The organism is Pseudomonas floridensis, from assembly GCF_002087235.1.
GTDB lineage: Bacteria > Pseudomonadota > Gammaproteobacteria > Pseudomonadales > Pseudomonadaceae > Aquipseudomonas > Aquipseudomonas floridensis.
The window spans coordinates 1-43133 of sequence record NZ_MUIO01000001.1; the positions used below are offsets into that span (position 1 = coordinate 1).

The window sequence follows — 43133 nt, forward strand, 5'->3', positions numbered from 1 at the left end:
GCTTGATCGAACCGCTGACTTCGCAGCCGCTGATCCTCACCGGCCTGTCGTTCGGCGGGCTGGTCGCCTATGAAATGGCCCGGCGGCTGACGGCGGCGGGGCATCGGCGGGTGACGTTGGTGCTGCTCGACACCCAGGGCTCTGACGACCCCGGTTTTCGGCAGCAGATCGGCACCGTGGACATGGCCGAATTCCGCGACAAGCTGGTGCGTTTCAACGGCATGTATCCGGGCATCGAAGACGCGCAGGTCGAGCGTTATTTCCACCTCTACAACCACAATCGCCTGGCCATGGCGGCTTACGAATGCCTGCCGCAGGCGGGCCGGATCGTGCTGGTCCAGGCCCGAGAAGGCTTCAGCCGTCAACAGTTGCACGAGCTGCGCGGATTCTGGCGGCGTCGCGCAGGCAATGGCTATCAGGCCCGCCTGGTGCATGGCGGGCACTGGGACATGCTGGAAAGCGCCGAGGTGCATCGAGTTTCGCAGACGCTCAGGCGCGAACTGCAACGTTTCGATGCGCAGGAGGCGAAATGATGGATACCCACGAGCACAACACGAACAGCCCGAGAACTTTACTGGGACGCTTCGCCGAGCAAGTGCGCGACACGGCGCAGGCGCTGGCGGTGATCGACCTGCAGCGACAGTTGAGTTACGCCGAACTGGACAGCGCCAGCGAGCGCATAGCAAACGGACTCAAGGCGCGAGGTGTGAAACCCGGCGAATCGCTCGCGCTGTGTATGCCGCGTTGCTGGCAATGGGTCGCGACGATGCTCGGCGCTTTGAAAACCGGCGCGGTGGTGGTGCCGCTGGACGCTGCCAGCCCGTTCAAGCGCCGGGAACTGATGCTGGCCGACGCCGGTTGTGTCGGGCAGGTGACCTTGACGGAAGAGGCGGGCGGGTCGCCGTCACTCTGGCACGTTGCCGTCGACGTGCTGCTGGATTACCCGGACCCGCCTCGGCAATCGATTGCCGATACGTTCGCCGAGGTGATGTTCCTGTTCTACACCTCGGGCACCACGGGCACGCCGAAGGCGGTGGAGGTTGGCGAGCGAGCTCTGTTGCGGCTTGTCGAGCCCGACGGCTACCTGACGATTCGACCGGCAGACCGGTTTGCCTGCCTGTCCAACCCGGCGTTCGATGCGTGCAGTTTCGAGTTGTGGGCTCCACTGCTCAACGGCGCTTGCTGCGTGATGATCGCCGACGCAGACCTGCAGGATGCCCGGCGCCTCGCTGAGGTGCTCCAGAGGCAACGCGTCACCACGCTGTTCATGACCGTATCGCTGTTCAACACCCTGAGCGCCGAATATCCGGCCTGCTTCGCCAGCCTGCGTCAGGTGCTGATCGGCGGCGAGCAGGTCAGTGCTGCCGCCGTTCGCGCCTGGTACCGCGCCAACCCTGACAGTGACTGCCGGATTTTCAATGTCTATGGGCCGACCGAATGCACGACATTCGCCTTGAGCTACCCGATTGCCCGCGATTTCGAAGGGGATGCGGTGCCCATCGGCTGGCCGTTGCCGGACACCGGCGTGCGTGTGCTGGATGACCGGCAATACCCGGTCGCGCCCGGTGAAGCTGGCGAGTTGTACCTGAGCGGCAGCGGGGTCGCGCGCGGCTACCGTCATCGCCCTGAAGAAACTTCGCGCAGTTTCGTTCGTCTGCACGGCTTTGATGGCGCTGAGCAGCGGTATTACCGCACCGGCGATCTGGTGCGCGTCAATGGCGACGGGTTGATCGAGTACCTGGGCCGCATGGACCGGCAGGTCAAAGTCCGTGGCTTTCGTATCGAACCGGGCGAAATCGAGCAGCGCCTGCTGGAGCATCCGGGCGTGGCGCAGGTATACGTGGGCACGCGCCGCCATGCGGCCGAAGATCATCAGTTGCTGGCCTTCATCGTGCCGCGCCACCCGCTGGATTACCGCGAATTCGACGCCCACCTGCGCACGCAGCTGGCACCCTGGATGCGTCCGCACCGGTTGCATCTGGTCGAACGTCTGCCGTTGACCGCCAACGGCAAGATCGACCCTGTCACTTTGTTGGCCGAGGCGCCGCCAGCCTGGCGGCCTGACGTTGACACCGCCTGTGACGACACGCAATCACCCGCTCTGAACTGGTTGCTCGGTCAGGCTCGCGCGCTGTTGTCGCACCCTGCGCTGGGTGCGCAGGATGATTGGCTGGGCAGTGGCGGCGATTCGCTGAAAGCCCTGCGCCTGCGCTCGATCATCCGCACGCATTGGCAGAGGGAAATCCCCATGGCTGCGCTGCTGAGCGAGTCATTCGAGACGCTCGCCGAGCGCCTGAACAGCGAGCAGAACCCGGCGTCCACGTACCCGGCCGCACCCGCCGTCGGCACCTCCCGGCGTCAGCCTGCGACAGCCGAACAAAGTCGGCTGTGGTTGTTGCAACAGCGCACGCCGGACAGCACCGCCTACAACGTGCCGATCATCCTGCACTTGGCGGCAGGGATTGATGTGCAGGCGTTGAGTGATGCCATCGGGCGTCTTGTGGCCCGGCATCCGGCCTTGCGCATGGCGTTCGAGTCTGCGGCGGACGGGTTGCATCAGGTGGTGGCCGACCAGGCCGCGTCCTGCCGCAGCTTTGCCCCCGGACATTTCACTGAGCAAAACTGGCGCAGTTTCGCGACGCTGGTTTTCGACACACCGTTCGATCTGGCAACGCCGAGCCTGTTTCGGGCCTGGCTGTTGCCGTTCGCCGATGGCAGCTGTCGGCTGCTGATCAATCTGCACCACATCATTACCGACGGCTGGTCGATGAACCTGTTGTTCGAGGATTTGGCACAACTTTACGACGCCACCGTGCAGGGGCGGGTAGCGGCCGATCCGTTGCCCGGCCCGACCACGCTCGAGTTTGCCCAGTGGCAGCGCCAATGGCGTATCGCGCCTGCGTACCGTGATCAGCGTCGGGCGCTGGCTGGCGTGCATCGGCGGCTGGACGCGCCGTCGCCTGCGCTGCAACCGGTGCGTGCGCCGGGCCCGCAGGCCAGCCTCTACCGGCAGCCACTGGGCGTGGTACGCAGCGCAGCGCTGGACCGGTTTTGCAGTCAGCATCGCTTCACGCGCTTCGAAGTGCTGTTCAGTGTTTACGCCTGGAGCGTTTATGCCCTGACCGGGTGCACGCGACCCAGCATCGCCAGCCCGGTTTCCAATCGCCCATTGGCAGTGTTCGAAAACGCGCTGGGCATGTTCGCCAATACCGTGCTGATCCCCACTGCGTTCGATCACGACGTGGTGCTGACCGTGCAGTTGCGTCGTCAAACGGAGCGGGTGCGTGACGTACTGGCGTTGCAGGATGTGGTTCTCGCCGATCTGGTGGAAGACCTGCGGTTGTCATCGACCTCGGCCCTGTTCGATTTCATGTTCGTGCTGGAAAACACCGATTACGCCCGATTGGCTGACACTGGCCTGCGCGCCACTCTGGAATTTGCCGACGCGTTGCAGGCCAAGTGCCCGCTGACCCTGCTGATGGTCGATGGCGGCGCGCAACTGGAGTGCTGGTGGGAATATCAGTGCAGCCATTTCGACGTGACGCAGATCAGCGCGATCAACGCCGTGTTCCAGCGGGGTCTGGATCTGCTGCTGGAGCGTCCGGCTGCAACCCTTGATGACGTGCTCCAGCCCTACCGTTGCGGTCTGCCACCGGCCAGTCTTGGCGAGAACGCCGAGCCACCGTTCACGACCTTGGCCGACTGGTTCGAGCATCAGGCGCAGAGCACGCCGGACACCATCGCGCTGGTTGCCGGTCAGTGCCGCCTGAACTATGCCGAGCTGAACGCGCAGGCGGATAATCTGGCCACGCTTCTGCTGGACCGACACCCATTGCTGCGCAGGCAAGACGACGCGCCGCTGCAGGTCGTGGTGTATCTGGACGCGTCGGTCGAGCATATCGTCGCCTTGCTGGCGCTGGCCAAACTCAACCTGACCGCTGTGCCGCTGGACCCCGGTTATCCGTTGGCCGTGCAACGCCAGGTGCTGCAGCAGGCGCAGCCCCAGTGTCTGCTGTTCAGCACGGCGACCGAAGCGGCACTGGACGGACTGGCCGTCGAGTCATGTGTTCGCCACCGGATCGACCTTGATGATGCACCGCTGCAACCGTTCCAGCGTCCGCCTCACAAGGGGGAACGGCCGCTGTATACCTTGTTCACCTCGGGTTCCACCGGCACGCCCAAAGGTGTGCAAGTGCCGGATATCACGTTATGCAACCTGCTGCACTGGCAACGCACTGAAGGCCGGTTGCCCGCCAGATCCGTGACGTTGCAATTCTCCATGCTGTCGTTTGACGTGTCGTTTCAGGAAATTTTCAGCACGCTGTGTGGCGGCGGCACCTACCACCTGATCGAACCGCGCTGGCGGCAGGATGCCCAGGCGTTGCTGGATTATCTGCTGGCCGCGCGCGTCGAGCGCGTATTTCTGCCTGGCGTTGCCCTTCAGCATCTGGCGCAAACCGCCGTCAGCCAGCGCCTGTATCCGCAGGCTTTGCGTGAGGTGATCACCGCTGGCGAGCAATTGCTGTGCAGCGATGCATTGCGCGACTGGTTCGGCGGCATGCCCCAGGCACGGCTGTTCAACCATTACGGCCCGACCGAAACCCACGTGGTCAGTGCCTGGAACCTGCCAGCAGCGGTTGAGGACTGGCCGTTGCGTGCGCCCATCGGGCGGGCGGTGAGCAATGCACGGTTGCTGCTGGTGGATGAGTTCGACCGGCCGGTGCCTGCGGGCAGTCGCGGCTACTTACTGGTGGCCGGACCGATGATTTCTCGCTGCTACCTCGCCGACCCGGGGTTGAACGCCACGCGTTTTGTCGAACTGCCACAAGCGGACGGCACGCTTGCGTTGTTCTACCGCACCGGCGACCTGGCCTGCACCGACGCTGCCGGTTTGCTGCATTACCTGGGCCGCGACGATCAGCAGGTCAAAATCAGCGGCCAGCGTCTGGAACTGGGGCAGATCGAAGCGGCGCTGATGCAGGCGCCATCGGTGGTCAACGCGGTGGTAACGATTCACGGCGAATCGCAACGCTTGACCGCCTGCCTGCAACTGGAAGGTTCGCCGCCCGATCCACAGGCTCTCGACCGTCAGGTTGCGCTGCACCTGCCGGCCCATGTGCGAATCGATGAATACCGGCGGATAGACGTCTGGCCACGTACACCGAGCGGCAAGATCGATCGACGGGCATTGAACGGGCTGGGCACACCGCTGCCACGTCAGAGCACCGTTCCTGCGACCGGGCAATTGAACCCGCTGGAACAGCAACTGAGCGAGCTGTTCCTGGCGGTGATCGGTCACCCCATCGAGGTGGATCAGACCTTCTTCGAAGCGGGTGCCACCAGCCTTGGCCTCATGCGATTGCACGCTCGCTATCATCAGGAATTGTCACAACCGGTGTCGATGTCTGACCTGTTCGAGCACGTCAGCGTGCGCCGTCTGGCGCGGCATTTGAGCGCGTCGTCTTCGACTTCGGCCCGGCATGCGCAGAGTGTCGATGCCCGTGAGCAACCGATGGCCATCATCGGCATGACCGTCAATGTGGCCGGTGCGCAGAATCTGGCCGAATTCTGGACGATGGTTCAAGGCAATCGACTGGGCATCGAGCAGTTCGCCGCCGCTGAAGGGCAGGTGGGTGCGCGCAGTCAGTTGAACGGCCTGCTGGATTTTGACCCCGAGTATTTCGGCATCAGCCGTCAGGAAGCACGCTTGATGGACCCGCAGCAGCGGCATCTGCTGATGGCCTGCGTGCAGGCGTTGCAGCATGCCGCGATCACGCCTGGCGCCGAGGGGCCGCGTATCGGGTTGATTGCCAGCTGCGGCGAAACCACTTACTTCCAGCAGATGCTGCGCGACAGCAGCGATGGCGATCTGCCGGACGGGTTTCAGATGGCGCTGCATCATGACAAGGACTTTCTCGCCACCAAGGTCGCTTACCATCTGGACCTCACCGGTCCGGCCATGAGCGTGCAGGCGGCGTGCGGCAGTTCGCTGATCGCGGTGCATCTGGCCAGCGCCATGCTGCGCCAGGGCGACAGTGACGTGATGCTGGCGGCAGGCGTGCTGGTCGATCCGACGCTCACAGAAGGTTATCGTCACCGCTCCCAGCACATCTTTTCCCGTGACGGCCTGTGTCGACCATTCAGCGAGGACGCCAGCGGCACCATCGGCGCCAGTGGCTATGGCGTTGTAGTGCTTAAACCGCTGGCCCGTGCCGAGGCTGACGGTGACCGGATCTACGCGGTGGTCGAAGCCACGGCGCTGAACAATGACGGGCGCAGCAAGATGAGCTACACCGCGCCGTCGGTCGCGGGGCAGAATGCGGTCATTCGCGAAGCCATGCGCAAGGCCGGCGTCGCCGGGGCCGACATGGGTTATATCGAAGCGCACGGCACCGGCACGCTGCTGGGCGACCCGGTCGAGGTCGCGGCGCTGAGCAAGGCGTTTGGTCCTGCGCCTGAGTCGGAGTGCGCGCTGGCTTCGGTCAAGAGCCAGATCGGTCATCTGGGCGCCGCGGCGGGTGTGGTCGGACTGATCCGGGCAACGCTTGCGGTGTTTCACGGGGTGATTCCGCCCAACCTGGGATTCTCACGGATCAACCCGCAGATCGAGCTCAAGGACTCGCCGTTCTACATTCCCACGACGTCCCGACCCTGGCCTGAAGGCCGTCGGCGGTTGGCCGGGGTCAGCAGTTTCGGCATTGGTGGCACCAACGCCCATGTGATTGTCGGCGCGGCTCGATCACCCGTGCAGATGACGCCAGACAAGACGACCTGCCTGCTGCTGTCGGCGCACAGCCGCTCGGCGCTGGAGCGGGACATGGCCGTCATTCAAGGCCGGTTGAACGACTTTCCCGAGCAGCGCACGGCATTGCTGCGTCACCTGCAATCCGGTCGGCGCGCCTTGCGCTGGCGCATGGCGATGGTCTGTCCGATGGATGGGCCTGTGTGTTTGCAGAGCGCATCGATCAAGGAGGTCACGCCCTCGACGGTGCGTTTGAACAGTGGTGAGCATTCGCCGCAAGCGCTGCTCGAGGCCTGGTATGACGGAGCAACGATTGACGGACCGTCGCGCTCGGCACCGCCGCCCTGGGACCTGCCGCCCTCGGCTTTCGATCTGCAGACTTATCGTTTTCAGAGCAGCGTCGCGTCCGAACCTGGCATTGAACGCCAGCCAATCGCGGACTGGTTTTATCAGCGACAGTGGCAGCGAGTGCGGCGCATGAGTTCACGCAGTGCCGCTCAGCGTCGTGATCTGTTGCTGGTCTGCAGCCATGACGGTCTCGACGAGACACTGCGTGATTGCCTGCAGGGCGTTTACCGGCGCGTGGTCGAGGTCCGCGCGGGCAACGGCTTCCAGCGGCTTGGTCCTGATTGCTACGGGCTGGACCCGCTGGACACTCAGGCGCTGGGCCGCTTGCTTGAGACCGTGAGTGCAGCGACCGACAGCGAGCCGGCCCCGCAGACGCTGGACTGGTTGCATGCGCTGCCGCTGTCGGTCTCCGGCCAGGTCAACGAGCAAAGCCTGGCGGCCGCGCAGTGGGCATGTCTGGACACGATCAGCGCTTTATTGCAGGGCTGGGGCCAGGTGCCGCGCAGTCTCTCGTTGCGGCTGTGGTTGCTGTCGTGGCAGGCCTGTCCAGTCAACGGCGACGTGAAACGTCCCGAGTTGGCGGCGCTGGCGGGTGTCACTGAGGTCGTTCCTCAGGAGTATCCGGTGCGTTGTCATTGGCTGGACCTCGACGGTCCGCAACTCGCCGCTCGCCCTCAGGCGCTGGCGGCGCTGCTGTCTGACCCCGAAGCGGCACCCCGGCGCATGGCGATTCGCGACGATTACCTGTGGCAGCCAAGCGTGCAGGCCAGTCCGATGGCCACGCCGAAGGTCGAGGCGGATCTGCTGGCACAGGACGGGGTAGTTCTGGTGCTGGGAGGCAGCGGTGGCATCGGCAGCACGTTGTGCGAGCACCTGTTGCGCGACAGCCAGCGGCGAGTGGTGTTGCTGTCGCGTCGTGGCGAATGCCCAGATGCTCTGACGGCTTACCGCTCGCGCATCGATATGCTTCAGGCCGATATGGCCGACCGCGCAGGCTGGCCGAGGGTGCTTGAACAGCTGCGTGGTCGCTATGGCCGCTTCGACGGCATCATCCACGCTGCCGGGGTCGGCGCGGGCAGTCTGATCCGTCATCGCGATGCGAACGCTCTGGCCGACGCAATGGCCGCCAAGACCCTTGGCATGCTGGCGGTCGAGGAGCTGATCCAGCAGATGACGCCCAGATTCGTGCTGTACTGCTCGTCAATGGCGTCGATGTTTGGCGGTGCGGGCCACCTGGACTATGCGGCGGCCAGCGGTGTGCTGGACGGCTTTACCCACTACCACCCGACTACGACGAGCGACTGCGTGCGATTGGGCATCAATTGGGACATCTGGCGCGACTCCGGCATGGCCACGCACGCGTCGGCAGGCGATGCCACGCACCTGCAACACCTGGCCGTGGGTATGTCGGCGCAAGAGGGCTGTCATGTCTTCGACATCGCGCTCAATGCTCAACTGCCACAACTACTGATCTCGACGACCCCCATCGACACGGCACGGCGTTTCTATCCGGTGCGTCATGGCGCGGGACCGACTGTGGCGCAATCTGCCCTTGAGGCCTCGACGGTGAACGGGCAGGGCGCGGACCTGAAGACCCGTCTGCATGATTGTCTGTGCAAGTGGCTGGGCGTAACGGCGCTGGACGAAGATGATTCGCTCTACGAGCTGGGTGCCGATTCGCTGACCTTGCTGGACCTGATCGATGAACTTCAAACGGCCACCGGTGTGGTGATCGAACTGTCGCGGTTCAGCCATAAGGTCAGCCTGCGCGAGGTGCTGGCGCTGGTGCAGGATGATGATTGCGATCCGACGGCCACTACGCAGAACGCCTGGGACGATGCGGTACGTATCGATGAGTGGCACGCGGGGGCAGGGCACGACTGGCTTTACCTGGTGCACCCGGTCGGTGGCGATGTTCAGGCGTATCGTGAACTGGTGTCGGCATTGCATCCGGACCTCGGCGTGCGGGTGATTGCCGACCCGGCGCTGCGTTTGCCCGAGCTGCCTGCCATCAGCCTGGCTGAGCGCGCGCGACTTTACGTGCAGGCGGTGCATGCCGCCCATGCCGAACGCACGAACTGGCGACTGGCTGGTTGGTCGTTTGGCGCCTGGGTTGCGCAGGCCATGTGCGGTCTGACGCAGGACTCGGGTTTGATACAGCCGACGCTGTATCTGATCGACCCGCCCGCGCCGGATGCCGGAGCCGAGCTGGCGCAGATTGACGAGCAGCAGGTTCGCGAAGTCTTCCAGCGCGAGTTCTCCGCGCGTCGGCCCGGCGAGATGGCCAACGACGACACATCGCGCTACCTGCAACGGCTGATCGTCTGCTGTCAGAACAACATGGCCAGCATGGCGGATCATCGGCCCACGCAACTGCCCGCGACCGCGACGCGACTGTTCATCGCTACACGACCCAATCCCTACGGCATGGGCAACAATTGGCAAATGCCAGCGCTCAAGGCAGCGTGGCAGGCCTTGTTACCGCAGTTGCAGAGCTGGCAGCCGCTGGACACCGATCATTACGGCATGGTCGCCAGTCCGTGGGTGCAAGCCATCGCCGAAATGATCAACACCGACTTGATTGAGCAGATGTGAGGAGAGCGACATGGAAGATGCCGGGGCGCAGTTCGACGTGGTGATCAACAAGGAGGGCCAATACGCCATCTGGCCTTCAGGCAAGGCGATGGCGTCAGGATGGAGCCTGGCAGGTGTGTGCGGTGAACGACAAACCTGTCTGGATTACATCGCCGAACACTGGACGGACATGCGTCCGCGTTCGTTACGCACGAGTGATCGGTCGCAGTGATCGGCTCGGCCGCCGGATACGACAATCAGAGGGTGAGGGAACATGGATCAACTGGCACTCAAGGCCATCGAGCGCATTGCGTCCGCTACGCACGCGCCGTACCGCAGCATCGGCATTGACCGGCTGACGCCGATCATTGGCGCCGAGGTGAGCGGTGTGGACTTATCGCAGCCTTTGGGCAACGAGCAACTGGGTGAGATCCGCCGGGCGTTTCTGGAGAATCATGTGCTGGTGTTTCGCGATCAGCACCTGAGCGTGGAGCAGCACAAGGCGTTTGGTCGACTGTTCGGTAAGTTGCGCACCTTGCCGGTGGACAGCATCGATGGCGATGATCCCGAACTGGTAGTGGTCCGTGCCAACGCCCAGTCACGCTTCGTCGCGGGCGAAACCTGGCACACCGACGGCACCGCCGACCTTGAGCCTTCGATGGGGTCGATGCTCTACGTCAAGGAAACCCCGGCCATCGGCACGGGCGGCGATACGCTGTTCGCCAATATGCACCTGGCGATCGAGATGCTGTCACCGATCATGCAGCAGTTCCTTGCCGGACTGACCGCCATTCATGATGGCGAAATACCCTGGAAAGGCTTCAAACCGCCCGCCAACCTGCCCAAGAGCGAGCACCCGGTGGTGGTGCGCCACCCTGAAACCGGCAGGCCGACACTGTTCGTCAACTCGGGGTTCACGTCGCATATCGTGCAGCTGTCAGGCGGCGAGAGTCAGACCCTGCTGAACATGCTGTTCGACCTGGTCGCCCGTGAGCCGATTCTCAGTTGCCGAGTGCGCTGGGCACCGAACACGCTGGTGTTCTGGGACAACCGCTGCACCCAGCATCACGCGGTCTGGGACTACTTTCCGCATTCTCGCTATGGAGAACGCATCACGATTCTGGGTTCGCGGCCGCAGGCTTGAACGCGTGTCCCGGAGCAAAAAGATTTCGTGGGAGTGAGCCAACTGTTTTTAACGACCTCTTAGATACACCTTTTTCGCGAACAAGTTGGCTCCCACGACCTCGCTCCCACCAGAAAGCGTTTGTTCGACGGGTAGGCGAGCGATCAGGACGATGGCCTGGCAGCACTGCGCACTGGCTCCAGCGGCAATGTATAAATCAGGTCGTCAAACCATTGATCACCAATCTGATAAGCCTGCGGCACGCGCTGCTCGAAGCTGAAGCCGCATTTCTCCAGCACTTTGCACGAGGCGATATTGCCATCGGTCACAGTGGACTCCAGCGAGTCCAGGCCGATGGCGGCGGCGTAATCGATAATTGCCAGGCGCGACTCGGTGCCATAACCCTTGCCTTGATGCTCGGGCAACAACAGACAACCCACCTCGGCATGACCCGGGGACATGATGCGAAAGCCGCTGACGCCCAGCTCCTGCCCGCTCAGCGTGTCGATTACTACCAGGCACAGCCAGTGATCCGACTGCGGTGTCCAGGCCGGCAGTCGATGATCGAAACCCTTGCGGATCATCTCTTCGCCGATTTCTCCGAACACATACTGCATGGTCTGCGGCTCACGATGAAGCCTGAGAAACAACGGCCAGTCCGTGTCGACCAGCGTGCGCAGGTAAAGCCGTTCAGTGTTCAACTCAAGCATCCATTGCTCCTTGCACGATCAGAAAGGCACGGGGTTTTGTACCCGGCGCGGGGGGAATGATCAATCACTGAATCAGTACATCAGCCTTTAACAGTGCGCAAGGCAAGATCGCTCTGTCATTTCATGCAATGAACGCCATGGCGTGGCGCGACTCTATTCATCAGCGCAGCGCGCAACGTCACCCATCACAGCGGCTACCGGCCTGACAGGAGCGTAACCCCTTGGACAAAAAACAACCTTTGTCTTTCAGCGAGCAGGAGCGGGCACAGGCGCGCCAGTTCAATCAGAAGCTCGCCCGGTTTCCCCGCTTCAAGGTCCGCAACCGCGTCATGCCCGTTCTGATTCAGTCACTGTTGCGCGTCAGCCAGATCGGCGGTGCGGGCAAACTCACCCGACACGGCCTGCGCGCGGAAAAGAAAATCGTCAGCGCCAATAATGTACCCGTGTCCGTGCGCATCATCAGGCCCAACGGCAAACCGAAAGGCGTCGTGCTCGATTTGCACGGCGGCGGCTGGGTGATCGGCAATGCACAGATGAACGACGACCTCAACGTCGCAATGGTCAATGAGTGTGACGTGGCCGTGGTCTCGGTGGATTACCGGCTTGCCGTCTCCACGCCGGTCGAAGGTCTGATGGACGACTGCTTCTCGGCGGCCTGCTGGCTGCTGGGCAATGACTGCACGGAGTTTGCCGGCCTGCCGGTGATCATCGTCGGCGAATCGGCTGGCGGTCACCTCGCCGCAGCCACCTTGCTGAAGTTGAAGGAAAAGCCCGAGTTGCTGCTACGCATAAAAGGTGCGCTGCTCTATTACGGCGTCTACGACCTCACCGGATCGCCCAGCGTGCGCGCAGCCGGACCCGAAACCCTGGTCCTTGACGGTCCCGGCATGGTCGACGCCCTGCGCCTGCTGACGCCGGGTCTGACCGACCAACAGCGCCAGCAACCGCCGCTGTCACCCTTGTACGGCGACCTCAACGGTCTGCCGCCCGCGCTGATGTTTGTCGGCGACATCGATCCGCTGCTGGACGACACCCTGCAAATGGCCGAGCGCTGGAGGGCCGTGGCCGAGGTCGAAATGCACCTGCTGCCGGATTCACCGCACGGGTTCGTTCACTTTCAGACGGCGATGGCGGGAAAGGTGCTGGCGCATGCGAGGACGTGGGTGAGTGGGGTGATGGGTGGTTGATTTGCCGAGTGGGTCAGCTCTTTGGAAGTTATCTGGGGCGTTTTCTGTCTTTTAAAGCGTGTATGGCTGGTTTTCACCGCAATACGGCCTACATGCCGACGCGGCACGCCGGGCTGCTCGATTCGGCGTTCAAACACAAGGTTGTGGTCAAGCATGACCCGGTAAACCCGTTTCACATTGATCGCGGGCACGACGCAGCAGTCCCCAGACGCGACGGTATGCATAGCTGGGTAGTTCGCTGACCTCTTGCTGAATTTCAGTGACCAGCTCTACGTCATTCAGGTCTGCTTCGCCGTACTTTGGGCGATACCGATGGCTTGATTCGAACCGTTAATTGCGAGCGCGCCACCCCGAGCGCATGGACTGATCCCTTGCGCAGGTGCAAGGGCCACGACTCGGGGAGCTTCCACGCAGGCACGCCCTGTCGGTGCCAATCTACCGGGCTTTAGCGGGCTGCGCGGTCAGGAGCGATTCTAAAGGCGTACTTGGCGATAGTTTCAGCGTCAAGTCTTTCTCTGTTCATCGGATGCTCGGGCTTGCCTGCCAGGAATTGGGCAAGTTTTTTCATATCCATGAACACCAGCTCCTTATTTCCCTCTTGGCTGTAAGACTGCGACGTGTCCGTCGACTTGGCCGCCAGGCCGATTACCCGCTGACCCTTATTGCCCAACGACAATGGTTCACCAAAAAGACAATGCGTCGCGTCGTCCGGATGATGATCTGCCGCATCCTTGAAACCCAGCTCTTCGGATGCCGCATCGGCCTTGGAGATTGTACGCAACTGACTGAATTGTGAAGATATAGCTTTGGCGGCTGCACGGAGTTCTCTCATTTGCGCGACGACGTCAGGCCGACGCGCTGGTTCGGCTATGAAGGCATCAACAATCGTCTGTACCCTTACCCCCGGGTTCAGATCAAGCAAGCGCATTCCGTAAGAAACATTGCTCTCGTGATCCTCACGCTCCGGCATTACCGGCAATGTTGCCGCACGCGTGTCGCGTGGTCGCCTGGGTGAGCTCGCAGGTCCCATTGGGACGGCTGGGCGAGGCTCTTGAGCAACCAGGGGGCGCGGCCCCAACCTTCGGTTCAGCGCAATATTCAGGTTCAGCAGCGGATGGTCCATAAGGCTCAGCGACGTTTCATTGTATGGACGAATCCCTGCACTTCTCAGTGCGCGCCTCAGATCCTCGGGTAGCGCTCGACCATGCATTATGTGGGCGCCAAGGGCCGTGTGCAGGCGCCCCATATTGACACCCTGTTGATCCAGGTGCCGCAGCGCGGCATCGGCATCGCTATTGCCACGATTACGCATCGCAACCCTGTCAGGTCGGGTGGGCACCTGATTGACGCGTGGGGGGCTTCTGTCTACAGGCGTGCGAGAGGTAGACGCATTAGATGCGGTCGACGAACGTCCTTGATTAGGTGCCATCAAGCGGGCGAACCGTCCAAATAATGAACGCTGGCTGCTGGCCGATGATGCCGCCGCAGGACTGGCCGGTGCTGGCGTCGGCGACCTTGCTGGTGTCGGTGCCCGTGCAGGTGCTTCAGCCGCCTGCTGGCGAACAGCCCGACGTAGAGCCCCACGGAGCTCGACAGCGAGTTCCGAGTTGGGGCTTATTCCAGTCATTGGCATATTGGGGAAATGCTGGAGAAATATAGTTTGCTCGGCTCGAGAAAAAGCCACTCCGTTGCCATTCATGGCATTGCGCAGCATCGTGCGAGTATGGGCAAGATCAGCGCCCGCTCCGACCAGTTGCTGAACGATGCTCTCGGCGTGAGCCGTCGCCCCTTGATGCTGCGGTGCACGGGCATAAGCAGGTGTCTGCGGCGTGCGTCTTGTCTCTGTTTGCGCATGCGGCGCTGCGGCGTCGGCATGTTCCTGCCGCGTATTTCTTCGCTCTGCATGTGCACGCGGCGTGGCGGGATCGGCAGGCGCCTGCGGCCTGCGGCGCACTACGGCATCCTCTGCTGTAGGCATACCCTGCTCCAGCCACTCTCTGGTTTGGCGCGAGAGTGGCCTGGACCGCGGGAGCCTCTCACGTCCGGCTGGCGGTGGCGATGCAGGCGCATCCGATGGAGACGACGGGACGTGCGGGCTGTTCGAGGAGCTTGCACCGCTGCTGGATCCGTGCGCGCGACCCGGCGCTGGTTCGGGCTCTATGTGTCCGCCAAGATAAGCGCCCGATGGCCCCGCTCTATTGATACCCACCATATGCTGATCCTCTCCGACCTTGTGGATGCGGGCCAAATCACCCGCAAAATCAACGCTGTGTGGCAACCGGGCAAAAAAGAGTTCCATTTCGCCTGTCCCTGAACATCCTTGGCGAACCTGAGCAACCGTGCTTGACCCAATCTCAAAAAATAACTCCGGCTTCCACATTGCGAGCCTTGGTCAGAGTGGAACAACACACCTTAAGGCTTCCCTCGCTGCTCGTAAGCCGTGTCCAAGGCCTTGATGACCAAGTCCGCTTCCGGTTTTTCCCGACAACGCCCAGCCCACAACACGGTGGGCAAAAAGATTTAGGGTTCGTCTGAAAAGTCAGCCCGCATGCATCTTTCGATGCAAGCCAGTGTGACCATCGCTTTAAAGCTACTTGCCAGCTTGTCGTAACGCGTACAGATCCGACGTTTTTCCTTGAGCCAGCTGAACAACCGCTCAATAACGTTGCGTTTTTTATACTGAGGCCCGTCAAACAGCCGAGGCAGGCCAAGTTGCAGGCCCTTTTTTCCAGCGCCGTTGGCTGCCCGGGTGGCCCGGATTGACGTGGAATCGACCATCCAGGGTCCAGATCGATGAAACCGTCTTTTCGCAAACGAAGATGAAGGTGGCGCAGGACCTGCTTAAACAAGGCGACTTTTCAGAGAAATCCTGGAAAAGGGGTGGTCAGCATCTTGATATCCCTGATTCGGTTTTGATGGTGTCAGCAGTAGTTGATGCGTGGCCATTCGAATGCCTGGAACTCTGTCGACTTGGCGATTCAGATATGTTTTTCTCAGGGCGGCGTTATAAAAAGCTACTACCGCCCATAAACCTCCGCCAACTGCGCTTGCGTCAATGCGTCCTCGAACGGCACGGGTACGGCTTTAACCGCACCATACAAATTCCGATACCGCGAGTAATTCCCGCTGCCTGCCAGCTGATAGCCACGTTCCACCACACGCTGACCATCCAGCACATACCTCAGTGTTTCCTGAGCCGCGGCCGGTGGATCAGGGAGCGTCATGTCTGCAGCCAGCAAGCGCATCGATTCATCGATGCACTCGTCGAGGGCGGCGGTGACTAGGGGCAAGTCGAGGGTGCCGTCATCGATGCACAGCTTGCCGCAGCGTCGGATCGGTTGACTCGTGACTTCGATACGCATGCGGTACAACACCGACCCTGCTATGTCCTGCACCTGTACCTGGTTGATCAGTACAAAGCTGCCGCGATCCGAAGTCAGCATCAGCTTGGGCTCTACCATCAGGCGGGCGCTGATGGTGCCGGTGCCTTGTTTGATGCCCGCTGCCTGTGAGGCCTGCTGAAAACGCTGTTGCAAACGTTCTTGCAGTTGCACCCCGGCCAGCAGGGTGGCCAGTGGCTGTGACTCCTTGACGGCTGCATTTTCGGCATCTCGTTGCAGGCTGCCGCTGCCCATTTGAGTGTTGATCAGGCTGGCAACCAGCACACCCGCGACTCCTGCACCCGCGCCGGAACTCGATACGAGGTTGTAGCTGGACGACGCGGCTTTTTTCGCAGCTTCGGGGTCGATGACGGTGCTCGCACCGACGAATGTGGGCGGCAGTTGCAGGTCAACTTTGACGCCGTGGGTCTGCACATAGACGACGGCGCTTTGCGATTTGAAACCCGCTGGCGGCGCAGGTTTCTGCGCGCAACCGGCCAGTGAGAGCAGGGCCAGTGCCATGGCCGAAATCAATGTGCGTCTCGCTGTTCGAACGCGCCCAACATTTGCTGGCGGCTCGTGTCCATCGCCTGATAGAAGGCGTTGGTGAGGTTTGGATAGTTCGGCTCATCCCACTCGCCTTGTGCAGCTTGTACGACAGTGAAGGCTTTGAACCACATCAGCTTGCTGTCATTGAGATCGACAATCATGCCTTGCCCGATGATTTGCGCCATTGGCACGCTGGTCGGCACCACACTGTAGTAGCTGCGCGTGGCGCCCGTGCCCTGAACATTGATGAGCAGCAGACGATCGACGCCGTAGGTTGTCTTGATCGATGACAGGTCGCGGATTGTATAGCCTTCACGGAAGCTGACTTCCTTGTAGGTATTCAGGTCGACCGGTTCGTTGATGCGCTTTGCCTTGTAACCTTTCGCTTTCAGTTTGGCGACTATAGCGTCAGGCAGTGTGTTGAGGTCTTTGACCTGCCACTTTTCGACATTGCCGCGCAGGCTGCTGTTGACGCTGGTATTGACCGCCAGGTCCAGCAATCCCTGGGTACCCGTCAATGCCAGCACGGGCTGCGGTATGACGGTAATCGCGACGCCGATGGTCTGCTCTTTGCCGTCCCAGAACTGATGATCCAGCGCCACTGGAGGTTGAACGTGGGCACAGCCGGTGAGGGCCAGACAGGCCAGCAGAGTCAGTGCCGCCAAGGAGCGAAGTGCGTGAAAAGACATCTCTCAATTCCCTTTGTTTAAAAATGTTGAGGCCTTTATCGGCAGCATCACGATTAACAACAGTAATTAAATGATGTTTTTTTGGAGTTTTTTCACTCACCGGCGAACAGCACCCGCCATCATGTCCGCACCTTCGTGCGGAGACCTGAATGCACTGGTTATCGGATTCACCACGCCGGGGCTATTCGCTTTCCGAAGGTCATGACGGGACGATTGCGGGCATATGCGCGCACAAGCGAGGTCAAGGCGTTTGCCGCCAACATGGCGTGGTTGACCCAAGTGTTGAGTGATGCGGGTTTGGGAAGGAATTTAGCGCTTCAGGCTGCGCTCATAAGCCGCCAGCACAGTACGCTCCGATTGCACCAGGTAGGCTTCAAGCATCTCGGTCGCCTTGTCGGGCTGTCCGGCTTCCACGCATTCGAGAATCTCGGCGTTCATATGGATGTAGGGCAGGTGCAGGAATTCGGGGGCGTTGAGCAAGCCGAAAGCCAGGCGCAATTCAGCCGATATTTGTCCGTAGAACACCACCAGACGCGGGCTGTCTGCCAGTTCGACAATGCCCTGGTGGAACATCATGTTGGCGGTACCCACGGCCACCCAGTCTTTGGCTTCACGCGCCCGGACGCCGGCTTCGACGGCCTCGCGCATGTGCAGCGCTCCGGGGTGCTGCGGGTAGCCTTGAGCGATGGCATTGCATTCGATGAAGCGGCGCACGCGGTAGATGTCGATGATCGAGGCCATGTCGGGTTCAGCCACGGTCACGCCGCGATTGGGTTCGTGCTTGAGCAACCCCTCCCGGGTCAGAACCCGGAACGCTTCTCTCAATGTATTGCGGGAAATATCCAGATTTTCCGCCAATGCCGCTTCCGACAGACGCTGGCCGGGAACCAGTTCGCCTTCGACCAGCATCCTGCGGATTTCCTGAGTGATGGATTCTCCGAGCGTACGTGGGAGAGAAGAGGGTGCTGCGTCTTTCATAGGAGATCCAGGATGGTAAAAGCCGCGACGATATTCCCTGAGAGCTTAGTGCGTGGCAAGAAAGAAGCGCGGTGAGTGCTTCATTACGTAGCGTAAATGGGTGCTGGGGTAACAATGTGGTGCAATTAAGTGATCAATGAAGATAGGATTGTTCAACAATAAGTCCGTCATTTGCCTACATCCGAGACCGATTGGTTGAGCCTTGGCACGCACATTGCTCTGTCCGGGTATCACTCACCGTAGGAATGTTGCCGTGACACAGACCACTCAAGAGTTCACAAAAGCCCGGCGCGCTTCGTTGATCGCCGCGATATTCATGATGGCGACGTCTGCCATCGGTCCAGGCTTCCTTACTCAGACGGCGACCTTTACCGCAACGCTGGGTGCTGCGTTTGCGTTCGGCATTCTGGCGTCGATCCTGATCGACTTCGTTGTTCAGCTGAACGTCTGGCGTATCGTGTCGCTGACCAAAATGCGCGCGGCCGATCTGGCCAATGCTGCTATTCCGGGCAGCGGCTACTTGCTGACGGTGTTGGTGCTGTGCGGTGGCCTGGTGTTCATGCTGGGTAACATTGCCGGTGCAGGTCTGGGTTTGAATGCGCTGACCGGCCTTGATCCTAAATGGGGGGGCGCCTTGAGTGCGCTGCTCGCCATTGCGATCTTCTCGTCTCATCGCGCAGGGGTGGCGATGGACCGGATCATGATGGGGCTGGGCATTCTGAAAATATGCCTGATCGTGTTCGCATGCTTCGCTACCCATCCTCCGCTGGGCGAGGCCCTGCGTCAGTCGGTGTGGCCTGACTTCATCGACTTTGCCTCGATTACGACCATTGTGGGCGGCACGGTAGGCGGTTACATCACCTATGCAGGCGCTCACCGTCTGCTTGACCGTGGCACCGTTGGCGTGGAAAACATTCAGGCCGTATCCCGCGCTGCACTGACCGGTATCCTGGTCACGGGTATCGCTCGCTACATATTGTTTCTCGCTATTCTGGGTGTGGTGGCCAGCGGTGTGGTGATCGACGTGTCTGGCAAGGGCGCAAACCCTGCCGGTCAAGCCTTCCAGGCGGCAGCAGGTAACATCGGCATGATGATGTTCGGTCTGGTGTTATGGGCCGCGGGTATCAGCAGTGTGATCGGCGCGTCTTATACATCGATGTCCTTCATAACGGTGTTTTCCAAGAAGATCACTGAGCGCGCTCGTCACCTCGCCACCGTGGTTTTCATCGTCATCTGCATGGCGGTGTATCTGATGATCGGCAAGCCGCCAGCGGCACTGCTGGTGTTCGCAGGTGGTTTCAACGGCCTTATCCTGCCGCTGGGCCTGAGTATTTTCATGTACGTGGGCTGGCGGCGTTCGGACCTAATGGACGGCTACCACTACCCTCGCTGGCTGCTGGTGCTGGGCGTGCTGACCTGTCTGCTGTCGTGGTTCATGGCTTACAAATCGGCAGGCGCCATCTTTGCCTTCATCGGCGCGGCCTGATCCAAAGGAGATTTTCTGATGCGTGCAATTGACCTTAACAGCGACCTTGGAGAGAGCTTCGGCGCCTGGAGCATGGGCGACGATGCCGCGATTCTTGAAGTCGTCAGCAGCGCCAACGTGGCGTGCGGCTTTCATGCCGGTGATCCGGCTGGAATACTGCGCACGCTTGAAGCCGCTGCCGCTCGTAATGTGGCCGTCGGCGCCCATGTGGCGTATCCGGACCTGGTCGGCTTCGGTCGACGCAATATGGACGTGCCTGCCGGGCAGCTTACAGCCGATGTGATTTATCAGATCGGCGCGCTTCAGGGCCTGGCCCGCGCCGCCGGGACCCAAGTGACTTACGTCAAGCCTCATGGTGCGCTGTACAACACCATCGCAGGCGACCCTGTTCAGGCTGCGGCAGTGATCCAGGCGATCCTGCGCATCGACCCGCAGCTCAAGCTGGTCTGCCTCGCCAATTCGAAATTGCTCGGCTGGGCCCGTGATGCAGGTCTGACCTGCGTGTCCGAAGCCTTTGCGGACCGGGCCTACACCGCCCAGGGCACGCTGGTCTCGCGCTCGCGGCCCGGCGCGGTGCTGCACGATGTCGAGCTGATCACCGAGCGCATGCTGCGTCTGGTGCGTGACGGCGTCATCGAGGCTGAGGATGGCAGCCTGATCGCGCTGGAAGCCGACTCGATCTGCGTGCATGGCGACAGCCCCGGCGCCGTCAACATCGCCCACGCCCTCAAACGACGCCTGCTTGAAGCAGGGGTCGACATCCATGCCTTTACCCGAGGTCAACCATGAGTGCTTTGAACGATGCGCGCCAGGCCGCCATTGCCGCCCGCGCCTTGTACCGGGCAGGTACCGTGTCACCGACCGCTGGCCATGCGCCCGGGTTGACCCAGGCCAACATGATTTCCCTGCCGCGTAACTGGGCCTATGACTTTCTGTTGTTCGCCCAGCGCAACCCTCAGGCCTGTCCGATCCTGGATGTGACCGAGCCGGGCAGCTACAGCACCGTTCTGGCCGAAGGCGCCGACCTGCGTACCGACATCCCGCTGTATCGTGTCTGGCGTGACGGCAAGCTGGCCGATGAAGTGACCGATGTCCGCGACCTGTGGACCGAGCATACGGATCTGGTCAGCTTTCTGATCGGCTGCAGTTTCACGTTCGAAACCGGTTTGCGAGAAGCGGGTATCGACGTGCGCCACATCAGCGAGGGCTGCAATGTGCCGATGTACCGCAGCAACCGGGCCTGCCGACCTGCCGGTCGCCTGCAGGGAGAAATGGTAGTGTCGATGCGGCCCATTGCGGCCAGTCGCGTGGCCGATGCGGCGAAAATCACCGCGCGTTACCCCAGCGTCCACGGCGCGCCTGTGCATGTGGGCGAGCCAGGCTTGCTGGGGATCGAAGATATTTCGCGTCCGGACTTCGGCGATGCCGTGACCGTCCGGCCGGGGGAAATTCCGGTGTTCTGGGCCTGTGGCGTGACCCCGCAGGCGGTGGTCATGGCCTCGGGGGTGCCGTTCGCGATTTCCCATGCGCCGGGCTACATGTTCATCACCGATGTGCCTGACAGCCACTATCACGTATAGGAGAGGAACATGCGTTTCTACCCGGTCAGCCTGGACGCGCTCCTGGTTGAATTGGCGAATCTGGACGAGACTCTCGCCCTGTTCGACTCGTTGCAGCAGCAGCCCATCCACGGCGTGGAGGAACTCGTTCCTGCAGCCCGGACGGTGCTGGTGCATTTTCGGCCCGGTGCGGTCAGCCGTGAAGCGCTGGCGGCGCAGATCGCCACGCGTGATGTGCACGGCAAGGTGCGTGAAGCCGGCAAGTTGATTGAAATTCCGGTGCACTACAACGGCGAAGACCTGCACGATGTGGCTCGTGAGCTGGAGATCAGTCCCGAAGAGGTGATCCGCCGTCACACCGGCAGTGATTACAAGGTGGCCTTCTGTGGCTTTGCACCGGGCTTTGCTTACCTGAGCGGTGGTCCAGAGTTCGTGGTGTCGCGCCGCAGTACACCGCGCACCCGGATTCCGGCCGGTGCCGTTGCGCTGGCGGGCGGTTTCAGTGGCGTCTACCCGCAGGCCAGCCCCGGCGGCTGGCAGATCATCGGCATCACTGAGGCCCGCATGTGGGATCTGGAACGCGACGAGCCTGCGCTGCTGCAACCGGGTTACCGTGTGCGTTTTGTGGATGCCGGTCCTGCGGCCAGCGAAAAAGTCCTGGTGCCTGCACCGGTACGTCAGCGTGACGAGGCTAGCGAGAACTTTCTGGAGGTGCTGTCATCTGGGCTGCAGACCCTGTTTCAGGATCTTGGACGCCCCGGCCGCGCAGGGCAGGGCGTTTCAGCCTCTGGCGCCATGGACCGCGGCGCGCTGCGTGCCGCCAACCGAGCGGTAGGCAACGATCCGGCGACGGCCTGTCTGGAAGTCTTGATGGGCGGGCTCGACTTCACCTGTCACGGCCAGACGGTCGCGGCGGTCACGGGCGCGACCGCCGCGGTCGAGGTGCGTACCGCAGAAGGTCGGCGGCTGCGGCCGGCGCTGTATACGCCGTTCGTGCTGCATGACGGGGATCAGGTGAGCATCGACTCGCCTTCGGCCGGATTGCGCAATTACCTGGCGATTCGCGGTGGTTTCACACAGGAACCGGTGCTCGGCAGTCTGTCCACCGACACGCTCGCTCAAGTGGGGCCTGCGCCGCTGACGGTAGGTGATCGACTGGGTTTCCATCACAAGCCGGGCGGCGCTTCGGTGTCGCTCAGCGAGCAACCACCGTTCGACATGCCCGTTTCTGATCAGGTCATCGTGCTGGACGTGGTGATGGGGCCGCGCAGTGACTGGTTCACGGCCGATGCGCTGGCCGTGCTGGCCGGGCAGACCTGGCAGGTCACGCCGCAGTCGAACCGCATCGGTATGCGGCTGGCGGGTGATCAGGCGCTGGAACGTGCCGTTCATGGCGAGCTGCCCAGCGAGGGCACCGCCGTCGGCGCTATTCAGGTGCCGCCCAACGGTCAGCCGGTGCTGTTTCTGGCGGATCACCCGCTGACCGGTGGCTATCCGGTGATCGCGGTCGTCGCGCCTCACCACCTGGACCTTGCGGGTCAGATCCCGATCAATTCGCGTATTCGTTTCAATCCATTGGGCGCTTTCGAGCCCGTGGACCCAGCTCTTTCAGACGAGACCCATCACCCATGAAAAAGGTTCTGATTGCCAACCGTGGCGAAATTGCCATCCGTATCGCCCGCGCCTGCCGCGACTATGGTGTGGCCTCGGTGGCGGTGTATGCCGATGCCGACATCGATGCGCTGCATGTGTGCCAGGCTGATGAGGCGTACGCGCTGAACGGCGAACGTCCTGCCGACAGTTACCTGAACATCGAAAAATTGCTGGCGGTGGCTGCGCGCGCCGGTGCCGACGCCGTTCACCCCGGTTACGGATTTCTCTCCGAGCGAGCCGATTTCGCCCGCGCCGTGATCGCTGCCGGACTGACCTGGATCGGCCCGGACCCGAGCACTATCGATGCACTGGGTGACAAGGTGCAGGCCAGACGTATTGCCCAGAAAGTCGGCGCGCCACTGGTGGCCGGGACCGAAGGCCCGGTGAACGATGCCCGTGAAGTGGTCGCGTTCGCCGAGCAATTCGGACTGCCGATCGCGATCAAGGCGGCGTTCGGCGGCGGTGGTCGCGGTTTGAAGGTGGCGTGGAAACTCGATGAAGTCAGCGAATTGTACGAGTCGGCGGTGCGCGAGGCGGTTGTCGCGTTCGGGCGTGGCGAGTGCTTCGTCGAGCGCTTTCTGGACAAGCCCCGACACATCGAAGCGCAGATCATCGCCGACCGTCACGGACGCGTCGTGGTCGCCGGTACGCGCGACTGCTCATTGCAGCGCCGTAATCAGAAGCTGATCGAAGAAGCGCCTGCGCCCTATCTGGACGATGCCCTGCGTCAGCGCATCCATGATTCAGCGCGTGACATCTGTGCCGAGGCTGGCTACGTCGGCGCGGGCACGGTGGAGTTCCTGCTCAGCGCCGACGGCACGTTGTCGTTCCTGGAAGTGAATACCCGCTTGCAGGTCGAGCACCCGGTTACCGAAGAAACCAGTGGTATCGATCTGGTGATCGAACAATTACGGGTCGCCGACGGCCTGCCGCTGTCGTTTGAAGGCACACCGGTTCCGCGTGGCCATAGCTTCGAATTCCGCATCAACGCCGAAGACGCCGGCAATGGCTTCCTGCCGACGCCGGGCACCATCGATGTGTTCCAGCCACCGTCCGGTCCGGGTGTCCGTCTGGAAACAGGTGTCGAGCAGGGCTCGCGTGTATCGCCCAACTTCGATTCGATGATCGCCAAGCTGATCGTCACCGGCGCCACGCGTGAACAGGCGATCCGTCGTGCGCGTCGTGCACTGGCCGAGTTCAATGTCGACGGCGTGGCCACGGTGCTGCCGTTCCACCGCGCAGTGATGGCGCACGACGATTTCACCGCGGCCAACACGTTCGCCGTGCATACGCGCTGGATCGAAACCGACTTCGCGGAACAGATCACTATCGCCCCGCGCAGTGCCGCGCCGGCCGATCCGGGCGTGCTACGCACCTTCGTCGAGATCGACGGCAAACGCCACGAACTGGGTCTGCCAGCGGCGCTGTTGCGCGGCGTCAGTCTGGGTGGCGGCGAGGCGGCCGTTGAAACCGCGCCGGTCGAGGCGGTCGATCCACAGGCCGTCATGACCCCGGTCGCGGGCAATCTGCACAGTTGGGTCGCCAAAGACGGTGAATCGGTGGAAGCAGGACAAGTCATTGCGGTGATGGAAGCGATGAAGATGGAAACATCGATCTTCGCCCCTTGCGCAGGTTACTTGCAGATCACCGAACAGTCCGGAAGTTATCTGAACGCAAAGTTCATGATCGGACGTATCAAGACAGACAGTTGATTAAGTAAGCGTCTTCTCTTTTCAGGTTATTACGCACGGCCGGGTCATCATCCGGTCGATGCGTCCTGTCGCCTACCAGCGGATCAGCGGTGACGATCACTTTCCCTAACTCGCCAATACCGATCTGGCTTATGTCATCCAGAGTACTGATCGTGAGCTACACGTTTCCGCTGTGGTGAGAGCGTCATGGGTACGGTTTGCACGACGTGGCTATGTGCTCTAATCGGCTCGATTACAGGTGTCGGTACCGCAAGACTTTAATATCCGATTGAAATGCACGCCGTTGCCCGACAGAATCGCGCCCCGATCCGGCCTGAGGTGCCGGACGTTCTCGATGAAAAGGGGTTGCCGTTGAACGAACAGACATTGTCCATGCGCCTTGAGCGCGTGGCGGCGCTGGTGCCGGTCGGAGCGCGGCTGGCCGATGTCGGCTCGGATCACGGCTACCTGCCGGTGGCATTGATGCGCCGTGGCGTAATCACCGCCGCGGTGGCCGGGGAGGTGGCGGTGGCGCCGTTTCAGTCGGCCCGACGTGTGGTGCGCGAGTACGGCTTTGAGGATCGGATCAGCGTGCGTCTGGCCAACGGTCTGGCGGCAATCGAGGCACAGGATGCGATCAACGCGATCAGCCTTTGCGGCATGGGAGGCGAGACGATCCGCGACATTCTCGACGAGGGCAAGGCACGTCTGAACGGCGGCGAGGTGTTGATCATGCAGCCCAACGGCGGCGAGCAGCCCCTGCGCCGATGGTTGATGGACAACGCTTATCGCATCGTCCACGAAGACGTGCTGCACGAAAACCGTTTTGATTATGAAATCATCGTCGCCGAGCGCAGCGGCCCGGTGACATATAGCGCTGAAGAGTTGTATTTCGGGCCCTTGCATCTGCAGGCCAGAAGCCCGGCGTTTCTGGCCAAGTGGCGGCGCAGGCTGATTCAACGGCAGAAGACCCTGGACAACTTTGCCCGAGCGCAACTGCCAGTTCCTGAAAGCAAAGTGCAGGATGTGGTCCGACAGATTCGCTGGATCAATGCGTTGCTGGCATGAGTTGAGTCAAAGCCCCAGGCAGACTGCGCCGGTCGCGACCAGCGCACACACCGCCCAGCGCCTGGTGGTCATGGCCTGACCCAGAAACAATCGCCCGATCAGTGCGGCAAATACTACGCTGGTTTCACGCAATGCCGACACGCCACCCATGGCACCTGATTGCATCGCCCAGATCACAATGCCGTATGCGGCGATGGACACCAGACCGCCGATCATCGATGAACCGACGGCCAGGGGCTGGGTCCTGAGCGAAACCGCCAGAACCTTGAACCCGCGGCTGGCCACGAACAGCAGCGGCATCGCCCAGTAGGACAGAAACATCCACGCGGTATAGGCCAGTGCCTGACCGTCCGACTGACGCACGCCAATACCGTCGATCACCGTGTAAAGCGCGATCAGCACACCGGTGGTCAATGCAGCCAGTACATCGGCGCGGGACACGTGCCGGTCCAGCAGCGCGAGCATGAGAATCCCGCCCGAGATCATGCCGATCCCCAAGCCCTGCAATGCGCTGATGCCCTCGTGAGCGAACACTGCGGCGCCCAGGGTGACCAGCAACGGCGAGGAGCCTCGGGCAATCGAATAGGCCACCGCCAGATCGCCGCGTCGATACGAACGTACCAGACTGAGGTTGTAGACGATGTGCACCAGCCCCGATGCGAGGATGTAGGGCCAGGCACCGGCCGCCGGCAAGGGCAGCATCAGGACCGCCACGGTCGACACACTCGCAATCAGCAGGCTCATCCAGGCCATGGACAGATGACGGTCGCGGTTGCCATGCAGCATGGCGTTCCAGCCGGCATGCAGAACGGCCGCAAGAAGAACAAGACCGCCAGCGTAACTGAACATGGTTATTTCCCGAATGAGCGCGCGTGAGCCGCCGTAGGACAGAATGCGTCGGCAGTATTCCTGTGGGCGGCAAATTATCTGTCTTGGTAGCGCCTGACAAACCAGATAAATTGGTCGCTCACGTTAGCGTAGCTATTGCGAATGAAACGAGAATTGCCCCCGCTCAACGCCCTGCGCGCCTTCGAGGCTGCAGGACGGCTGGGCAGTTTCAAGGAAGCCGCCACTGAACTCCATGTCACGTCCGGGGCGATCAGTCAAAGCGTGCGATTACTCGAGGACTGGCTCGGCGCTGCCCTGTTCGAACGGCACAACCGGCGGGTGCTGCTGACAGCGGCAGCCAGGGCGTACCTGACTGACATCAGCCCGTTGCTGGAACAGATTGCGCTGGCGACGACGCGCTTCGGTTTACCCGATCCGGCGCCGCGTACGCTGCTGGTCAACGCGCTGGCCACGTTCACGCTGCGCTGGCTTGTGCCCAGGCTCGAGGCGTTTCGCGCCAGCTATCCCGGCATCGACGTGCAGGTGCACACGTCCAACAAGCCGGTGGAAAGTCTGAAAGAGCCCTACGACATCATCATTCGCGGCGGGCCCGACACGCTCTATGGTTATTCGACCCGAGCCTTTCTCAGTGAAGACCGGTTACCAGTGTGCAGCCCGGCGCTGCTGCAACGGCTGCCGCTGCATGTTCCTGAAGACCTGAGGCACCACACGCTGCTGCACACCTCAAGCCTTCCCAGGCTATGGCCGGACTGGCAGGCCAGTGCCGGTATACCTGACATGCAGCCGGCCGCGGGCGTGGTGTTCGATCATTTCTACCTGACGTTGCAGGCCGCCATCGACGGCCTGGGCATCGCCATGGGGCCGAGCGCGCTGGTCGCCGCCGATTTGCAGAGCGGACGGCTGGTGACGCCCTTCACCGAGCCCCGGATCAAGTCGCGCAGCTATTGCGCCTATGTCCCGACCGAGAGGCTTACCGATGAGACAGTGCAACTGTTCTGTGCGTGGCTCGAAGGGCAGGGCGGCAGTTGAAAGCCTGTGATCGGCCCGGCATTGACGTCGATCAGCGCCGGGCCGACCGGCGCTCACTTGCGGGCCTCCAGAATCAGATTGAAGGGCGTCTCCGTGGCCCGACGAAAATGACTGAAGCCTGCCTCTTCAAACACCTTGCGCAGCCTTGCCTCGCCAGCTTGCGCGCCCAGTCCCAGACCGACTTCCTGGGACAACGAGTTCGGTGTGCAGATAAACGTCGAAGCGGCATAGAACAATCGGCCGACCGAGGTCATGTTCTCGTCGAGCGAGTCATTGGCGTAAGGCTCCACGAGCAGCACCGTGCCGTCGTCGTCCAAGGATTCCAGGGCATGTTGCGCTGCGCCCACCGGGTCGCCCATGTCGTGCAGGCAGTCGAAGTAACAGATCAGGTCGTAACCGTCGCCGGGAAAGTCCTTGGCGGTGCCTTCGGCGAAGCTGACACGCGCGCCGACGCCGCTTGCTTCGGCGCGCTGTTTTGCGGTGGCAATGGACGGCGCGTGGTAATCGAAACCGGTAAAGTTTGATGCTGGAAACGCCTGGGCCATGACCAGGGTGGACGCCCCGTGCCCACAGCCGATGTCAGCCACACGGGCACCCGCGTTGAGCTTGTCCACCACGCCTTGCAGCGCCGGCAGCCATTGCGACACCAGATAGGTTCTGTAGCCGGGTCGGAAGAAGCGCTCGGTTCCGCTGAACATGCACGGGTGATGCTCGCCCCAGGGCAGCGCGCCATCACCGCGCATGGCGGCTACCAGTTTGTCCTTGTCGTGAAACATCGACGCCACCACCATTGCGCCACCTGCCGCGTACACCGGCGAGTCCTCGATGGCCAGCACCAGGGCCTGCTCTTCGGGTAGCACGAACTGTCCGTCGCGATGCTCGATATACCCCGACGCGACATGAGCACTGAGCCATTCCTGAACCAGTCGCGGATTGCATTGAACCCTGTCGGCCAGTTCCTGCGCAGTGACCGGTCGACTGTCCGCCATGGCTTTGTAAAAGCCCAGCTCATCGCCGAGTACCAGATTGGCCATCATGGCGGCGGCACCCATGTCGGACACCAGCTTGCCCATGACTTCGTGAAGTTTTACCTCGTTCATGACCTACCCTCCTGCGAGAGGGCCACCGTCGGCACGGGTACGAATGACCTGATTACTGTTGGCGGTGGTCGAGTGAGTGACAGTGCGGGTCGTGGCTTCCCGTCTTCTTCGACAACGCGGCCGAATGCGCGAAGCACGCCCGTCCATTGCCCCACAGCTAGCCGCCGCGGGGCAGTTTATTCTAGCCCTGCGGCCGTGTGCGATTGACGCATCGCGACGTGCGGCGAACTCAGGTGTTGGAATTGCGCTGACGCATTGAATTTATAAACGGACGATCGGGTCAGTGAAGAACGGCTGGCGTTTTATTGCGGATGCCCTCGTATCGCTATGCGGGGCATCAACGTATAGCACCAGATGACTGATCTCTCTCAAGGACAGACGATGACCTTTTTCATTTTTCTTCTCGCCTGCGCGGCTGCGGCAAGCACCGGCATTATATTCAAGCCGGGCCAATGGTACGAAAAGCTGGTCAAACCAAGCTTCACCCCGCCGAACTGGTTGTTCCCGGTGGCGTGGACGGTTATCTATCTGTTGCTCGCGTGGGCGGGCTACCGCCTGAGCCTGATACCCGGCAGCCAGCCGGTGCTCGCGTTGTGGGCCGCGCAGATCGCGCTGAACACGTTGTGGACGCCGGTGTTCTTCGGCGCCCACAAGCTGCTTGCCGGCATGGTGATCATCGCGATGTTGTGGATCGTCGTGGCGGCCATGCTCATCATGGCGTTGCGCCTGGATGTGCTGACCGGACTGATGCTGTTTCCGTATCTTCTCTGGTTGTGCGTTGCAGCCGCGTTGAACTTCTCGATCCTGCGTAACGACCGTTAACCGGTTGAGACACAGGCCAGAACGTGATGCCGGGTCTGGCGTCACGTTTCGAAACTCCATGCGCAAGCAACCTATCGGTCAGCCACCTTGACGTCCGATGACTGCCAGCCGCCGCCCAGCGCCTTGAAGGCCGCGACTGCGGCGCGCGAGGCTTCAGTTTGGGCCTGGGCCCGTGCATCAGACGTCTGAAGCACAGTTTCGTCGGCGCGCAGCACGTCGATCAGGCTGACAGCGCCATTCTGGTAGCCCGCGAAGGACGACTGTCGTGCGGTGGTCAGAGCCGTTTCGCCCCTACTCAGGATCGCGGTTTGCGTTGTGCGGTTGGTCAGCGCAGAGAGGGCGTTTTCGACATCTTCGGTGGCACGCAGCACGGATTGGCGATAAGCGGCGAGGGCTTCGGCTTCGGCACCTCTGGCCTGATTGATCTGCGCGTTGACGCGACCGAAATCAAACAGTCTCCAGCGCAGTCCCAGTACACCTGACGACTGACTCGCGCCGTTACTGAACAAGTTGCCGCTCGACACCGCCGTGGCGCTGCCCAGCAACGCACTCAATGAAACCTTCGGGTAATACTCGCTGACCGCCACGCCAATCCGGGCGCTGGAGGCGGCGAGACGACGTTCGGCAACGATCAGGTCTGGTCGCCGGCGAAGCAGGTCGGCTGGCGTGCCGGTGGCCGTGAGCGGTGGCGGCAGGGGGATAGCCCGGGAGTGGGCCAGCACCGTCCGATTGCTGCCGGGTGGAGCACCGAGCATGACATCGAGCGCGTTCATGGCTGCATCGAGACCTGACTGAAGCACCGGCACCGTGGCCTGCACTTGCGCGAGCTCGCCCTCTGTCTGACGCAATTCGTATTCGGGCGACAGGCCCCTGTCGTAGAGCATGCGCACCTTTGCCAGCAGGTCCTGCCGGGTAGCGACCTGTTTCTGCGCGATGTCCAGCCGCGTCTGCAACCCTCGAAGGGTGATGTAGAGGTCTGCGGTCTGCGCTGCCACCGCTAAACGGGTGGCTGCCACGCCGGCGTCTGACGCCTGATACTCGGCCAGAGCCGCTTCCCGTCCACGCCGCAGCCCGCCGAACACATCCAGTTCCCAGGCGGCATTGAGGTTGGCTTCGTAACCGTTGCCATAACGGTCAAATCCCGGCGTTGCATTCAGCACCTGGCCGAGTGGCGTTTCTACGGACTGATAGGCCCGGGCCGCCTGCCCGTTGAGGTTGCCAGAAGGCAACAAAGCGGCGGTCGCGGTATTCAGCCCGGCACGCGCCTGGGCCAACTGAGCGCTGGCCTGGGCGAGACTGAGGTTCTGTGCAAGTGCACGGCAGACGAGGTCATTCAGCACGGGATCGTCGAAACGCTTCCACCAGTCAGCATTCAAGGCGGCAGCCCCTGTAGAATCCGGATTCGCGTCAGGTCGGGCCACATAACGGTCCGCCAATGGAGCATCTGGCCGGTGGTAATCCGGACCTACGGCGCAGCCCGCCATCAGGCTGGCACTCACAACCAGTGCGTACGTATAGAGCGGGCGCATTGAAATTCCTTGATTCGATCAAGTTTGTGACTATATTACGATTTGGTCACTTGTTGTCAATCAAGGCTTGCGGAGCTAAGCTGAAAACATGACAAAACATATCGATACGAGCCCATCGCGCGGGCCCTCCGACCACAGTGTTCGCGATCAGGTCGTGGAAGCGGCCACCGAGCACTTCGGCCATTACGGTTTCGAGAAAACCACGGTGTCCGACCTTGCCAAGGCCATCGGTTTTTCCAAGGCCTACATCTACAAATTCTTCGATTCCAAACAGGCCATTGGCGAGGTGATCTGTTCCAACCGACTGGCCATGATCATGACCATCGTCAACGCGGCACTCACGGACGCGCCGACAGCGTCGGAGAAGCTGCGACGCCTGTTTCGCGCGGTCGTGGAGGCAGGCAGCGATCTGTTTTTTCATGACCGCAAGCTGCATGACATAGCTGCCGTGGCGACGCGAGACAAATGGCCGTCGGCTATTGCGCACGACGCCCGTCTGCGCGAGCTGATCCAGCAGATCGTTCTCGAAGGACGTGAGTCCGGCGAGTTCGAGCGCAAGACACCCCTGGACGAAACCGTCCAGGCCATTCATCTGGTCATGCGTCCCTACATCAGTCCGGTGCAGTTGCAGTACAACCTCGACATCGTTCCTACGGCCCCCGTCCATCTGTCCGCATTGATCCTGAGAAGTCTTGCGCCATGAGTTTGTGACTATTGACTAATTTGGTCACTATATAGAGAATCGGATTCCTGCTCACTTTTCAGGTTAGGGATCCCATGCTCCGGCTCACACCTGCAACCCTTGCGGTTTGCGTACTGCCTTTGGTTTTGACCGCGTGCGGCGACTCGTCGAGCGTGCGCGATCCTCGCAATCAGCCTCCGCTGGTCAGAAGCGCTACGGTAGCGAGCGCTGATGACACGGCGCGCTCGTTCACCGGCGTGGTGGTGGCGCGTGTCCAGAGCGATCTGGGGTTCCGCGTGTCCGGCAAGGTGCTGGAGCGGCTGGTCGATACCGGTCAGACCGTCAGGCGCGGCCAGCCATTGATGCGTCTGGACCCTGTAGACCTCGGTCTGCAGGCTCAGGCACAGCAGCAGGCGGTGGCGGCAGCCGTAGCCCGGGCCAGACAAACGGCGGATGACGAAGCGCGTAATCGCGATCTGGTGGCTGCCGGGGCGATTTCTGCGTCGGCTTATGACCGGATCAAATCCCTGGCCGATACGGCAAAGGCCGAACTCAGCGCGGCGCAGGCCCAGGCCGCGGTGGCTCGCAACGCCACCGGGTATGCGGTGCTGCTGGCCGATGCCGACGGTGTGGTGATGGAAACCTTGGCAGAGCCCGGTCAGGTTGTCAGCGCAGGCCAGCCAGTTGTCCGTCTGGCCAGGGCCGGGCAGCGCGAGGCCATCGTTCATTTGCCCGAAACACTGCGCCCTGCCATTGGCGCACCGGCCCGGGCCAGAATGTACGGCAGCGATGCTGACGCTATTGCAGCCAGGCTGCGGCTGCTCTCCGATTCCGCCGATCCGCTGACCCGGACCTTCGAAGCCCGCTATGTGCTCGACGGTGCCAACGCCTTAGCACCGCTGGGTTCGACGATCACCCTGGACATCGATGACAGCAGACTTTCCCGAGGAACACTTGCGGTGCCCATCGGCGCCCTCCATGACTCAGGGCAAGGTCCAGGCGTATGGGTGATCGCGGGCACGCCCGCCAAAGTCGCTTGGCGCGGTGTGCAATTGCTGGGTCTGAGCGACGATTCGGCCCGTGTCAGCGGCGGCGTGCAGCCTGGCGAACAGGTCGTGGCGCTCGGTGCGCATTTGCTGCACGACGGTGAAGAGGTGCTGGTGTTGCCGCCGCGTGGCGGTATTGCCGGAGCGCGACCATGAGCAGTGGACGTTTCAATCTGTCGGCACTGGCCGTTCGCGAGCGCTCCATCACGCTGTTTCTGATTTTCCTGATCGGTGTGGCCGGCACGCTGTCGTTCTTCAAGCTCGGGCGTGCGGAAGACCCACCGTTCACGGTCAAGCAGATGACCATCATTTCCGCATGGCCGGGGGCCACGGCGCAGGAGATGCAGGATCAGGTCGCCGAGCCGCTCGAAAAGCGCATGCAGGAGCTCAAATGGTATGACCGCAGCGAGACCTACACCCGGCCGGGACTCGCGTTCACCATGGTGTCACTGCTGGATAAAACGCCGCCTTCCCAAGTGCAGGAAGAGTTCTATCAAGCGCGAAAGAAGCTTGGCGATGCCGCGAAGACCCTGCCTGCAGGCGTCATCGGACCGATGATCAACGATGAGTTTTCGGACGTGACCTTTGCGCTGTTCGCGTTGAAAGCCAAGGGTGAACCTCAGCGTCTGCTGGTACGCGATGCCGAAGCGCTACGGCAGCGGCTGCTGCACGTACCGGGCGTGAAGAAGCTCAATATCGTCGGTGAACAGACCGAGCGCATCTTCGTCTCGTTCTCTCACGAACGACTGGCGACGCTGGGTATCGCGCCGCAGGACATTTTCACCGCGCTCAACACCCAGAACGTGCTGACGCCTGCCGGGTCCATCGAGACCCACGGGCCTGAGGTCTTTCTGCGCCTGGATGGCGCGCTCGACACGCTCGAGAAGATTCGCAACACGCCGATTGTAGTGCAGTCCAGGACCCTCAAACTGTCGGATGTCGCGGTCGTGGAGCGTGGTTATGAAGATCCGGCGACGTTTCTGGTTCGCAATCAGGGCGAGCCCGCGTTGCTGCTCGGCGTCGTGATGCGTGATGGCTGGAACGGTCTTGACCTCGGCAAAGCGCTGGATGCCGAGACCGCCAGTATCAACGCAGGCATGCCGCTGGGCATGACCCTGTCCAAGGTCACAGACCAGGCGGTGAACATCGCCTCATCGGTCGATGAGTTCATGATCAAGTTCTTCGTCGCGCTGCTGGTGGTGATGCTGGTCTGCTTTCTCAGCATGGGCTGGCGCGTCGGTGTGGTCGTTGCCGCGGCAGTGCCGCTGACCCTGGCGATCGTGTTCGTGGTCATGGAAGCCACCGGCAAGAACTTCGACCGCATCACCCTGGGTTCGTTGATTCTGGCGCTGGGCCTGTTGGTGGATGACGCTATCATCGCCATCGAAATGATGGTGGTGAAAATGGAGGAGGGCTACGACCGCATCAAGGCGTCGGCCTACGCCTGGAGCCACACCGCCGCGCCCATGCTCGCCGGTACGCTGGTTACGGCGGTCGGTTTCATGCCCAACGGCTTTGCCCAGTCCACGGCGGGCGAGTACACCAGCAACATGTTCTGGATCGTCGGCATTGCGCTGATTGCTTCCTGGATCGTCGCCGTGGTTTTCACGCCGTATCTGGGCGTGAAGTTGCTGCCGGACATCAAGCCGGTCGAAGGCGGCCACGCCGCGATCTACGACACGCCGCACTACAACCGCTTTCGCCGGACTCTGGCCCGCGTCATCGCCCGCAAATGGCTGGTGGCTGTCGTAGTGATCGCAACGTTTGTCGTGGCGGTGCTGGGGATGGGGTTGGTCAAGAAGCAGTTCTTCCCGACCTCCGATCGCCCGGAGGTGTTGATTGAAGTGCAGATGCCGTACGGCACTTCCATCGAGCAGACCAGTGCCACGACGGCCAGGGTCGAAGCCTGGCTGCAAAAGCAGGACGCCGCGAAGATCGTGACGGCTTACATCGGCCAGGGGTCGCCACGTTTCTATCTGGCCATGGCGCCCGAGTTGCCCGATCCGTCGTTCGCCAAAATCGTGGTGCTGACCGACAGCCAGGAAGCGCGTGAGGCGCTCAAACTCAGCCTCCGTGAAGCGGTTGCTCAAGGGCTGGCCCCCGAAGCGCGGGTGCGTGTGACACAGTTGGTGTTCGGGCCCTATTCGCCGTTCCCGGTGGCTTACCGCATTGCCGGGCCTGACCCTGACAAGCTGCGTGCGATCGCGCAGCACGTGCAGACCGTCATGCAAGACAGTCCGATGATGCGCACCGTCAACACGGACTGGGGCTCGCGCATGCCGACGCTGCATTTCTCGCCCGATCAGGACCGCTTGCAGGCGGTCGGCCTGACGTCCAGCGCCGTCGCCCAGCAATTGCAGTTCCTGCTGTCCGGGGTGGCCATCACGTCGGTGCGCGAAGACATTCGCTCAGTGGATGTGGTGGGCAGGGCCGCCGGTGATGTCCGTCTCGACCCGTCGAAGATCGCAGGCTTCACCCTGGTGGGCTCAGGCGGGCAGCGCGTTCCGCTCTCGCAGATCGGTGAAGTCGGCGTGCGCATGGAAGATCCGGTGCTGCGCCGTCGCGACCGCGTGCCGACCATCACCGTGCGTGGCGACATTGCCGAACACCTGCAACCGCCCGACGTGTCGTCGAAGATCATCAAGGAATTGCAGCCGATCATCGACAACCTGCCCGCCGGTTACCGCATCGACCAGGCCGGTTCCATCGAGGAATCGGCTAAAGCCACCGTGGCGTTGCTGCCGCTGTTCCCGATCATGATCGCGGTCACTTTGCTGATCATCATCCTGCAGGTGCGCTCGATGTCGGCAATGGTCATGGTGTTCATGACCGCGCCACTGGGGCTGATTGGCGTGGTGCCGACCCTGCTGCTGTTCAATCAGCCGTTTGGTATCAATGCTCTGGTGGGGCTGATCGCGCTGTCCGGCATTCTGATGCGCAACACCCTTATCCTGATCGGGCAGATCGATCAGAACGAAAAGGAAGGGCTGGACCCCTTCCATGCCGTGGTGGAAGCCACCGTGCAGCGAGCCCGTCCGGTGCTGCTCACGGCGCTGGCCGCCATTTTGGCCTTCATACCGCTCACCCATTCAGTGTTCTGGGGCACGCTGGCCTACACCCTGATCGGTGGCACGCTGGGCGGCACGGTAATGACCCTGGTGTTTCTGCCGGCGATGTATTCCATCTGGTACAAAATCCGTCCCGATCAAGGACCGCAGACTGCACCCCACGCTTCCACTGACTCGTCTACGAAGAGGACCTGATGATGGTTAATCCACAAGGACAGAAACGCATCGTTGTGACCGGCTGTGGGCTGGTCGGGCCGCTGGGCTGCGGGGCCGAAGAAGTGTGGCGCAGGTTGCTCGAGGGTCAATCGGGTATTGGTCCGCTTGCCGATGTGCTCAGTGAGGGCACGGGAGTTTCAGTCGCAGGCCAGGTGCCGACGCTGGCGCAAGATCCGGTCGCGGGTTATGACCCGGACCGGTTCATCGCCCCGAAAGAACGCAAGAAGATGGACCGTTTCATCGAGTTTGCGCTGGTCGCTGCGCACGAAGCATTGGCGCAGGCGGGCTGGCATCCTGAGACCGAAGAAGCGCAGCAGCGCACGGCGACGATCATCGCCTCGGGTGTCGGCGGGTTCGGAGTCATTGCCGATGCAGTGCGCACCACTGACACACGGGGGCCGCGTCGCTTGTCGCCGTTCACCGCGCCGTCCTTTCTGGCCAACATGGCGGCGGGACACCTCTCGATCCGCTACCGATTCAGAGGTCCGCTCGGCGCACCGGTGACGGCTTGCGCGGCGGGTGTGCAAGCGATTGGTGATGCGGCTCGTTTGATCCGTAGTGGCGAGGCAGACATCGCAATATGCGGCGGGACGGAGGCTGCGATCGATCGTGTGACCCTGGGCTGCTTTGCCGCCGCGCGTGCATTGTCCACCGGCTTTGCCGACCGGCCCCAAGAGGCGTCGCGTCCGTTCGATCGGGACCGTGACGGGTTCGTCATGGCCGAAGGTGCTGGGCTGCTGGTGATCGAATCACTGGAGCATGCGCTGGCCAGGGGCGCGACACCCATCGCCGAACTGGTGGGTTACGGCACCAGCGCCGACGCCCACCACCTCACGGCCGGACCTGAGGACGGCAACGGCGCTCGTCGGGCCATGGAGCAGGCCTTGCGTCAGGCCAATGTCGAGGCGCGTGACGTGCAACACATTAACGCCCACGCCACCTCGACTCAGGTCGGTGACAAGGGTGAACTCGCCGCGATTCAGGCGGTGTTTCGTACCGGCGGCAAGGTCGCGATCAGTTCCACAAAGTCGGCTACCGGGCATTTGCTGGGCGCGGCGGGCGGGATCGAAGCAGTGTTCACCGTCCTGGCATTGCGCGACCAGATTGTACCGCCCACGCTGAACCTGAACCATCCCGACGAAGCGGCCGAAGGGCTGGACCTGGTGGCCCTGACTGCTCGCAAGATGCCGATCACCCACGCGCTCTCGAACGGGTTCGGCTTCGGCGGGGTCAACGCCAGCGCGCTGTTCAGGCGTTGGGAAGGGCAGTAATGAGCCGTGCAAAAACCGGCGATCCCAAAAGGGTCGGAGCAACCTGATGGGGGATTGCGCTGTTGGCCGGATGGGTCAGCAGGCCTCGCCGCGTGCGTTGCAGGGTAACGTTCCCGAGGCGCGCCACTCTTTGATCAACTGGCGTCGGTTGCGGGTGTAACGTTCTTCAAGTACGTGTGCGCTGGCGATGTCTGCAATGCTGATCGTGCGGTACTGGCTGTCTGACTCGCACCACGCCACGACGTACCGGCTGGCTTCGATGAAGCCGAGCATGATCGGCCAGACAATCTGCGGGTCGAGAGGCGCGTGCTCGATGCATAGCGTGATGCTTAGTTTGTATTGATCGCGCAGGGCCCGGCGTATTTCGCTCAGGTCGATGGACGTGGGGGCGATAAGCGGCCTGCTGATGTAGAAGCTTTCATCATCCAGAGTCGGGCGCATGTCGGCAGGGAGCACGGCGTTGATCTTGGCCAGTGCATTTTTGACGGCGAAGGCAAACTTGTCGTCGGTCTGCCGACTGACCCATTGAGCGCCGATGACCAGCGCCTGGATTTCTTCTTCGGTGAATGACAGTGGCGGCAGCACGAACCCCGGCTTGAGAAGGTAACCCAGCCCCGGTTCACCGTCGATGTCGGCGCCCATGCCCTGCAAGGTCGCCACGTCGCGGCGTATGGTGCGCAGTGACACGCCAAGCTCCCGCGCAAGCGCCTCGCCCGACACCGTCATGCGGTGCCGGCGAAACACTTGCATCAGTTCGAACAATCGATGACTTCTGGCCATGCCTACTCCATCGTGATGACGCCTTTGCCGCCGGTTTTGCGGCCTTGCTCAAGCTCGGTGATCAGTTTGATCGCATCGTCCAGCGCAACCACTTCGCCCACGGGTATCCTGAATTTACCCCTGCTGGCGGCGTCGGCCAGCTTATCCAGAATCTCGACGCGGGGCGAACCGATGACGGGTTTGAGCCTGCGATCGAAGAGCGCCCGGATGAATTTGCCGGGACCGGGGTTCAGGTCCAGAAACACACCGCGCGGTCGCAACATCGCCACGCCTGTCGATACGCTCAGCGTGGCGGCGGTGTCGAGCACCACATCGAAGCGGGTGGTGATCGCCGAGGCGGGTGTTGTCCGGTAGTCGTAGACAGTCTGTACACCCAAAGCCCTGGCTCTGGCAATGTCTTTGGCGCTGCAACTGCCCGAGACGGTCGCACCGAACGACCGCGCAATCTGCACCCCGGCTTCGCCAACCGCTCCCGAGCAGCCATTGATGAACACATGCTGACCTGCTTGCAGCTTCGCTTTGTCGATCAGGCCGTTCCAGGCGGTGATCCCCGGCGTGCCGATACAGGCGGCGTCCTCGAATGAGAGTGAGTCGGGCTTTTTCGCCAGAAAGCTTTCCTTGGTCACCACTGCCTGGGCGAATGCGCCGCTTTCCTTGAATCGTGCCAGACCGAACACCGCATCACCGACCTTGAGCCGGGTGACCTGCGGGCCCACCGCGATGACCGTGCCCGAAAAGTCCATGCCCATTGCGCGGGGAAAAGCTTTGCCGGTGACAATCTTCATCAGCCCGAGGCGCAGTTTCCAGTCGATCGGATTGATGGCGGCGAACCGGACGTGCACTGCCACTTCACCTTCTCCAGGTGCGGACAGCTCGAAGTCTGCGACCCGCATCAACTCCGGGCCCCCGTATTTGCTGTACTGAATGCGTTTCATGAGGTGTCTTCCACGATGGGTCACGATGGGTACGCAGATGACGTTACACAGCCACAGGGACAGTTTTTGTCACCATGGTTCTGTTCTCGCGCTGTATCGCGCAGGCCTGGTAGTTGTAGGGGGCCCATTCTTCGGTAACGACCTGATAGTGCGCGGCCTTGGCGTGAGCGCAGAGCAACAGACACAACGAGACTGCAGCGAATGTCGAATATTTCACGTTGTCGGCCTGGTAACTGTTCGGTCATCCAGAACGGATTTGCTTGAACAGACAAGCCAAGCATAGACGCGGATCGGTCACCCGGCCCACGCGCTCGTGAAACGGCAGTGACGGCTTTATGCGTCACTGCGTACGGCGATCCAGCTGCAAGGCCTATTTGGCGAACGAGTACTCGCCGCCCTGTTCCAGCGCCTTGCGATACGCCGGACGTGCCTGGAATTTCTCGATCCAGGCTGCCAGATTCGGATACGGCTGCAGCTTGCCACGCGCCTTGGCGATTTCGCCGATGAAGCTCATCTGGATGTCCGCGCCGGTCAGTTCCTCGCCCACCAGATACGGCGTCAGTCCGAGCGCCTCGTTCAGGTAGCCCAGGTAATTGGCCACTTCCGATTCGATGCGCGGATGCAACGGCGCACCTGCATCGCCCAGGCGGCCAACGTACAGGTCGAGCATCAGCGGCAGCATGGCCGAGCCTTCGGCGAAGTGCAGCCACTGCACGTATTCGTCATAGGTGGCACTGGCAGGGTCAGGTTGCAGGCGGCCTTCGCCATGGCGGCGGATCAGGTAATCGATGATGGCGCCGGATTCGATCACCACGTGAGGGCCGTCCTGTATCACCGGCGATTTACCCAGTGGGTGAACAGCCTTGAGCTCGGGCGGCGCAAGGTTGGTCTTCGCATCGCGCTCGTAGCGCTTGATCTCGTAGGGCAGTCCGAGTTCTTCCAGCAGCCAGAGAATGCGCTGCGAACGTGAGTTGTTGAGGTGATGAACAGTGATCATGAAGACTCCGCCGTGGACGAGTGGATGGTCATCAACGGACTGCGCGGTGTCCGGGGAGTGCCATCAATCATTCGCTCATTCGACGAGCGTGCCCGCCAGGCCGGGGTCAGTGTGCTGAGCGGGTGCAGTTCGATGCCGATCCTTTCAGCGGCCATCAGGAACGCGCAGGTGCATCAGGTGCCGGGCTGGATGGAACTGACCCTGCACCGCTGTGCGACCACTACCGGTCATCCGAAAAAGTTCTTCCTGCTAATTTAAATAAATCTTAATCTGCGATCAGGGCCCGTAAACACTGGGCTGTGGGAAATATCTATCGATTGATCAGTTATTCCAATCAAGTTCTCTATCAAGTTAGCCAGCGCTGCGCCGATTCACGGACATTCCGGAAAATCGAAGGCACACGCTATGAGCGCGAAATGGTTGGACAACTTGAAAGTCAGCAAAAAACTGGGACTGGGCTTTGCCGCTATTTTGCTGGGGGTATTGACGGTCACGGCGATTGGCTATTCGAGCACCAATCTGCTGATCGAGCGCCTGAGCAAGAGTGGCAAGGTCGCCGAAATCAAGGATGACGTACTCAGTGCGCGGATTGCCGCACAAGCCTACGCCTCCGCGCCAAGCGCTGCCGGGGTTCAAGCCTATGCCAGTGCGCTGGACACTTTGAGCGGCAGCGTCGAACGCGGCCTGGGTGTGTTCGTCGTGTCAAGCAACCTGGCCAGGCTCAAGGACATCAAAGAGCAGGTTGGGGGTCTGAAGCAGACGTTCGACCAATTGGTCGGCATCAACCAGAAAGTCGATGACGCCCTCAAACCGATTATCAAGGTCTCGGACGACGTCAGTGCGACCTTCGAAAATCTGCTGCAGAAAACCATCGACGACACCTTGCGTGAGCCAAGTGAAACAGGCATCCGGCAAGTCAAGATTGCCGGTGATCTGCGCAATGGCATGACCAATTTCCGCCTGGTTTTCCGCCGTTATCTGAGCATTCCGTCCGCCGACAACCGCCAGGCGACCTTCAATGCCGCCGACGCGCTGATCGCTCAGGTGGCTGCCGCACGCAGCCAGTTGCCGGTCGAGGCCAACGGTGCGGTGGATACTGCACTGAACGCGCTCAAGCAATACAAAGTGCTGATGGCCTCCATTTCGGAAATGCTGCAGCAGACCGAACAGGTGCGCACTTCGCTGCAACAGCAATCGATCGCCACCGCGGCGCGTGCCGATGAGTTGGCGCAGGCGCAGGTGGTCAGTGCCAGGCGCGAGCAGAACACCGCCGTGGTTCAGTTGCTGAGCGTTGCGCTGGTCGTGCTGCTGATCGGGGTGCTCGCCGCCGTGATCATCACCCGACAGATCACCGTGCCATTGAACGATACGGTCATTGCCGCACGCCGCATTGCCGAGGGCGACCTGACCCACGACACGGGCACCCCGCGTCAGGATGAACTGGGCCTGCTGCAAAACACCATGCAGCACATGACCGTTGCGCTGCGCGGCCTGATCGGCGGTATCGGTAACGGCATCACCCAGATCGCCACCGCCGCCGAAGAACTGTCGGCCGGAAGCGAGCAGACCAGCGCCGGAGTGGCGCAGCAGAAGCACGAAGTCGATCAGGTGGCCACCGCCATGAACCAGATGGCGTCGACCGTGCAGGAAGTTGCGCGCAACACTGAAGATGCGTCCAGAGCCGCCAAACAGGCCAGCGAACGTGCCGCTCATGGCAGCAGCGTGGTGCAGCATGCGACCCGGGAAATCGGTCAGTTGGCCGGTGAAGTCAAGCAACTGGGTGAGGCCATGCAGCGCCTGACCGAGGACAGCAACAAGATCGGCAGTGTGATCGATGTGATCAAGGCGGTTGCCGAGCAGACCAATCTGCTGGCGCTCAATGCCGCCATCGAGGCAGCGCGTGCCGGTGAGCAGGGCCGGGGTTTCGCCGTGGTGGCCGATGAAGTGCGTTCACTGGCGCAGCGCACCCAGAACTCCACCACTGAAATCGAAGCCTTGATCCAGGCCTTGCAGCAGGGCACGGGCGCGGCATCCGGTTTGATGGACGCCAGCCTGCAACGCACCGAGGGCACCGTGGTGCTGGCGCGCCAGGCCGAGCAGGCGCTGGTGGAGATCAACCAGTCTATCGGCACCATCGAACAGATGAGTCAGCAGATTTCCGCTTCGGCCGAAGAGCAGAGCGCAGTGACCGACGAAATCAACCGCAGTGTGCTCAGCGTGCGGGACATCGCCGATCAGTCCGCTGCGGCGACCGAGCAGAGTGCGGCATCGACCGTGGAGCTGGCTCGCCTGGGCAGCGACCTGCAGAACATGGTCGCGCGTTTCCGTATCTGAAACCTCGGGAGGGCGTGCGGCAACATCGCAAGCTCTCCTGCCTTCAGCTCGCCGGGTCTGTCGCGCGAGTTTCAGCCTCCCGTGCCTCCGCCCGCACCACCACCCAGATCCCCAGTCCCGACACCAGCATGCCGCACGCCATTTGCCATGACAGCGGCTCGTTGAACATCAGCCAGGCCAAAAGCAGGGTGACCGGCGGGCTCAGGTAGAGAACGCTGGCCACGCGTGTGGCCGTGGCGCGGCGCAGGCACAGCCAGTACAGCCCGTAGCCACCCAACGTCGACAGTCCGGCAGTCCACAGCACGCTCAGCGCGAATCCGCGTGTCGGGAGCGGCGAAAGGCCGCCTTGCATGCCCTCGACAACAGCAAAGACAATGCCCGACACGCAACATTGCAGCCACAAATTGGGAAGCAGCCCCAGGGTTTGCGAGCCGCGTCGCTGTTTGCGCCAGAGTGTGGCAACAGCCAGTGACAGCATGCCGAGCAGCGGCAGACCATACGCCCATAAGGGCGCCTTGCCCCAGGCCAGTGCGCCCTGCATCGCAATCATTACCCCAAACAGGCCGATGATCAGCCCCGCCCAGAGCTTCCAGCTCAGACGCTGGCCCAGAAACAGCGTCGCCAGCAGCGCCATGCCGATCGGCAGCAGGTCAGCGAACAGTGCGGCCAGTCCGGCCGGAACGCCCAATGCGATGCCCTGCGTAATGCCCGCCAGATAGCCTAATGCTGTTCACTTAA

General features: G+C 61.8%; 30 protein-coding genes and 6 pseudogenes. 20 read left to right on the top strand and 16 right to left on the bottom strand.

Annotated features, from left to right (window positions below; all coding sequences use genetic code 11):
* The 4 genes from BZK31_RS00005 to BZK31_RS00020 all read left to right on the top strand — a co-directional run.
* Window positions 1-533 (top strand): thioesterase domain-containing protein (locus BZK31_RS00005; protein WP_244182612.1); only part of this gene is annotated, 533 nt, incomplete at its 5' end.
* Entirely contained in the window at window positions 533-9685 is a 9153-nt protein-coding gene (locus tag BZK31_RS00010; protein WP_083180645.1) for a non-ribosomal peptide synthetase, read from the top strand. The genes BZK31_RS00005 and BZK31_RS00010, both read left to right, overlap by 1 nt.
* A 10-nt stretch (window positions 9686-9695) precedes the next feature.
* Entirely contained in the window at window positions 9696-9896 is a 201-nt protein-coding gene (locus tag BZK31_RS00015; protein WP_083180647.1) for an MbtH family protein, read from the top strand.
* A gap of 42 nt (window positions 9897-9938) precedes the next feature.
* The gene (locus BZK31_RS00020; protein ID WP_083180649.1) at window positions 9939-10808 is read left to right on the top strand and encodes a TauD/TfdA dioxygenase family protein; all 870 of its coding nucleotides are present in this window, start codon (window positions 9939-9941) and stop codon (window positions 10806-10808) included.
* A 143-nt stretch (window positions 10809-10951) separates the two neighbouring features.
* Here the strand turns inward: BZK31_RS00020 and BZK31_RS00025 are convergent, their stop codons facing one another.
* Window positions 10952-11497, bottom strand: coding sequence for a GNAT family N-acetyltransferase (locus tag BZK31_RS00025; protein WP_083180651.1), 546 nt, complete (start codon window positions 11495-11497; stop codon window positions 10952-10954).
* 221 nt (window positions 11498-11718) lie between these two features.
* Between BZK31_RS00025 and BZK31_RS00030 the strand changes: the two genes are divergently transcribed.
* On the top strand, window positions 11719-12684 hold the full coding sequence (locus BZK31_RS00030; RefSeq protein ID WP_167377800.1) for an alpha/beta hydrolase: 966 nt from the start codon (window positions 11719-11721) through the stop codon (window positions 12682-12684).
* Window positions 12685-13129: 445 nt separating this feature from the next.
* Here the strand turns inward: BZK31_RS00030 and BZK31_RS30250 are convergent, their stop codons facing one another.
* The 7 genes and pseudogenes from BZK31_RS30250 to BZK31_RS00055 form a co-directional block, all read right to left on the bottom strand.
* Window positions 13130-13612 carry a type III effector HopAB2 gene (locus BZK31_RS30250; RefSeq protein ID WP_279628775.1) on the bottom strand — a complete coding sequence of 161 codons (483 nt, stop codon included), beginning with the start codon at window positions 13610-13612 and terminating at the stop codon, window positions 13130-13132.
* A 147-nt stretch (window positions 13613-13759) separates the two neighbouring features.
* Window positions 13760-15064: pseudogene (locus tag BZK31_RS30325) on the bottom strand (hypothetical protein); the annotation flags it as partial.
* A pseudogene (locus BZK31_RS29130) lies at window positions 15019-15208 on the bottom strand (DDE-type integrase/transposase/recombinase); the annotation flags it as partial. The pseudogenes BZK31_RS29130 and BZK31_RS30325, both read right to left, overlap by 46 nt.
* Window positions 15205-15393: pseudogene (locus BZK31_RS30760) on the bottom strand (transposase); the annotation flags it as partial. The pseudogenes BZK31_RS29130 and BZK31_RS30760, both read right to left, overlap by 4 nt.
* Window positions 15394-15701: 308 nt before the next feature.
* Window positions 15702-16586 carry a hypothetical protein gene (locus BZK31_RS00045; RefSeq protein WP_083180653.1) on the bottom strand — a complete coding sequence of 295 codons (885 nt, stop codon included), beginning with the start codon at window positions 16584-16586 and terminating at the stop codon, window positions 15702-15704.
* A gap of 8 nt (window positions 16587-16594) precedes the next feature.
* Window positions 16595-17302 (bottom strand): hypothetical protein, encoded by a 708-nt coding sequence (locus BZK31_RS00050; protein ID WP_083180655.1) that lies wholly within the window; start codon window positions 17300-17302, stop codon window positions 16595-16597.
* A gap of 309 nt (window positions 17303-17611) precedes the next feature.
* Window positions 17612-18280 (bottom strand): GntR family transcriptional regulator, encoded by a 669-nt coding sequence (locus tag BZK31_RS00055; protein WP_083180657.1) that lies wholly within the window; start codon window positions 18278-18280, stop codon window positions 17612-17614.
* A 253-nt stretch (window positions 18281-18533) separates the two neighbouring features.
* Here BZK31_RS00055 and BZK31_RS00060 point away from each other — a divergent pair, with 253 nt between their 5' ends.
* From BZK31_RS00060 to BZK31_RS00085, 6 genes are all read left to right on the top strand, one after another.
* Window positions 18534-19766, top strand: coding sequence for an NRAMP family divalent metal transporter (locus tag BZK31_RS00060; RefSeq protein WP_083180659.1), 1233 nt, complete (start codon window positions 18534-18536; stop codon window positions 19764-19766).
* 18 nt (window positions 19767-19784) lie between these two features.
* On the top strand, window positions 19785-20555 hold the full coding sequence (locus BZK31_RS00065) for a LamB/YcsF family protein (RefSeq protein ID WP_083180660.1): 771 nt from the start codon (window positions 19785-19787) through the stop codon (window positions 20553-20555).
* A complete protein-coding gene (locus BZK31_RS00070; protein WP_083180662.1) occupies window positions 20552-21346 on the top strand; it encodes a putative hydro-lyase in 795 nt (264 codons plus the stop codon). Before BZK31_RS00065 ends, BZK31_RS00070 begins: the two co-directional genes overlap by 4 nt.
* A gap of 9 nt (window positions 21347-21355) precedes the next feature.
* Window positions 21356-22957 (top strand): 5-oxoprolinase subunit B/C family protein, encoded by a 1602-nt coding sequence (locus tag BZK31_RS00075; protein ID WP_083180664.1) that lies wholly within the window; start codon window positions 21356-21358, stop codon window positions 22955-22957.
* Complete coding sequence (locus BZK31_RS00080) at window positions 22954-24690, top strand: acetyl/propionyl/methylcrotonyl-CoA carboxylase subunit alpha (RefSeq protein ID WP_083180666.1); 1737 nt, start codon at window positions 22954-22956, stop codon at window positions 24688-24690. Before BZK31_RS00075 ends, BZK31_RS00080 begins: the two co-directional genes overlap by 4 nt.
* 351 nt (window positions 24691-25041) lie before the next feature.
* A complete protein-coding gene (locus BZK31_RS00085; RefSeq protein ID WP_279628776.1) occupies window positions 25042-25737 on the top strand; it encodes a tRNA (adenine(22)-N(1))-methyltransferase in 696 nt (231 codons plus the stop codon).
* A 6-nt stretch (window positions 25738-25743) separates the two neighbouring features.
* Here the strand turns inward: BZK31_RS00085 and BZK31_RS00090 are convergent, their stop codons facing one another.
* Complete coding sequence (locus BZK31_RS00090; RefSeq protein WP_083180670.1) at window positions 25744-26586, bottom strand: EamA family transporter; 843 nt, start codon at window positions 26584-26586, stop codon at window positions 25744-25746.
* Between the two features lie 153 nt (window positions 26587-26739).
* Between BZK31_RS00090 and gcvA the strand changes: the two genes are divergently transcribed.
* Window positions 26740-27615 carry a transcriptional regulator GcvA gene (gene gcvA, locus BZK31_RS00095; RefSeq protein WP_244182613.1) on the top strand — a complete coding sequence of 292 codons (876 nt, stop codon included), beginning with the start codon at window positions 26740-26742 and terminating at the stop codon, window positions 27613-27615.
* Window positions 27616-27668: 53 nt separating this feature from the next.
* Here the strand turns inward: gcvA and BZK31_RS00100 are convergent, their stop codons facing one another.
* Window positions 27669-28715 (bottom strand): class I SAM-dependent methyltransferase, encoded by a 1047-nt coding sequence (locus BZK31_RS00100; protein ID WP_083180673.1) that lies wholly within the window; start codon window positions 28713-28715, stop codon window positions 27669-27671.
* A 381-nt stretch (window positions 28716-29096) separates the two neighbouring features.
* Between BZK31_RS00100 and tspO the strand changes: the two genes are divergently transcribed.
* Window positions 29097-29537: a tryptophan-rich sensory protein TspO gene (tspO, locus tag BZK31_RS00105; protein WP_083180675.1), complete on the top strand. Its 441-nt coding sequence runs from the start codon at window positions 29097-29099 to the stop codon at window positions 29535-29537.
* 71 nt (window positions 29538-29608) lie between these two features.
* On the opposite strand, the gene BZK31_RS00110 is transcribed toward tspO, so the two are convergent.
* A complete protein-coding gene (locus BZK31_RS00110; protein ID WP_083180677.1) occupies window positions 29609-31066 on the bottom strand; it encodes an efflux transporter outer membrane subunit in 1458 nt (485 codons plus the stop codon).
* 88 nt (window positions 31067-31154) lie between these two features.
* Between BZK31_RS00110 and BZK31_RS00115 the strand changes: the two genes are divergently transcribed.
* The 4 genes from BZK31_RS00115 to fabF all read left to right on the top strand — a co-directional run bounded on the left by BZK31_RS00115 (window position 31155) and on the right by fabF (window position 37349).
* Window positions 31155-31769, top strand: coding sequence for a TetR/AcrR family transcriptional regulator (locus BZK31_RS00115; RefSeq protein WP_083180679.1), 615 nt, complete (start codon window positions 31155-31157; stop codon window positions 31767-31769).
* A gap of 74 nt (window positions 31770-31843) precedes the next feature.
* Complete coding sequence (locus BZK31_RS00120; protein WP_083180681.1) at window positions 31844-32950, top strand: efflux RND transporter periplasmic adaptor subunit; 1107 nt, start codon at window positions 31844-31846, stop codon at window positions 32948-32950.
* Window positions 32947-36057 carry an efflux RND transporter permease subunit gene (locus BZK31_RS00125; RefSeq protein WP_083180683.1) on the top strand — a complete coding sequence of 1037 codons (3111 nt, stop codon included), beginning with the start codon at window positions 32947-32949 and terminating at the stop codon, window positions 36055-36057. The genes BZK31_RS00120 and BZK31_RS00125 overlap by 4 nt, the downstream gene beginning before the upstream one ends.
* Before the next feature lie 2 nt (window positions 36058-36059).
* Window positions 36060-37349, top strand: a complete 1290-nt coding sequence (fabF, locus tag BZK31_RS00130; protein ID WP_083180698.1) for a beta-ketoacyl-ACP synthase II — start codon at window positions 36060-36062, stop codon at window positions 37347-37349.
* A 75-nt stretch (window positions 37350-37424) separates the two neighbouring features.
* Here fabF and BZK31_RS00135 read toward each other — a convergent pair whose 3' ends face one another.
* The 4 genes and pseudogenes from BZK31_RS00135 to BZK31_RS00145 form a co-directional block, all read right to left on the bottom strand.
* Entirely contained in the window at window positions 37425-38129 is a 705-nt protein-coding gene (locus BZK31_RS00135; protein ID WP_083180685.1) for a helix-turn-helix transcriptional regulator, read from the bottom strand.
* A gap of 2 nt (window positions 38130-38131) precedes the next feature.
* Window positions 38132-39064: an NAD(P)-dependent alcohol dehydrogenase gene (locus tag BZK31_RS00140; protein ID WP_083180687.1), complete on the bottom strand. Its 933-nt coding sequence runs from the start codon at window positions 39062-39064 to the stop codon at window positions 38132-38134.
* A gap of 106 nt (window positions 39065-39170) precedes the next feature.
* A pseudogene (locus BZK31_RS29940) lies at window positions 39171-39281 on the bottom strand (peptide ABC transporter ATP-binding protein); the annotation flags it as partial.
* 153 nt (window positions 39282-39434) lie between these two features.
* Window positions 39435-40061 (bottom strand): glutathione S-transferase family protein, encoded by a 627-nt coding sequence (locus tag BZK31_RS00145; RefSeq protein ID WP_083180689.1) that lies wholly within the window; start codon window positions 40059-40061, stop codon window positions 39435-39437.
* Between BZK31_RS00145 and BZK31_RS00150 the strand changes: the two genes are divergently transcribed.
* From BZK31_RS00150 to BZK31_RS30425, 3 genes and pseudogenes are all read left to right on the top strand, one after another.
* A complete protein-coding gene (locus tag BZK31_RS00150) occupies window positions 40047-40319 on the top strand; it encodes a hypothetical protein (protein ID WP_083180691.1) in 273 nt (90 codons plus the stop codon). The two genes, BZK31_RS00145 and BZK31_RS00150, sit on opposite strands and share 15 nt — an antisense overlap.
* A 147-nt stretch (window positions 40320-40466) precedes the next feature.
* Window positions 40467-41648: pseudogene (locus BZK31_RS30420) on the top strand (methyl-accepting chemotaxis protein); the annotation flags it as partial.
* A 42-nt stretch (window positions 41649-41690) separates the two neighbouring features.
* Window positions 41691-42395, top strand: a complete 705-nt coding sequence (locus BZK31_RS30425; RefSeq protein WP_425273283.1) for a methyl-accepting chemotaxis protein — start codon at window positions 41691-41693, stop codon at window positions 42393-42395.
* 43 nt (window positions 42396-42438) lie between these two features.
* Here BZK31_RS30425 and BZK31_RS00160 read toward each other — a convergent pair.
* Window positions 42439-43116: pseudogene (locus BZK31_RS00160) on the bottom strand (DMT family transporter); the annotation flags it as partial.
* Window positions 43117-43133 lie beyond the last annotated feature (17 nt).

What these genes read in the sequence shown, in the direction of transcription:
- BZK31_RS00010 (WP_083180645.1), top strand. Translation starts at nt 533, where the DNA reads ATGGATACCCACGAGCACAACACGAACAGCCCGAGAACTTTACTGGGA.
- BZK31_RS00015 (WP_083180647.1), top strand. Translation starts at nt 9,696, where the DNA reads ATGGAAGATGCCGGGGCGCAGTTCGACGTGGTGATCAACAAGGAGGGC.
- BZK31_RS00020 (WP_083180649.1), top strand. Translation starts at nt 9,939, where the DNA reads ATGGATCAACTGGCACTCAAGGCCATCGAGCGCATTGCGTCCGCTACG.
- BZK31_RS00025 (WP_083180651.1), bottom strand. Translation starts at nt 11,497, where the DNA reads ATGCTTGAGTTGAACACTGAACGGCTTTACCTGCGCACGCTGGTCGAC.
- BZK31_RS30250 (WP_279628775.1), bottom strand. Translation starts at nt 13,612, where the DNA reads ATGCGCTTGCTTGATCTGAACCCGGGGGTAAGGGTACAGACGATTGTT.
- BZK31_RS00045 (WP_083180653.1), bottom strand. Translation starts at nt 16,586, where the DNA reads ATGGCACTGGCCCTGCTCTCACTGGCCGGTTGCGCGCAGAAACCTGCG.
- BZK31_RS00050 (WP_083180655.1), bottom strand. Translation starts at nt 17,302, where the DNA reads ATGTCTTTTCACGCACTTCGCTCCTTGGCGGCACTGACTCTGCTGGCC.
- BZK31_RS00055 (WP_083180657.1), bottom strand. Translation starts at nt 18,280, where the DNA reads ATGAAAGACGCAGCACCCTCTTCTCTCCCACGTACGCTCGGAGAATCC.
- BZK31_RS00065 (WP_083180660.1), top strand. Translation starts at nt 19,785, where the DNA reads ATGCGTGCAATTGACCTTAACAGCGACCTTGGAGAGAGCTTCGGCGCC.
- BZK31_RS00070 (WP_083180662.1), top strand. Translation starts at nt 20,552, where the DNA reads ATGAGTGCTTTGAACGATGCGCGCCAGGCCGCCATTGCCGCCCGCGCC.
- BZK31_RS00075 (WP_083180664.1), top strand. Translation starts at nt 21,356, where the DNA reads ATGCGTTTCTACCCGGTCAGCCTGGACGCGCTCCTGGTTGAATTGGCG.
- BZK31_RS00080 (WP_083180666.1), top strand. Translation starts at nt 22,954, where the DNA reads ATGAAAAAGGTTCTGATTGCCAACCGTGGCGAAATTGCCATCCGTATC.
- BZK31_RS00090 (WP_083180670.1), bottom strand. Translation starts at nt 26,586, where the DNA reads ATGTTCAGTTACGCTGGCGGTCTTGTTCTTCTTGCGGCCGTTCTGCAT.
- BZK31_RS00100 (WP_083180673.1), bottom strand. Translation starts at nt 28,715, where the DNA reads ATGAACGAGGTAAAACTTCACGAAGTCATGGGCAAGCTGGTGTCCGAC.
- tspO (WP_083180675.1), top strand. Translation starts at nt 29,097, where the DNA reads ATGACCTTTTTCATTTTTCTTCTCGCCTGCGCGGCTGCGGCAAGCACC.
- BZK31_RS00110 (WP_083180677.1), bottom strand. Translation starts at nt 31,066, where the DNA reads ATGCGCCCGCTCTATACGTACGCACTGGTTGTGAGTGCCAGCCTGATG.
- BZK31_RS00115 (WP_083180679.1), top strand. Translation starts at nt 31,155, where the DNA reads ATGACAAAACATATCGATACGAGCCCATCGCGCGGGCCCTCCGACCAC.
- BZK31_RS00120 (WP_083180681.1), top strand. Translation starts at nt 31,844, where the DNA reads ATGCTCCGGCTCACACCTGCAACCCTTGCGGTTTGCGTACTGCCTTTG.
- BZK31_RS00125 (WP_083180683.1), top strand. Translation starts at nt 32,947, where the DNA reads ATGAGCAGTGGACGTTTCAATCTGTCGGCACTGGCCGTTCGCGAGCGC.
- fabF (WP_083180698.1), top strand. Translation starts at nt 36,060, where the DNA reads ATGGTTAATCCACAAGGACAGAAACGCATCGTTGTGACCGGCTGTGGG.
- BZK31_RS00135 (WP_083180685.1), bottom strand. Translation starts at nt 38,129, where the DNA reads ATGGCCAGAAGTCATCGATTGTTCGAACTGATGCAAGTGTTTCGCCGG.
- BZK31_RS00140 (WP_083180687.1), bottom strand. Translation starts at nt 39,064, where the DNA reads ATGAAACGCATTCAGTACAGCAAATACGGGGGCCCGGAGTTGATGCGG.
- BZK31_RS00150 (WP_083180691.1), top strand. Translation starts at nt 40,047, where the DNA reads ATGAACAGTGATCATGAAGACTCCGCCGTGGACGAGTGGATGGTCATC.
- BZK31_RS00145 (WP_083180689.1), bottom strand. Translation starts at nt 40,061, where the DNA reads ATGATCACTGTTCATCACCTCAACAACTCACGTTCGCAGCGCATTCTC.
- BZK31_RS30425 (WP_425273283.1), top strand. Translation starts at nt 41,691, where the DNA reads ATGGCGTCGACCGTGCAGGAAGTTGCGCGCAACACTGAAGATGCGTCC.